42 protein-coding genes (2 of these 42 cut by a window edge) are annotated in these 57,671 nt (G+C 48.1%); 29 read left to right on the plus strand and 13 right to left on the minus strand.

Going from position 1 to position 57,671, the window contains the following annotated elements; all coding sequences use genetic code 11:
• From AC1DE7_RS16900 to dnaI, 9 genes are all read left to right on the plus strand, one after another.
• Positions 1 to 1,033: the 3' portion of an ABC transporter substrate-binding protein gene (locus AC1DE7_RS16900; protein WP_477534842.1), read on the plus strand. It extends 440 nt beyond the left edge of the window; the window shows 1,033 of its 1,473 coding nt (coding positions 441-1,473); its start codon lies off the left edge, out of view; it ends in the stop codon at positions 1,031 to 1,033.
• Between the two features lie 77 nt (positions 1,034 to 1,110).
• Entirely contained in the window at positions 1,111 to 2,040 is a 930-nt protein-coding gene (locus AC1DE7_RS16905) for an ABC transporter permease (protein ID WP_036605780.1), read from the plus strand.
• Positions 2,041 to 2,063: 23 nt separating this feature from the next.
• A complete protein-coding gene (locus AC1DE7_RS16910; protein ID WP_036605781.1) occupies positions 2,064 to 2,984 on the plus strand; it encodes a carbohydrate ABC transporter permease in 921 nt (306 codons plus the stop codon).
• Positions 2,985 to 3,020: 36 nt separating this feature from the next.
• Complete coding sequence (locus tag AC1DE7_RS16915; RefSeq protein ID WP_477534905.1) at positions 3,021 to 5,375, plus strand: glycoside hydrolase family 3 N-terminal domain-containing protein; 2,355 nt, start codon at positions 3,021 to 3,023, stop codon at positions 5,373 to 5,375.
• 4 nt (positions 5,376 to 5,379) lie between these two features.
• The gene (locus tag AC1DE7_RS16920; RefSeq protein ID WP_477534843.1) at positions 5,380 to 8,577 is read left to right on the plus strand and encodes an alpha-mannosidase; all 3,198 of its coding nucleotides are present in this window, start codon (positions 5,380 to 5,382) and stop codon (positions 8,575 to 8,577) included.
• A gap of 255 nt (positions 8,578 to 8,832) precedes the next feature.
• Entirely contained in the window at positions 8,833 to 10,152 is a 1,320-nt protein-coding gene (locus AC1DE7_RS16925; protein ID WP_076329001.1) for a glycoside hydrolase family 125 protein, read from the plus strand.
• Positions 10,149 to 13,328 carry a beta-galactosidase gene (locus tag AC1DE7_RS16930; protein ID WP_477534844.1) on the plus strand — a complete coding sequence of 1,060 codons (3,180 nt, stop codon included), beginning with the start codon at positions 10,149 to 10,151 and terminating at the stop codon, positions 13,326 to 13,328. Before AC1DE7_RS16925 ends, AC1DE7_RS16930 begins: the two co-directional genes overlap by 4 nt.
• Positions 13,325 to 16,108 carry an alpha-mannosidase gene (locus AC1DE7_RS16935; protein ID WP_477534845.1) on the plus strand — a complete coding sequence of 928 codons (2,784 nt, stop codon included), beginning with the start codon at positions 13,325 to 13,327 and terminating at the stop codon, positions 16,106 to 16,108. The genes AC1DE7_RS16930 and AC1DE7_RS16935 overlap by 4 nt, the downstream gene beginning before the upstream one ends.
• 263 nt (positions 16,109 to 16,371) lie before the next feature.
• Positions 16,372 to 17,322: a primosomal protein DnaI gene (gene dnaI, locus AC1DE7_RS16940; protein ID WP_036605787.1), complete on the plus strand. Its 951-nt coding sequence runs from the start codon at positions 16,372 to 16,374 to the stop codon at positions 17,320 to 17,322.
• A gap of 179 nt (positions 17,323 to 17,501) precedes the next feature.
• Here the strand turns inward: dnaI and AC1DE7_RS16945 are convergent, their stop codons facing one another.
• Positions 17,502 to 17,657 (minus strand): hypothetical protein, encoded by a 156-nt coding sequence (locus AC1DE7_RS16945; protein WP_017692450.1) that lies wholly within the window; start codon positions 17,655 to 17,657, stop codon positions 17,502 to 17,504.
• A 262-nt stretch (positions 17,658 to 17,919) separates the two neighbouring features.
• On the opposite strand from AC1DE7_RS16945, the gene trxA reads away from it, so the two are divergent.
• Positions 17,920 to 18,237 carry a thioredoxin gene (gene trxA, locus AC1DE7_RS16950; protein WP_017692451.1) on the plus strand — a complete coding sequence of 106 codons (318 nt, stop codon included), beginning with the start codon at positions 17,920 to 17,922 and terminating at the stop codon, positions 18,235 to 18,237.
• 305 nt (positions 18,238 to 18,542) lie between these two features.
• Positions 18,543 to 20,630 carry an excinuclease ABC subunit UvrC gene (uvrC, locus tag AC1DE7_RS16955; RefSeq protein WP_076253248.1) on the plus strand — a complete coding sequence of 696 codons (2,088 nt, stop codon included), beginning with the start codon at positions 18,543 to 18,545 and terminating at the stop codon, positions 20,628 to 20,630.
• Here uvrC and AC1DE7_RS16960 read toward each other — a convergent pair.
• Positions 20,599 to 22,296: a CPBP family intramembrane glutamic endopeptidase gene (locus AC1DE7_RS16960; RefSeq protein WP_477534846.1), complete on the minus strand. Its 1,698-nt coding sequence runs from the start codon at positions 22,294 to 22,296 to the stop codon at positions 20,599 to 20,601. The genes uvrC and AC1DE7_RS16960 overlap by 32 nt on opposite strands.
• 521 nt (positions 22,297 to 22,817) lie before the next feature.
• Between AC1DE7_RS16960 and AC1DE7_RS16965 the strand changes: the two genes are divergently transcribed.
• Complete coding sequence (locus tag AC1DE7_RS16965) at positions 22,818 to 24,137, plus strand: TrkH family potassium uptake protein (protein WP_477534906.1); 1,320 nt, start codon at positions 22,818 to 22,820, stop codon at positions 24,135 to 24,137.
• Positions 24,138 to 24,191: 54 nt separating this feature from the next.
• Positions 24,192 to 24,863 carry a potassium channel family protein gene (locus AC1DE7_RS16970; protein WP_017692455.1) on the plus strand — a complete coding sequence of 224 codons (672 nt, stop codon included), beginning with the start codon at positions 24,192 to 24,194 and terminating at the stop codon, positions 24,861 to 24,863.
• Positions 24,864 to 24,917: 54 nt separating this feature from the next.
• On the opposite strand, the gene AC1DE7_RS16975 is transcribed toward AC1DE7_RS16970, so the two are convergent.
• Positions 24,918 to 25,847 (minus strand): LysR family transcriptional regulator, encoded by a 930-nt coding sequence (locus AC1DE7_RS16975; RefSeq protein ID WP_036673385.1) that lies wholly within the window; start codon positions 25,845 to 25,847, stop codon positions 24,918 to 24,920.
• A gap of 295 nt (positions 25,848 to 26,142) precedes the next feature.
• Here AC1DE7_RS16975 and AC1DE7_RS16980 point away from each other — a divergent pair, with 295 nt between their 5' ends.
• Both AC1DE7_RS16980 and sdhA read left to right on the plus strand, forming a co-directional pair.
• Entirely contained in the window at positions 26,143 to 26,811 is a 669-nt protein-coding gene (locus AC1DE7_RS16980) for a succinate dehydrogenase cytochrome b558 subunit (RefSeq protein ID WP_036605792.1), read from the plus strand.
• A 43-nt stretch (positions 26,812 to 26,854) separates the two neighbouring features.
• Positions 26,855 to 28,597 (plus strand): succinate dehydrogenase flavoprotein subunit, encoded by a 1,743-nt coding sequence (gene sdhA, locus AC1DE7_RS16985; protein ID WP_036673387.1) that lies wholly within the window; start codon positions 26,855 to 26,857, stop codon positions 28,595 to 28,597.
• A gap of 78 nt (positions 28,598 to 28,675) precedes the next feature.
• On the opposite strand, the gene AC1DE7_RS16990 is transcribed toward sdhA, so the two are convergent.
• Complete coding sequence (locus AC1DE7_RS16990) at positions 28,676 to 28,933, minus strand: hypothetical protein (protein WP_477534847.1); 258 nt, start codon at positions 28,931 to 28,933, stop codon at positions 28,676 to 28,678.
• 148 nt (positions 28,934 to 29,081) lie between these two features.
• On the opposite strand from AC1DE7_RS16990, the gene sdhB reads away from it, so the two are divergent.
• The 4 genes from sdhB (at position 29,082) to AC1DE7_RS17010 (ending at position 32,755) form a co-directional block, all read left to right on the plus strand.
• Positions 29,082 to 29,846 (plus strand): succinate dehydrogenase iron-sulfur subunit, encoded by a 765-nt coding sequence (gene sdhB, locus AC1DE7_RS16995; RefSeq protein WP_036605794.1) that lies wholly within the window; start codon positions 29,082 to 29,084, stop codon positions 29,844 to 29,846.
• A gap of 175 nt (positions 29,847 to 30,021) precedes the next feature.
• Complete coding sequence (locus AC1DE7_RS17000; RefSeq protein ID WP_315370505.1) at positions 30,022 to 30,996, plus strand: metallophosphoesterase; 975 nt, start codon at positions 30,022 to 30,024, stop codon at positions 30,994 to 30,996.
• Between the two features lie 226 nt (positions 30,997 to 31,222).
• The gene (locus tag AC1DE7_RS17005; RefSeq protein WP_253503083.1) at positions 31,223 to 31,954 is read left to right on the plus strand and encodes a metallophosphoesterase family protein; all 732 of its coding nucleotides are present in this window, start codon (positions 31,223 to 31,225) and stop codon (positions 31,952 to 31,954) included.
• A gap of 168 nt (positions 31,955 to 32,122) precedes the next feature.
• Positions 32,123 to 32,755, plus strand: coding sequence for a GNAT family N-acetyltransferase (locus AC1DE7_RS17010; protein ID WP_053061418.1), 633 nt, complete (start codon positions 32,123 to 32,125; stop codon positions 32,753 to 32,755).
• A gap of 476 nt (positions 32,756 to 33,231) precedes the next feature.
• Here the strand turns inward: AC1DE7_RS17010 and AC1DE7_RS17015 are convergent, their stop codons facing one another.
• Together AC1DE7_RS17015 and AC1DE7_RS17020 are read right to left on the minus strand one after the other, a co-directional pair.
• On the minus strand, positions 33,232 to 34,041 hold the full coding sequence (locus AC1DE7_RS17015) for a histidinol-phosphatase (protein ID WP_127547038.1): 810 nt from the start codon (positions 34,039 to 34,041) through the stop codon (positions 33,232 to 33,234).
• A 30-nt stretch (positions 34,042 to 34,071) separates the two neighbouring features.
• Positions 34,072 to 34,974, minus strand: coding sequence for a LysR family transcriptional regulator (locus AC1DE7_RS17020; protein WP_036605798.1), 903 nt, complete (start codon positions 34,972 to 34,974; stop codon positions 34,072 to 34,074).
• A 457-nt stretch (positions 34,975 to 35,431) separates the two neighbouring features.
• On the opposite strand from AC1DE7_RS17020, the gene AC1DE7_RS17025 reads away from it, so the two are divergent.
• From AC1DE7_RS17025 to AC1DE7_RS17045, 5 genes are all read left to right on the plus strand, one after another.
• Positions 35,432 to 35,890 carry a chemotaxis protein CheX gene (locus tag AC1DE7_RS17025; protein ID WP_036605799.1) on the plus strand — a complete coding sequence of 153 codons (459 nt, stop codon included), beginning with the start codon at positions 35,432 to 35,434 and terminating at the stop codon, positions 35,888 to 35,890.
• A gap of 56 nt (positions 35,891 to 35,946) precedes the next feature.
• Positions 35,947 to 36,720: an SDR family NAD(P)-dependent oxidoreductase gene (locus AC1DE7_RS17030; RefSeq protein ID WP_047841269.1), complete on the plus strand. Its 774-nt coding sequence runs from the start codon at positions 35,947 to 35,949 to the stop codon at positions 36,718 to 36,720.
• A 211-nt stretch (positions 36,721 to 36,931) separates the two neighbouring features.
• Positions 36,932 to 38,305 (plus strand): DEAD/DEAH box helicase, encoded by a 1,374-nt coding sequence (locus AC1DE7_RS17035; protein ID WP_405157850.1) that lies wholly within the window; start codon positions 36,932 to 36,934, stop codon positions 38,303 to 38,305.
• Positions 38,306 to 38,332: 27 nt separating this feature from the next.
• Positions 38,333 to 39,085 (plus strand): ABC transporter ATP-binding protein, encoded by a 753-nt coding sequence (locus AC1DE7_RS17040; RefSeq protein WP_036605802.1) that lies wholly within the window; start codon positions 38,333 to 38,335, stop codon positions 39,083 to 39,085.
• A 2-nt stretch (positions 39,086 to 39,087) separates the two neighbouring features.
• On the plus strand, positions 39,088 to 40,305 hold the full coding sequence (locus AC1DE7_RS17045) for an ABC transporter permease (RefSeq protein ID WP_477534848.1): 1,218 nt from the start codon (positions 39,088 to 39,090) through the stop codon (positions 40,303 to 40,305).
• A gap of 169 nt (positions 40,306 to 40,474) precedes the next feature.
• Here the strand turns inward: AC1DE7_RS17045 and AC1DE7_RS17050 are convergent, their stop codons facing one another.
• The 3 genes from AC1DE7_RS17050 to AC1DE7_RS17060 form a co-directional block, all read right to left on the minus strand.
• A complete protein-coding gene (locus tag AC1DE7_RS17050; protein WP_206759599.1) occupies positions 40,475 to 40,600 on the minus strand; it encodes a YjcZ family sporulation protein in 126 nt (41 codons plus the stop codon).
• Between the two features lie 217 nt (positions 40,601 to 40,817).
• Positions 40,818 to 42,116, minus strand: a complete 1,299-nt coding sequence (locus AC1DE7_RS17055; protein WP_091020859.1) for an aminotransferase class I/II-fold pyridoxal phosphate-dependent enzyme — start codon at positions 42,114 to 42,116, stop codon at positions 40,818 to 40,820.
• Positions 42,117 to 42,294: 178 nt separating this feature from the next.
• Complete coding sequence (locus AC1DE7_RS17060; protein ID WP_315370510.1) at positions 42,295 to 42,912, minus strand: pyridoxamine 5'-phosphate oxidase family protein; 618 nt, start codon at positions 42,910 to 42,912, stop codon at positions 42,295 to 42,297.
• Between the two features lie 155 nt (positions 42,913 to 43,067).
• Here AC1DE7_RS17060 and pdxR point away from each other — a divergent pair, with 155 nt between their 5' ends.
• Positions 43,068 to 44,525: a MocR-like pyridoxine biosynthesis transcription factor PdxR gene (gene pdxR, locus AC1DE7_RS17065; RefSeq protein ID WP_477534849.1), complete on the plus strand. Its 1,458-nt coding sequence runs from the start codon at positions 43,068 to 43,070 to the stop codon at positions 44,523 to 44,525.
• A 178-nt stretch (positions 44,526 to 44,703) separates the two neighbouring features.
• Positions 44,704 to 45,489 (plus strand): AraC family transcriptional regulator, encoded by a 786-nt coding sequence (locus AC1DE7_RS17070; RefSeq protein ID WP_036605807.1) that lies wholly within the window; start codon positions 44,704 to 44,706, stop codon positions 45,487 to 45,489.
• A 347-nt stretch (positions 45,490 to 45,836) separates the two neighbouring features.
• On the opposite strand, the gene asd is transcribed toward AC1DE7_RS17070, so the two are convergent.
• Both asd and AC1DE7_RS17080 read right to left on the minus strand, forming a co-directional pair.
• The gene (gene asd / locus AC1DE7_RS17075; RefSeq protein WP_036605808.1) at positions 45,837 to 46,628 is read right to left on the minus strand and encodes an archaetidylserine decarboxylase; all 792 of its coding nucleotides are present in this window, start codon (positions 46,626 to 46,628) and stop codon (positions 45,837 to 45,839) included.
• Between the two features lie 85 nt (positions 46,629 to 46,713).
• Entirely contained in the window at positions 46,714 to 47,844 is a 1,131-nt protein-coding gene (locus tag AC1DE7_RS17080) for a YheC/YheD family endospore coat-associated protein (protein ID WP_076211131.1), read from the minus strand.
• 515 nt (positions 47,845 to 48,359) lie between these two features.
• Here AC1DE7_RS17080 and AC1DE7_RS17085 point away from each other — a divergent pair.
• The gene (locus AC1DE7_RS17085; RefSeq protein ID WP_477534850.1) at positions 48,360 to 53,555 is read left to right on the plus strand and encodes a WIAG-tail domain; all 5,196 of its coding nucleotides are present in this window, start codon (positions 48,360 to 48,362) and stop codon (positions 53,553 to 53,555) included.
• Between the two features lie 170 nt (positions 53,556 to 53,725).
• Here AC1DE7_RS17085 and AC1DE7_RS17090 read toward each other — a convergent pair whose 3' ends face one another.
• Together AC1DE7_RS17090 and AC1DE7_RS17095 are read right to left on the minus strand one after the other, a co-directional pair.
• On the minus strand, positions 53,726 to 55,291 hold the full coding sequence (locus AC1DE7_RS17090; protein ID WP_036673412.1) for a M4 family metallopeptidase: 1,566 nt from the start codon (positions 55,289 to 55,291) through the stop codon (positions 53,726 to 53,728).
• A 44-nt stretch (positions 55,292 to 55,335) separates the two neighbouring features.
• Positions 55,336 to 55,608: a hypothetical protein gene (locus tag AC1DE7_RS17095; protein WP_477534851.1), complete on the minus strand. Its 273-nt coding sequence runs from the start codon at positions 55,606 to 55,608 to the stop codon at positions 55,336 to 55,338.
• 442 nt (positions 55,609 to 56,050) lie between these two features.
• On the opposite strand from AC1DE7_RS17095, the gene AC1DE7_RS17100 reads away from it, so the two are divergent.
• Positions 56,051 to 57,016 (plus strand): glycosyltransferase family 2 protein, encoded by a 966-nt coding sequence (locus AC1DE7_RS17100; RefSeq protein ID WP_477534907.1) that lies wholly within the window; start codon positions 56,051 to 56,053, stop codon positions 57,014 to 57,016.
• 41 nt (positions 57,017 to 57,057) lie between these two features.
• Positions 57,058 to 57,671: the 5' portion of a glycosyltransferase family A protein gene (locus tag AC1DE7_RS17105; RefSeq protein WP_339185834.1), read on the plus strand. Its footprint extends 499 nt past the window's final position; the window shows 614 of its 1,113 coding nt (coding positions 1-614); the start codon lies at positions 57,058 to 57,060; the stop codon falls past the right edge of the window.

The following is a 57,671-nucleotide window of genomic DNA, read 5'->3' on the forward strand; positions in this document are numbered from 1 at the left end:
GGTAGATGGACACAATTACGGAATTCCAGCCAACAAAGAGTTGCCACAACAAGAGGTATGGCGCTTTAACCAAATGCTGGTTGATAAATACAAGTTGGACATCTCTGGCGTTCGTACGTTAGACAGTCTGGAGCCTCTGCTCAAAACAATTAAGGAAAACGAGGCGAGTGTAACACCATTTGCCATGGATAAAAACTATGTTCCTTACGTGCCTTATGACTATGTCATTCAGAATCTGCCAATGGCAATCAAGCTGGATACAACAGACTATAAGCTTGTAAACATACTGGAAACACCTGAAATGAAAGAAGCACTTACTACGATGCACAAATACTACAAGGCTGGTTATGTATCGGCAGAAGCGGCAACAACAGGTTCCACGAACGACCTGACAACATCGGGCAACTGGTTCCTGGATCGTGCACAGACTCAGCCGCTCGCGGACAATCAATGGTCTGCAAGTTACGGTTATCAAGTCGTTTCAACACCTGCAAGTGAAGCAATTATAACGAATACATCTGTACAAGGTTCCATCATGGCCATCTCGGCCAACTCGGAATATCCGGAGAAAGCGATGGAATTCCTGAACCTGCTCAATACAGATCCTGTGCTGCGTAATATGGTGGACTCCGGTATTGAGGGCACACACTACAAAAAAGTGGATGACACACATATGGAAAATCTGCCTGAATCGAAAAACTACGATATGCCTTCATACTCCCTTGGGAACAACATGCTGCTCTATCTGAACAGCAATGACCCGGATAACAAATGGGATGAGTTCAAGAAGTTTAACGCTGAAGGTGTCAATTCCCCGATCCTCAGCTTTAACTTTGATGCAAGCAATGTATCGTCCGAACTGACGGCGGTACAGAACGTGAAAGAGCAATATTGGGCAGCACTGATGACAGGTACACTGGACCCGGCAGCCAATCTGGATCAAGTGATTGAGAAGTTCAATCAAGCCGGACTGGAGAAAGTAATGGCTGAAGCCCAAAGCCAGCTAGATGCCTGGAGAGCGGAAAACAAGTAACAGTACATCGTAAGGATCGGGCGGCTGCTTATCGCGTCCGGTCCTTTTTCATTCAAGCCTGAAGGAGGATATCCACAATGACTACATTTTTGAAAAACCTGATTAGAAACCGAGTCATGCTGCTCATGGTGCTGCCAGGCGCCATCTGGTTCTTCTTCTTCTCCTACTTGCCACTTGTGGGCACGGTGGCTGCTTTCAAAGAATATCGATTCAGCCGTGAAGGGTTCTGGGCAAGTCTGATGAAGAGTGAATGGGTTGGCTGGGACAATTTCAAATTCCTGTTCAGCACAAGTGACGCATGGCTCATTACACGCAACACCCTCTTTTATAACATCGCCATTATCTTCCTGGGACTGGTATTTGCTGTGGCATTGGCAATCCTGCTCTCGGAACTAGTGAATAAACGACTCGCCAAACTGTATCAAACCGGTATGTTTCTGCCGTATTTTCTATCCTGGGTTATCGTTGGTTACTTCGCATTCAGCTTCTTGAGCATGGATCGCGGGATGTTGAATCAGATTATCGGCTGGTTTGGGATGGAACCAATTCAATGGTACTCCGAGGCGAAATATTGGCCGTATATTCTGGTATTCGTAGCGCTATGGAAAACCATAGGTTATAGCAGCGTTGTCTATCTGGCTTCCATACTGGGGATTGATAAATCACTGTATGAAGCAGCCATGATTGATGGAGCAAGCAAATGGCAGCAGATTCGCAATATTACGATTCCGTTGCTGTCGCCCATCATCACGATTATGACCTTGCTGGCCGTAGGCCGCATTTTCTATGCCGACTTTGGACTCTTCTATCAGGTGCCAAGGGATTCGGGTACGCTTTATTCCGTGACCAATGTTATTGATACGTATGTATATCGAGGTTTGAAAACTAGTGGTGAGATTGGCATGAGTACAGCAGCGGGATTGTATCAATCCGTGGTGGGCTTTGTGCTTGTTATTATCTCCAACTATGTTGTTCGCAAAGTAGATAAAGACAGCAGCCTATTCTAGGACAGGGAAAGGAGTGAACCACTATGGCTCAAGCAGGGCTTGTTAAAAAACGCGACTTCCACCACGTATCCAACGGATGGAACGTGATCATGAACATCATCGCAGGTCTATTCGCTCTGATCTGTGTATTTCCTTTTATATTTGTAGTCATCATCTCGTTTACAGACGAGAAAGCACTGGCCCGTGATGGGTATCGTCTGATTCCGGCAGAATGGAGTCTCGCGGCATATCAGTTTGTCTGGCAGAGTGGGGACACGCTACTGCGGGCGTATGGAGTTACCATCCTGGTGACGGTACTTGGTACCATCATCAGTCTGATTCTCATGTCGCTGTATGCGTATGCGGTTTCCCGCAAGAGCTTCAGATATCGGAGATTTTTCTCCATCTTTGCAATTCTTACCATGCTGTTCAACGGCGGGATGATTCCAACCTATATGGTCGTATCCCAGCTGCTCGGGTTGAAAGATACGTTATGGGCACTTATTCTGCCGCTGGCGATGAATGCCTTCTATATTATGATCCTGCGTACATTCTACTCCACCAGTGTACCGGATGCAGTCATTGAATCGGCGAAGATTGATGGCGCCGGTGAGTTCTATACCTTTATGAAAATCGTGGTTCCACTCTCCTTGCCGGGACTGGCAACCATCGGGTTGTTCAGTACACTCGGTTACTGGAATGATTGGTTCAATGCGCTGTTATACATCGATAATCCGAATCTGGTACCACTGCAATCTATGTTAATGCGGATTGAGTCGAGTATTCAATTTATCCAGCAGAACTCTGCTAACAGTTCGATGAGTCTGGCAGCCATGCAGTCCATTCCGCAGGATACGTCCCGAATGGCGATGGTTGTGCTTGCTACGTTACCGATTATATTCGCTTATCCGTTTTTCCAGCGTTATTTTGTACAGGGTCTGACGGTGGGCGCGGTCAAAGAATAACCGGATCACGTTATAGGATTGGAGAGATGCAGATTGATGACTTATAAGGACCAAAGCAAATCCGTAGAGGAACGGGTACAACACCTGCTTAGCCTGATGACTACGGAAGAAAAGGTAGGTCAACTTACGCAGCCATTTGGCTGGCAGACCTATACGAATGATCAAGGGAACATCACGTTAAACGAATCCTTTAAACAGCAAGTGGAAAATGGGGGCGTCGGCTCCCTCTATGGTGCACTTCGCGCAGATCCGTGGACGGGCGTTACGCTGGAAAATGGACTATCCGCCAGAGAAGGCGCTGAGGCGGTCAATCTGATTCAACGTTATGCAATAGAACATTCCAGACTGGGGATTCCCATTCTGATCGGGGAAGAGTGCTCGCATGGTCATATGGCTATTGACGGAACGGTCTATCCTGTCCCTCTTTTACTGGGGAGCACCTGGAATGTGGATCTGTATCGGGAGATGTGCCGGGCAGTAGCACGGGAGACACGTGCTCAAGGTGGTGCGGTCACCTATTCTCCGGTACTGGATGTTGTGCGTGATCCGCGCTGGGGACGTACGGAGGAATGTTTCGGTGAAGATCCGTTTCTCATTGGAGAGCTGGCAGTTGCTTCCGTAGAAGGGCTTCAGGGTGAAAGTCTTGACCGTGGAGATACAGTAGCGGCAACGCTGAAACATTTTGTTGGTTATGGCAGCTCAGAAGGCGGACGTAATGCAGGGCCTGTACATATGGGCTGGCGCGAGCTACTGGAAGTGGATCTCTATCCATTCCGCAAAGCGGTGGAAGCGGGCGCTGCGTCGATCATGCCAGCATATAACGAAATTGATGGCACGCCTTGCACCGTGAATACGGAATTGCTGGAAGATGTTTTGCGTAAGGATTGGGGCTTTGACGGTCTGGTCATTACGGATTGTGGTGCGATCAACATGCTGGCAAGTGGGCATGATGTCGCGGCAGATGGAATGGAAGCTTCCGTACAGGCGATTGAGGCAGGCATCGATATGGAAATGTCCGGTGAGATGTTTGGGCAATATCTGGTGCAGGCGGTGGCAGAAGGCAAACTTGATATGCAGGTTCTGGATCAGGCTACCTCTCGCGTGCTGGCGTTGAAGTTCAGAATGGGCTTATTCGAACAGCCTTATGTGGATGCGGATCGGGCAGCAGAAGTAATTGGAAGTGAAGCGCATATTCAACTGGCACGCCAGTTGGCTGCGGAAGGGGTTGTACTTCTCAAAAATGAGGCTGACACGTTACCTCTCTCGTTAGCAAATGTGGGCCGGATTGCCGTGATCGGCCCAAATGCGGATCAGGCCTACAATCAACTGGGCGATTACACATCTCCGCAACCGAAGTCGAAAGTGGCGACGGTACTGGATGGGATTCGCAGTAAGCTGGCTAGTCATGTGGATGGGCAAACGGAGAAGAGTTCTGTTGGTGCTTTGACTGGTGACAGCAGTACAGATCAGGTTCTTTATGCACCAGGCTGCCGGATCAAAGGTGATTCGAAAGAAGGATTCGAGCGTGCGATCGAAGTTGCCAGTCAAGCGGATACGGTCATTATGGTGGTTGGCGGCTCCAGTGCACGTGACTTTGGAGAAGGAACAATTGATCTGAAGACGGGGGCTTCCAATGTGTCGGTTAACTCCTGGAATGATATGGAGTGTGGCGAAGGGATCGACCGGATGACGTTGGGTCTTGCCGGAGTACAGTTGGAACTTATTCAGGAGATTCACAAGCTCGGCAAGAAGCTTGTCGTTGTTTACATTAATGGTCGTCCCATCACTGAACCTTGGGTGGATGAACATGCCGATGCAATTCTGGAGGCGTGGTATCCGGGTCAAGAGGGCGGTCGTGCCATTGCAGATATTTTATTCGGTGATGTGAATCCGTCAGGCAAATTGACGATCTCCATTCCGAAGCATGTCGGCCAATTACCGATCTATTATAACGGCAAACGTTCCCGAGGCAAACGTTACCTCGAAGAGGATCTGGAGCCACGTTATGCATTTGGATACGGACTTAGCTATACCACATATGAGTACAGTGAACCGCAGCTGAGTGCTGCATCTATGACAACTGATGATTCAGTTACGGTATCGGTGAACGTGACCAACACCGGCCGTTATGCAGGTGCAGAAGTTGTACAGATGTACATCTCTGACGTGGTCAGCTCACTAACTCGTCCAGCCAAGGAACTGAAGGGGTTTGCAAAAGTGAACCTGGAGCCGGGAGAGACACAGACCGTGGAATTCCACATAGAGGCCGAGCAGCTGCAGTATATTGGTCGTGATTTGAAGCCTGTCGTTGAACCAGGACAATTCCATATTCATATCGGCAGCAGCGTAAACGATACGCAAATAGCCGAACTGACCGTAAGGGAGGCGTAAGACGTTGGAACGTATTAGACGATTTATTCGCGAGTTGTCCGAACATCAGTGGCTGGAGCAATTACAGCTGCGCAACTGGGACATTACCCGCGCTTATTATCATGTGCCAGGACAGTATGAGGATCAGGGTGAGTACCCCGAAGGGCAAGATTTTGAGCGTTTTCCGAGCAAACAGGGAACGACTTATTTTTTCAGAACACGTTTGGAGATTCCTGCTACATGGCAGCAAACACCTTATGGGCTTGTATTTGAGACAGGCGGAGAAGGCTTGCTTCGGGTAAATGGGAACTCTTATCAGGGCCTTGACCGCAATCATACCTACGTCACGCTTGATCCATCCAAAGTCGGAAACGCTCCAGAACTGGAGATCGAGATGTTTGATCCAGTACCTGAACCTGTAGACCCGTTGAATCAACAGGCGGTTATTCAGCCACCGATCACATCAATTACGAGCCTGCTGGTGAGACCCAATGAAGCGGTTCGTAGTCTGATGTATACCGTCATTATTGTGCGTGATTCGGCTGTGTTGCTACCGGAAAGTGACTTTCGGCGGGTTCGCCTGTTAGAACTGGTATATCGTGCGATGGATCAATTTGTAGGCATGTCAACAGAAGAGATTGAGCAGGGTGAGGGTATTCGTCAGATTGAGAATAATCTGAAGCATCATGTGCGTGAGATTGGCGGAAACGCGGAAGGTCTGGAGCATATGGTGGGACAGTCCCATATTGATATTGCCTGGCTGTGGCCTGTACGTGAGACGGTACGCAAAACGAGCCGTACTTTCTCCACCGTGGATGCACTCATGAATGAATATCCGGACTATGTTTATTCCCAGAGCCAACCCTTATTATATGCGTTTCTGAAGGAGCATGATCCCGAGCTGTACGCACGGGTGAAGCAGCGGATTGTAGAAGGCCGGTGGGAACTGGTTGGCGGCATGTGGGTTGAGCCGGATCTGAACATCCCGAGCGGGGAGTCCCTGATTCGCCAGATGTTATATGGTCAGCGTTTCTATATGGAGGAGTTTGGCAAGACATCACAGATTGAATGGTTGCCGGATACGTTTGGTTACTGTGCCTCCCTGCCGCAGATTTTGAAGCATGGCAATGTGGAGTATTTCATGACAACAAAGCTCGGATGGAATGACACAAATGTGTTTCCATACGATCTCTTCCATTGGGTGGGTATTGACGGCACACCGATCCTGTCCTACCTCAATCATGGGGTTAACGAACACACCCTGCCGAAGGACATTCATGATCACTGGCAGTCCTACCGTGAGAAAGCAACTCATCCGGAGCATATGCTTCTATACGGACACGGTGATGGCGGCGGTGGTGTAACACGCGAGATGCTGGAGTATGTGGATCGCGCAGACCTGATGGTAGGTCAGCCTGCGAGCCGATATAGCACAGCTGGAGCTTTCTTTGACGGAATTGAAAAGGAGCAACCTGTACTTCCGAAGTGGCATGGCGATCTGTATCTGGAGTTACATCGGGGAACCTATACGACCCATGCGCGCAATAAGCGTAACAACCGGAAAGCGGAGGTTCTGTATCGAGAAGCTGAGCTGTGGAATACACTCGCTCTGCCAGATATGGAGGCAGATGCAGAAGCTGAAGTGCGTTCGAATCTGCATGAAGGCTGGAAATTAATTTTGCTGAATCAATTCCACGATATTATACCGGGATCGGCGATTACGGAGTCCTACGTCACTTCGAATGAGGAATATGTACAGGTATTTGAATTGGGCAGAACCGGACTGGATCAAGGCATTGCTGCATTGACAACGGGTATCAACACAGATGGACCGGAAGGTTCAGTAGCCTATGTTGTATTCAACAGCCTGGGCTGGAAACGGAGTGCAGTCGTTCAACTTCCTGTTCAGGATGGCTTGGATCGCTACGGCATCGATGAAAAAGGCCAGCGCTTGCGGATGGATCGGGAGGATGGCAGCATGTCTATTCTCGTGACAGACATTCCGGCGTTTGGATATAAGACGATTTGGCTGGTACCGGAAAATACAAGGGAAACGAATGTACGGGAAATGACCACCCTTGCCGCACAACCAACCTTAAATGATACATGGGATACCGCCTTTTATCATGTGCAGTTCAACGAACGTGGGGAGATCACCCGTCTGTGGGATAAAACCGCAGAGCGTGAGATGCTGAAGCCGGGTGAACGAGGCAATCAACTTCACTTCTTCCACGATCGTCCAACGCTCTGGGATGCATGGGATATCGACAGTCGTTATGAGGAACAGATTGCTGGCGAAGTGGAACTGTTGGAGAAAAAGCTGGTGCTTGCGGGTTCAACGAAAGATGTCCTGCGTTTCCATTGGAAGCTACATCAATCGGAAATCACACAAGATATCGTCTTTTATCATGATTCACGACGTATCGACTTCCAGACACAGGTGAACTGGAACGAAAATCACAAACTTCTGAAAGTTGGTTTCCCGATTGATGTGGTGACCTCCAAGGCAACATTTGAAATTCCATTTGGCGCACTGGAACGCCCAACACATCGCAACACAAGCTGGGAACAAGCGCAGTATGAAGTCTGTGGACATCGCTTCGCGGATGTGTCCGAATATGGATACGGCGTGAGCCTCCTCAATGACTGCAAGTACGGGTACGACGTGCAGGGAAGCACCATTCGTTTGTCCTTGCTGCGTGCACCAAAATGGCCGGATCGCACAGCCGATCTGGGAGAACATGAATTCACCTATTCCCTGTATCCACATGACGGAGACTGGCGAACTGCACACACCGTACGTCAGGCTGCCGAGTTAAATCATGAGGTGACGGTACAGCAGGTGAAACAAGTACAACAGTCGCAGCAAGTGCAACAGATGGGGCAGATACAACAGATTGCAGGGGCTGAAGTAGACTCAACCGCAGATGCAACTGCAAATGCCAAACATTCTCGCCCAGCTACGGGCTCCTGGATTAACTTCAACAGCAGCCACGTGATTCTAGATACCGTCAAATTGGCAGAGGATGGACAAGGCACCATACTTCGTTTCTATGAATCATCAGGCAAACGCGACAACATCACATTGCAATGGCCACATGCCTTTGAACAGGCGTATCACTCCAACGCACTGGAAGAACCGGTCCAACCACTGGCCCATACCAATGGCCAGATTACATTATCTTTTAAACCTTACCAAATACAAACCGTGCTACTGCGGTAAACCTTTTTGAAATATTTTTGAGCTATACATGTTCAACTAAAAATTTACACGATAACGGAGAGGACAGAAAGAATTCGAAGAAGCGAAGCGTTCGCCTTTATCCCCAGATTTTACCCTTTAGAAAAGGGAATCAAAAAAATCTGGGGATAACAGCGATCGGAGGATCTTTCTGACCGCGCAGTGGTCCCGTGTAAATTTTTTGTTTCATCCTGTATAGCTATACCATTCAATTTGTTTAAGGAGTTGCACTCATCCATGGAACAGTTCAGATTACCCAAAATACCCATGCCACCTGTTGCTTTGCCACAATCCATTCAGGCCGTGCTCGAAGAAGCAGAACAGAAACTGGCTCACCGACCAAAACTGCTTCAATTATTCAAAAACTGCTTCCCTAACACTATCGAAACAACAACCAAGTTGATGGAGGACGGTACGACTTTTGTTATCACAGGGGATATTCCGGCTTCCTGGCTGCGTGATTCCGTGGAGCAGGTGGTACATTACATTCCGTTTGCAAAAGAAGACGAGGACCTGCAACGCATTATTGGCGGGCTGATCAAACGTCATATCCAGTATGTTCACATCGATCCATATGCCAATGCCTTCAATGAGACTGCTAACGACTGGCATTGGAACACCACGGACGAAACAGAGATGTCGCCTTGGGTGTGGGAACGCAAATTTGAGATTGACTCATTATGTTTTGTTGTACGTTTGGCGTATTTATATTGGAAGGAAACCGAGCTGACCGACATTTTTGATTCAAGCTTCAAGGCAGCGATGCGTAAAATCGTGGACCTGTTCAAAGTCGAACAGCATCACATGGAACAATCTCCATATCGCTTTACTCGTAATAACGGCATCCCAACAGATTCCCTGCGCAATCACGGAAAAGGTATGCCAGTCAACTACACGGGGATGATCTGGTCCGGTTTCCGTTCCAGTGATGATGCGTGTGATTTCCACTACAATATCCCTGGCAACATGTTCGCGGTTGTAGCTCTGCGCCAGATGCAGGAGTTTGCCGAGTGGGTGTTCCGGGATATGGAACTTTTGCAGGAATTGAAGGATCTGGAGCAGGACGTGGATCACGGCATTCAGTTGTATGGTATTTATCGTCATCCGGAATTTGGACCGATCTATGCGTACGAGACGGACGGTTATGGCAACCACTGTCTCATGGACGATGCGGGTACACCGGGACTCATGTCCATCCCATATCTGGGTTACGTCACAGCGGATGATCCGATCTACCAGAATACGCGCCGTTTTGCCCTGAGCAAAGAGAACCCGTTCTATTATGAAGGCAAGGTTGCCAAAGGGATCGGAAGTCCGCACACCCCACCAGATTACATCTGGCATATGGGATTGTCCATGCAAGGACTGACTGCGCAGTCTGCCGAGGAGAAACTGGAGATTATTCGCATGCTCGAAGCGACAGATGCAGATACAGGTTATATGCATGAAGGCTTCCACGCCGATGATCCAACGATTTTTACACGAAAATGGTTTGCATGGTCCAACAGCCTGTTCTCCCAGTTGGTCTACAGATCGATGAAGGATGGCCTGTTATGAGTATCCAACCTAATGATAAAAAGCTGATTATCTTCGCTGATCCTGCGTTTCCGATGGAAGGTGCTTCTCCAAGTCATGAGGCTCTGAATACATGGAAAGCAGTCGAAGAGATCACCGTTGTAAACGCCGAAGAACTCGCAGAGGCTTTGAAGACCACAGCAGGTGAAGGATGTCTGGTCAATCTGCATGCACCCTATTTTCCAAAGTCCGCCTGGACGGAGATTGCCGCTTACTTGCATCAGGGCGGAAGCCTGATCAGTGTGGGGGGCGCACCCTTCAAACGTCCGGTTCGATATGAAAATGGGGCATGGGTTGTAGAGTCCGAGCAGACCGCGTATCATCAGGAACTCTATATTCATGAGGCACTGAACGTATCTTCTGCCAATGTGCAATCGTACACTTCATCCGAACAGATCCCGCTTCTCCCTGGGAAAGAGGGGCTGTTTGAGAAGGCAGATACATGGAATTTGGTTCCACATACAACCAAAACAAGTGATCTGCCCCACCAGATGGGGTCATCAGGACCGATGAGTACGCAGATTTATCCATTGCTTCGTGGCATGAGTAAAGACGGGCGCAGTGTCGCCGCTCCGGTCGTTCTGTGGGAAAACTCGCGCGGGACTTTCGTAGGTTCACGCTGGATGTTTGTACATCTGCCGCTGACCACCTCATTCTGGACGCAGGATGGCGCTGCCGAGATTGTGAAATGGGCGCTATTCTGTGCGCAAGGTGTAACTGAGTTATCCCTCAAAACGAATTATGCTTCGTATGAGCCAGATGAGCGGGCTGTACTCACACTTCAAGGTCAGATTTTACAGCGAGCAGGCAATAGACTTACCGAATCCGAGCTGTGGACGTTTGACATAACGGTCGAGCATGAAGATCGCACAAGTGGCACGACGGAGAAGGTATGGAGCCATCGACTGGAGATGGAACTTTCCGGTGAGCAGCGGTTTGAACGCATACTTCTCCCGGTTTCCATTGAAAGTGGGCTGTATCGGATCATATGCCACGCGCAGGCTCCTGACGGTGAAGTTCGGACCTTGCGTCAAGGCTTCTGGGGACAGGATGCTGCACTGCTGGCAGAAGGGGAAGTGATTACCTGCAGCAGGGATTATTTTGTAAAAGACGGACGTCCTCTCCCTGTTGTGGGTATGACCTACATGACCTCCGATGTGGCACGGAAATTTTTATTTCTGCCCAATGCGGATGTCTGGGATCGAGACATGGCTCAGATGGCAAAAGCCGGCATCAACTGGATTCGGACGGGAATCTGGACCGCCTATCGCAACATGATGCAGGTGGACGGACATATGGCAGAGGATGTGCTTCGTGCCATTGATGCATTTATTTTAACGGCAAAACGCCACGGCTTACAGGTCACATTCACCTTCTTCTCCTTTACACCGGAGACATGGGAAGGCACGAATCCGTATTTGGACCCGCAGAGTGTCGAGGCTCAGAAACGTTTTATCCGCAGCATCGTCAGTCGTCACACGCATACAACCCATGTGGACTGGGATCTGATTAATGAGCCATCGATGTTTGATCCGGTGCGCATCTTCTCGGCTGGCCCACGCTCGGCAAGGGATTCATATGAACAGCAGGCTTATATCACTTGGCTTGAGCAGCGGCATCAGACAATTGAAGCGTTGCAGGAGGCATGGAACATGTCACCGAAGCAGCTTCCGAACTTTGCAGCCGCGACTATCCCCGAGGCGGAAGAGATTAATTTTGATGTACAGGACATGCACAAGGCCAAAAAGGGAACACGCTGGCTCGATTACTGTCTCTTCTCTATGGAGATGCACAATGTTTGGGCAAGAGAGCTTGTAGGTACGATCAAGGATCTGGTACCGAATCATCTGGTCACTGTGGGACAGGACGAAGCCCTTGGTGCACAGCGTCCTTCGCCTTTCTTCTATGAACGTGAAGTGGATTATACAACCGTGCACTCCTGGTGGTTAAACGATGATCTGATCTGGGATGGCATTTTCGCTAAAACGCCACATAAGCCAAATCTCATTCAGGAGACGGGCATCATGTATGTGGAAACCCCCGATGGGCGAGCTAAGCGTACGGAAGAGGAGCTTCGTGGTATTCTCGAACGAAAGTACGCCTATGCTTTCTCGACAGGCGGCGCTGGCGCCGTGCAATGGATCTGGAACACCAACTTTTATATGGATAATGCCAATGAGTCCCATATTGGGGCCCTTCGTGCAGATGGTACGGAGAAACCCGAGGCGGATGTGTCTTATGATTTTGGCCGATTCATGGATGGCATTCGTGATCTCTTTGAAGACCGCGATCTGGAGGATATTGCAGTGGTGTTCCCGTATTCCAATGACTTCTCCAACCGTGCCCTCGCCTATGATGCCACAACAAAGCTTACTCGCGTGATGTCTTATGATCTGAAATTGCCATTCCGTGCGTTATCCGAATATCATCTGGAAGCGTTGGAGCAGCAACCACCGAAGCTGATTATCGTACCGAGTCCGCACAATATGGAGAGCGATGCACTTCAACAATTGCTCACGTTTGCGGAGAAGGAAGGCACGAGCCTGCTCATTACAGGGCCGCTGGGACTGGACGCATACTGGAAGGCAACTGACCGGGCCGATCATATCGTAGGTAAACGCAGTCTGGGTAACGTACAGCGGGAAGAACTGCTGAATATTAACGGCGTGAATCACCGGGTGACCTACGGACGGCGTCGTATCGCCGAGGTGGCAAAGGAGACGTTGCTTCATGGAGATAATGGTACAGCAGATGAAGTACACGTTCTGCCTTTGGGTAAAGGGAAATTAATCTGGACTCCACTTCCGCTCGAGTTAAATGGACGGGACGAGCCACTTGCTGAATTGTATCGTTATGCAACCGAGATTTCGGGCATCGAACAGGAGTTGGAATGGATATCTGGCGGAGATATCGCAGGGATCTATGGACGGAAGCTGAGTTTTCCAAAAGGAAATATGTATGTATTTGTATCGGAATTTGCCTTGAACCATGAAGTTCACGTGAGAGATCAACGTACAGGTGTATCGTACTCGTTCCAATTGGAGAAAAACCGTTCGGTGCTGTTTGCCACGGATGCTTCCGGAAAGCTGACTGCGGTGTATCGCCCTGATGAGGTTGAGATTGTACAACAAGATGAAAGAGGTGGGATAACACGATGACCAAGAAAAAGAGAGCACATATTATTTCGCATACCCACTGGGATCGGGAATGGTACTTGCCGTATGAGAAGCATCATATGCGTCTTATTCAGCTCGTCGATTCACTGTTGGATCAGCTTGATGAGGGATCGGACTATAAAAGCTTTTATTTGGATGGACAAACGATTATTATCGATGACTATCTTCAGGTTCGACCGGAGCAGAAGGAAAGACTGGAGAAACATATCCGCAATGGGCGGATTGTGATTGGACCATGGTACATTTTGCAGGATGCGTTTCTGACGAGCGGAGAAGCCAATGTGCGCAACATGCAGGTTGGACATAAGGACGCCAAACGTTACGGCACCCCTTCGAAAATTGGTTACTTTCCCGATACATTTGGATTGGTCGGGCAGACTCCACAGCTGATGCAGCAATCAGGCATTGATAATGTGTTTTTTGGACGTGGTGTGAAGCCGACGGGATTTAACAATACGGTATCGGATGCCGGATATGAATCAAGCTTCTCGGAGCTGATGTGGGAAGGACCAGACGGATCAAAAGTGCTCGGTGTATTGTTTGCCAACTGGTACTCCAACGGAAATGAAGTTCCTGTAGACGAGGAATCGGCCCGCAAGTTCTGGGAAACCAAGCTTGCAGATGCCGAGAAATATGCATCGACCAATGAGTTGTTGTACATGAACGGATGTGATCACCAGCCGATTCAGCGAGATCTGCCAGAAGCGATTCGCATGGCTGAACAATTACATCCCGATATCGAGTTCATTCACTCCAACTTTCCGGATTATCTGGAAGCTTTGAGAGCATCGTCTGAACATGAACTGTCCACGGTCAAAGGCGAACTGCGCAGTCAGCGTACCGATGGCTGGGGAACCCTGGTGAACACCGCCTCGGCTCGTGTGTATCTGAAACAGATGAACCAGCTGGGCCAGACCATGTTGGAAAAAGTGGCTGAACCCCTGGCATCCTACGCCTATCTGCTTGGACATGCCTATCCACATGATCAACTGACGTATGCCTGGAAAACGCTGATGCAAAATCATCCGCATGACAGCATCTGTGGATGCAGTGTGGATGAGGTGCATCGCGAGATGGTGACACGGTTTGATAAGAGCCGTCATGTAGCAGAGGCTTTAATTGAAGAGAGCACCAGCCAGATTACTACAGCTGTCGATACCTCCATATTTGAGCGTTACGGCGAGCAGGCTCGACCTGTTGTGGTATTTAATACAACGGGTTGGGAACGCAGCGGTGTAGTTCAGATGGAACTGGACGCGGCTCGGTTGTATTTCCGGGATGGACATACGTTGGAAGAGATGGCGACGCAGATGAAAGCCGTTGACCTGTCAGACCGCGTACTTGTAGATGAAAATGGTAACCCCATTCCATGTACGGTGGAGGATCTGGGTCTGCAATTTGGCTATGATCTGCCGGATGATCGCTTCCGCCAGCCGTATAGCTGTCGACGAGTTCGCATTCGTTTTGAAGCAGTGCATGTAGCTGCATTTGGCCTGAGAACCTATGCATTGGTCAACGTTGCGGATGATGCTAAGAGTGGTACTCCGTTAAAAACGACTACACTGTTGCGTGGTAAACGTGGCATGGAAAATCAACATTTGATCGTCACGATTGCAGACAACGGTTCATTCACAATCACAGACAAACGAACAGGCCGGACTTACAAGGACCTTGGTGTATACGAAAATGTGGGTGATATCGGTAATGAATATATGTTCAAGCAACCAGAGAATGAAGTAGCATTGACAACACAAGCGCTTCAGGCTGAGATTCGGGTCCTTGAAGATACATCATACTCAGCCTCGTTCGAGGTGATTCATCATTGGGAAATACCGGAGTCAGCAGATGAGATGCTGGATCAGGAACAGCGAGAACTGATTTATTATCCACATCGCAAAGCCCAGCGTTCAACTAAAATGATTCCGCTCCAGATTCGCACGGTTGTATCCCTCAGTCGTAGTGGAAAAGGAGTACAAGTGGAAACAACCATCAACAATCAGGCGAAGGATCATCGGGTACGTGCTCTTTTCCCAACCGATCTTGTATCTGCTGTTCATCATGTGGATTCCATGTTCGAAATTGCAACGCGTGATAACAAGCCTGCACCGGAGTGGCAAAATCCAAGCAATACACAGCATCAACAGAATTTTGTGGATGTGAGTGAAAAAGAGGCGGGATTGGTCGTAGCCAATCTGGGTCTGAATGAATATGAAGTCCTTCAAGATGGACGTAACACCATCGCCGTAACGCTGCTTCGTGCTGTGGGCGAACTCGGAGACTGGGGTTTGTTCCCGACACCGGAAGCACAATGCCTTGGTGAACATACATTTCAGATCGAGATCATTCCGCATGATGGAAATGGTGCAGCATCAGGTGCATATATTGAGGCGTATCAGTTCCAGGTTCCTTGGACGCTGGCACAAACCGAAGTACACACGGGTTATCTGACACCTAACAACACACCGTTTGCATGGCAAGGGGAAGGATTGGCGTTTTCTTCACTCAAGGTAAATGAGGATTCCGGCGATGTCATGTTACGCTGGTTCAATATGACCACCGACTCTGCCACGTTGAAGCTTGCAACATCACAAGCGAATCCGCAGCCATTCGAAACGGCATACAAAAGCAACATCCTGGAGGAAGAGGGCGAAATACTTCATCTTAACAGCATAGAAGAGGCATCAACATTATCATTTGCCACCAAGGAATGGAACATACAGACAGATTCATGCGAGATCGTTACTGTCGGCTTGCGCCGCTGATCAAAGTTGTTTAAAGAGTCGAAAAACAGACTTTTGAACACACACTAAAAGGTACAGGACTGCAAGTGTACTATAAACTAGGCATTACGTACGGTGGCAGAAGGGTTACGCTATTTACCAGATCTATGAGTTGAGTTATTGGTTGTTTTTCTATAGAATGAACAGTAGAATTGCAAATGATCGAAAGTTCCTATGCCATCAAGATGGTCACAGGTACACTTCATTGTTCATTCTATATTGAAACATTAAGGGGGCTTGAAGCCATGGAATCCTTGGGAGGACTGCTTCAGCAGCTGAACCCTGCCTTTCGTGAGCAATCGCGGCGGATTGCGGCGGAATTGATGGAAAATCCGTACGTACGCGAATTCCGCGCAGGTCATCCTGAACTGCAAGATGCACAGCTCATGACCGATCTGAGCAAGCTGTTTCAGTACGCCAAAGACTCTAAGAACTGTGCGAATTGCCCAGGACTCGACAACTGCCCTAACGATTTTCAGGGCCACTTTTGCAAACTGGAAGTAGAACATTTTAACGGTAAACCCGAAATCATAGATATAAAAGCGCCTTGTTCCAAACATATCGCCCGGCAAAATGAACATATTATTAAGCAACGCATTCGCAGTTTCTATGTGGACGAGCGTGCGCTCAGTGCCGGATACAACGACGTTGAGATTATGGGCAAGGATCGGATGCGTGCTCCGGCAGTAAATCAGGTGCTTCGTTATATTAGCGAGACCAAGGAGAATGGATTATCTCCGCAAGGACTGTTTCTGGAAGGAACATTCGGGACGGGCAAGACGTTTCTGATGTGTTACCTGTTGCATGAACTGGCGGTTGCAGGCCACACGGGTGTCATTATTTATATGCCTGACTTTGTGGAGGATCTGAAATCCATGATTAGTGAAGGGCAGAAGCTGAAGGAAATGACGGATATTTTGAAAAGTTGTGATCTGCTCATCTTTGATGATATCGGGGCAGAGAATCTGAACCCTTGGGTTCGGGATCATGTGATGGGGTCTATTCTGAACTATCGGATGAATCGCAAACCAACGTTTTATACGTCCAATTACAATCTGGATGGGCTGGAGAAACATCTTAGTTTCACCAATCGGGACGGCGAGGAAATGAATAAAGGGCAGCGTCTCATGGACCGGATTCGTCCATTTGTGGATGTAATCTCCGTTCGGGGTGAGAATCAGCGCGGCAAACGTTGAACCGATCTAATTGAACGAAATGATTCTGGACAAGGTTAATCTTCAAATTATCGGTGGAGCTTACGATTTAGAAGCTGAGCTGATTGCAATCAAAAGCTAAAGTAGTCCCAAAAAAAGCCTGGCTTTCGCATTGTCGCGAAAACCGGGCTTTTCTGGTCCTGCGTGAGCCTGGAAGCATCCTATTCGGTGAGGAATTTGAAGATAACCATACCGAAAAAGATCACTGTCATCAGACCGGCCATGCCGGCAACACCCGCGATCAGATCAAATAGATCGTTGCGGGGTTCCTCGTTCACATGTTCACGCGGGTCGCTGATCCGCACATTTGCATCCATGTTATTGCCTCCTTATGGGGAAACAGCTTGCCCGTATGGGGGCTGAAACCCGGAGTAATTTTAGTATACTTGGAAAAGAAAGCGTTTGTAAAGATTTTGCAGTTAGTATGTTACATCCTGTAATTGTGAAGATTTGATGTTGGGAAGATGAACATTGCAGCGTTCAATTCACAAGTTTGACGTACCTGTGTTATACTGGAAGTGTCGTTCACGACGTTACAGGTTAAAATAAACCGTAAGTATATATAAGGAGGACAATTTCATGGCTATTGTTAACGTATCCGATCAATCCTTCAACGCTGAAGTAGAAGGCGAAGGAACGGTTCTTGTTGATTTCTGGGCGCCTTGGTGTGGTCCTTGTAAAATGCTCGCTCCAATCCTGGAAGAGCTGTCCACAGAAGTTGGCGATGCAGTGAAAATTGCTAAAGTTAACGTGGATGAAAATCCGGAATCTGCTTCCCGCTTTGGCGTAATGAGCATTCCAACTTTGATCTTCTTCAAAGACGGTCAACCGGTAGATAAAGTGGTTGGTCTGAATTCGAAAGATGCACTCAAAGGAATTATCGCAAAACACCAATAATTTACAGGCTTACACATACGCCTCCGGTTTACATGCCGGGGGCGTTTTGCGTCGAATACCTTTATATAGGACAATATAAAGTATATATTTTTTATTAAATGAAACTGGAAATTTACATGTTAACGGAGAGGACAGAAATGAGCTGTAGAAGCGAAGCGTTCGCCTTTATCACCGGATTTTCCCCTTTTAAAAAAGGGAATCGAAAAAATCTGGGGATAACAGCGATCGAAAGATCATTCTGTCGTCGGAGTATTTCATGTAACGTGAGGATTTCAGCTTTTTCGGGAAGGAGGATTCACCGAATTATGGACCAATTCATCAATGATTTGCAGGATCAGGAGAAGGCATTGGAGCAGATTCGTCACAAGCTCGCTTTGCTGCCAGACATGTCTGGATGTTACCTGATGAAAAACAGTGAAGGCACCATTATCTACGTAGGTAAGGCTAAAGTTCTGAAGAACCGCGTACGCTCTTATTTTATCGGCAGTCATAACGGAAAGACGCAGCGTCTGGTGTCCGAAATCCGTGATTTCGAATATATCGTGACGGGCAGTAACATGGAAGCACTCATTCTGGAGTGTAACTTGATCAAGAAACATATGCCGCGGTATAACGTGTTGCTCAAGGATGACAAGACATTCCCATATCTTAAAATTACCAATGAAAAGCACCCCCGGTTGGAAGTAACCCGGCGTGTGCTGAAAGATAAAGCCAAATACTTCGGACCTTATCCGAACTCGTATGCGGCACACCAAACAAAAAAACTGCTCGACCGCATGTATCCACTGCGCAAATGTGGTGTAATGCCCAAAGAAGTGTGCCTGTACTATCACATGGGACAGTGTCTCGCCCCTTGTGTGAAGGAAGTGGAGAAGGAGCAGTACGACCAGATTTCCCAAGAGATTGGTTCATTTCTGAGCGGTGGTCACGAAGAGATCAAGAAGGATTTGCAGCGTAAGATGCAGGAGGCCGCGGAAGATCTTTATTTTGAACGAGCCAAGGAACTGCGCGACCAGGTGATCGCCATCGATGCGATGATGGAAAAACAGAAAATTACGATGGCCGATGCCAGAGACCGTGATGTATTTGGTTTTGCCATTGATAAAGGCTGGATGTGTGTCCAGATTCTATATATGCGTCAGGGTAAAATGATTGAACGTCACGTATCAACCTTCCCGTTTTACGGTGAGGCGTATAGTGACTTCATGTCCTATGTAACACAGTATTACAGCGATAATCCGGCATTGCCACAAGAAATTTTGTTGCCGGAAATGCCCAAGGATCTTGCAACGGATAACGAAAGTTTGGATACAGTATCTGATGCTGAGGGATCGGTGCCTGCCGCAGTTACGGTAGAATTCGAGCAGATGGGACAAGTGGAGCGCAGTAACGCTTCCCAGCCACTGGTTGCTGAGAGTCGTGCAGCTTACGGAGGTTCCACTGAGGCAGAAGGTGAACAACCTGACAGTATGCAAGAGGATGCTCCAATAACGGATATAACTGCTTCAAATGAAAAGCTTCCATCAGGACTGGAAGACCCAACTCAGGTTGCTGCTGCTTTACAAGAGTGGTTGGAGATCAAAGTGCTCATTCCGCAACGTGGATTGAAACGGCAGATGATCACGATGGCCGTGGACAACGCACGTGTGGCATTGGAAGAGAAGTTCCGTTTGATTGAGCGAAATGAAGAACGTACCTCCAAAGCTGCCGAAGGACTGGGACGTTTTATTGGACTGGATCAGCTTCACCGTATTGAAGCGTTTGATAACTCGAACATTCAGGGTACAAACCCGGTATCTGCCATGATCGTATTTACCGATGGTAAACCGGATAAGAAGGAATATCGGAAGTACAAGGTCCGTTCGGTTGAAGGGCCGGATGATTATGAAACGATGAGAGAGGTCATCCGTCGCCGTTACGAACGGGTATTAAAAGAAAACCTGACCCAGCCTGACCTGATTGTGGTCGATGGTGGTAAAGGACAGATTTCGGCTGCGGTCGATATTTTGGAAAATGAGCTGGGGCTGTTTATTCCGGTATGTGGTCTGGTGAAGGATGCGAAGCATAAGACTTCACAGTTGATGATCGGTAATCCACCGGAAGTCATCTCCCTGCCACGGGATAGTCAGGAATTCTACCTGTTGCAGCGGATACAGGAAGAGGTCCACCGTTTTGCGATCTCGTTCCACCGGGAACAGCGTGGCAAATCCATGGTGACATCACGTTTGGATGCCATTCCGGGTATTGGAGAGAAGCGGCGTAAGCTGCTGTTGAAGCATTTTGGTTCTTTGCGCAAAATAAAAGAGGCCAGCGTTGAAGACTTCCGGCCTCTATCTATTGGTGACAAACTGGCAAATCAGATTATTGCAGCACTTCGGGATGAGGAGTCGTAACATACGGCTTCTCTTTTTGTTTTGGATTGAATTTGTAGACCACATATCCAACAATTGCCGGGAGTACAATCCAGAAGAGTCCAGCTGTCATATTCAGGGCATCGCCCATAAAGACCAAGCTGAGTCCCATCAACAAGCTGTCGAAGATCACATGGGCGAATACAACGGCAATGAAGCCGTGACGCAGCATGATCAGACTGAACAGCAATCCAATCACCAACAGCTCAATGGGACGGGTGATTACTGGATAGATCGGATACAATGTGTGTCCAAGTGCCCAAATGATGGTTGGAATCAAACAGGCAATAAACGTGTTACGCACAATCTTTTGCATCATGCGAATGCCGAACAGTCGATAAACAGTTTCTTCACCAATACCGGCCATCCAGGCCATGATCGGGAAGAGCCAGGCATAGGTCATATTAAATGTAGATTGATCTGCTGACGTTGTTGACCATGTGCCAATGCTTCGCTCCAGAATGAAGAACAGGATGGATTGCACACCCAGTAGAATGAATGCCCACAGGTAACCAGCAACCATGCTGTGAAGTACATATTTTCCATATCCGGGTTCTTTGGCACGAGGCCATGGGTTCAGACCTATTTTGCGCCACATGCCGTCACCAGCAACAAGAGACAGATAGATGGTTGCACTCATGACCAGTGTAATTCCCGCCTGCATTAACATCAGGAACGCTAACATGAAGCTGGAGAGCCCTTGTGCCTGAAAGAGTGGAATCATGTTCAGCGTACCAATTACCGAAGCTGCGAAATACACCAGCGAGAGGATGATCCCGCGTTTGAAAGACGTATGTGCTCGGGTCAGAATGCTATAGATGATTGCCAGCACGCCCAGAACAAAGGTCAGGAATGCATAGCCGCCATAGGTCATCCAATTGGCTTGGCGCGTTTGATCTTTCACATAATCGGTATGGGATTCAGGGACAGAGAATCCAGGATCGAAGGATCGTACCGCACCCTCTTCAAACGTAAAATTCAATTCAAGCTTAGAGTCTCCAATGGCTTTTTCAGAATCCACATACTTCAGTCCCGCTTCACCATCGCGAGTCTCCAGTTGAAGTACCGGCACTTCATAACCGAATTCGGTCAGAACGCCAGCCGCGAGCTGTTGTTTCTCGTCCAGAGACATATTGCCTTCAGCAAGTACTTGCGATGTGGTCACTCGTCCACTAACCTGCTCCGCCTCAATGGCGGTATAGAGTGAAGAAGGTAGTTCTCGTTTGAAGCCGACGACTTTTCCTGTTTTCATATGTACGTCAACATTAAGATAACCGCCCTTGTCTTGATCAGGCAAACGAACGCGGAATACATCGTAAGGATAGCTTGTTTCCCATTTCTGGTTATAGGTATCAAGTTGTTTGGTTTTGGCCATATACCCGTAGATATCCGAATGTGTCTGGTAGGTGACCAGGGTTTTTGCATCATCATTTGGCAGTGTATAGTCATTCACAGAAGCTGCAAATGATCGTGCGGATTGCTTCGCCTGCTCCTTGGTTATGAAGGACGTAGACGAAATTTCTGTCGTTTGTGATGAGGTAGCAGGAAAGATCTGAAATACAAAAAATAGAATCAGGCCAATCGCCGCAAGCAACCCCAGCCGCTTGAAGTTAGCCTTGAGTAGCAAAGGCTGCCCTAAGGGATTCATGTAATGGTGTTCCTCCTTTATTGATAGAGGTAGTTCAAAAAGTTTCTATCTTCATCCCATCTTCTTGGTACTGAAAACCGCCCTTTTTGAACACGCACTAATATGGATATTAAAGTTAACATAGCACAGGCCAAGCACCGAATGCCAATGATGTAACGAAAACAGGTGTAAATCCTTGAAAATGAATGAAAAGGACCGAAAGAATCTGATCCATCCGTCGCCATATCTGAGTTCTTCCCTTTTTGGCTGAATTCGATCCGATTTACACAAAAAACGTTTTGTCTACAAACGTCGCAGCGCTTATAATTTTGAAACAAATGTGCAATGATTCGCATGTCTTTCGCCCAACAAGGGAACGAATAGGATATATTCCAACTTCATTATATATGTCGTTTTAATCTGAATCATACTTGTTTAACGTTTGGGAACAGCATTTCAAATGAAGAAGGCTCCACGGGTGTGGAGTTATTTTCATTTTAGAAGAGGTGGAAGATACTCAAGTGAAACTGAATGTGCAATGGATGCGATTATCGCCACCCCGTATTCTTGTGTTAGGGTTTGCTGGCATTATATTGGTAGGCACACTGTTGTTAATGCTTCCGGCATCCAACCGTAACGGTGACAGTCTTGCATTTATTGATGCGCTCTTTACAGCAACTTCGGCTGTTTGTGTCACTGGTTTGGTTGTGGTTGATACAGGGACTCATTTCTCGGTGCTGGGTCAGGTTGTGATCGCCATTCTGATTCAGATTGGCGGACTGGGCTTCATGACAATGTCCACATTGGTTGCCATTGCGTTCAAACGGCGGATTTCGCTTAGAGAACGGTTGATTCTACAGGAAGCGATGAATCAGAGCACGATGGAGGGCATCGTCCGGCTGATCCGTAAAGTTGTGATCTACTCACTCATTATCGAAGGCATATGTGGCACACTGTTTGCCATTCGCTGGTCGTTCGACATGCCGATTGGACAGGCGATCTATTATGGCTATTGGCATGCGATCTCCATGTTCAACAATGCGGGCTTTGATATGTTTGGGGATTTCCGCAGTTTGACCGGTTATTTGTATGACCCGTTGGTTAATTTTACAGCAATGTTCCTGATTGTCTCTGGCGGTATTGGTTTTGTGGTGTTGTCAGACCTGGTGGATTACCGCAAAACGCGGAAGCTGTCTCTGCACTCCAAAGTTGTACTGTTAATGACTGGATTGTTAATTGTGTTTGGTGCACTTGTCATTTTCGTATTTGAATTCAGCAATCCACGGACACTGGGTGGCCTGAACTGGGGTGGCAAAATTCTCGGTTCATTCTTCCAGTCCGTTACGCCGCGAACAGCAGGAGCCAATACGGTAGATATTGCCGGGCTGAGACAGGCAACACAGTTCTTTATGATCATTCTGATGTTCATTGGTGCTTCGCCGGGTTCTACCGGAGGCGGGATCAAAACAACGACATTTATGATTATGGCTGGCGCAGTCATCGCCATGATGCGTGGACGTGAAGATATCGTGTTTTTCCGCTACCGGCTCGTACAGGAACGGATCTTCAAGGCGCTTACCATTACATTGCTGGCGCTTTTGTTCATCATAGCTGTAACGATGGCATTAAGTACCACAGAAGACGCCAGTTTTATGATGATCTTATTTGAAACTACATCGGCCTTTGGTACCGTTGGATTATCGCTCGGACTGACGCTGAAACTGACTACATTGGGCAAACTCCTGATCTGTTTTACGATGTTTGCAGGAAGGCTTGGACCGATCACATTAGCGTATGCACTTGGGCAGAAAAAGGGTAAAGAGTTATACAGGTATCCGGAAGGCAAAATGATTATTGGATAAATCTATTTTTAGTGAGTTTTGAAATTGATTTGGATAAGGGGTTCGTGAAGAACAATGAAAACACAGCAGTTTGCGGTGATTGGGCTTGGGCGGTTTGGCTCCAGTCTGGCACAGGAATTAATGGAACTCGGCTACGAGGTGCTCGGGATCGATAAAAATGAAGAAGTCGTCGAAGACATTAGTGAATTGGTCACCCATGCCGTTGTAGCCGATGCCACAGATGAGGAAGTGCTACGCTCCCTGGGTATTCGAAATTTTGACTGCTGTATCGTTGCTATCGGGGATGATATTCAGACGAGCATTCTCACCGCGATTCTGTTAAAAGAGCTGGGCGTCAAGACGGTCGTGGCCAAGGCCATATCCGTCCTTCACGGACGCGCATTGGATAAACTGGGGATTGATCGTGTCGTTTATCCTGAGCGGGATATGGGTATTCGGGTTGCCCACCAGCTGGTTACCCCGAACTTGCTGGATTACATTGAATTATCCAATGATTACAGTATTGTCGAGATGAAGGTTCCCGCCTGTCTGCACAACAAAACCCTTTCGACCCTGAATGCACGTGTACGTTTTGGTTGCAGCATTGTGGCGTTACAGAAAGAAGCTGGGGTCATTATCGCTCCGACGGCACTGGATTCGCTTCAAATGGGGGATATCATGGTCATTATTGGTAATAATGCAGATATCGACCGATTTGAAGAAGAGGTTATCAGCCAAGAGAGCTGATAATTATCATGAGTTAAATATGGAAGCCAGACGTTAGAGCCTGGCTTTTTCAGATCAAGGCAAAGGCGTCGTAGCCCTCCGTGAGGGCAATGGCGCCTTTGCTGTAAAGAGTGCAGCCGTCTCCTTGACCCATTGTCTGGAGGTCTCGCTGAGGTCCTCTTTTTCCCCATAGATCATACAAGTTGTTCTGCGGGTCTGCTGTAATTGAGGCAAATGAACAGAAACAAGATCATTGTCCGCGAGCAATTGTGGACGAAGATATGACTTGGGCAATAGAGCAGCAGCTTTGGCGGAAGGCAGAAGTCGGATGATCGCTTCGAAGGAATCAATCTCCATGCGAATATCCGGCATCACGGCACAGCGCTGGAAGAGATCGTCCGTTAATTTGCGATACCAGGTGCCTTTGGAGAACGTGATCATCGGCAGATCCTGCAAATGCTCCATCCCGGCTTCCTTACCGGACAAGGGGTGTGTAAGCGGCACAACCAGTTCCAGGTGATCGTCGAATAGCGGCACACAGTTAAGCCCCACTTCGCTGATGGAGGAGGCGACAATGCCCACATCGGCTTTTTTGTCACGCACAAACGAGACAATCTCATGTGTTTTACCCGTCAACAGTTTCAGTTCGGCATTTGGATGTTTCTCCATAAAGGCATTGACGAGAGGTGGTAACGTAGTTTGAAGCGTCGTCAGACTGGCTCCAAGTGTAATGGTGCTCTGTTCTTCGTCTTTATACTGGGCCAGCATGGTGAGGAACTTCTGTTGTTGCTGCTTCTGTTCTACAGCGTAGGTATAGGTGAACTGGCCTACACTGGTTAACTCCAGCCGTTTGCCACGGCGGTGGAACAGGGCAACTCCGAGTTCATCCTCCAATTTGGCGATTTTGCGTGAGAGTGCGGGTTGGGACAAGTTCAGTAACTTGGATGCACGGTTCAGGCTGGACTGCTCCACGACCGCTGCAAATGCATTTAACTCCTCAAACATGAACAATAACCTCTTTTCCATGAATGTGATCCTTGCCCTTGCTCAATCGTTTTCCATGTTGTATAGCCTGTAAACCCAATGTTTCACTGCTTATACCTATAGGTTATAACATTTAATAATTATATTGCAATTCCCTTATAAGAAAAAAAGGAGTAACATGAACCGTGACACAAGTTGTTCACACTTGGGGAAAACGGAACAATTTGTCGAACCTTTTCATGGAAAAGGATTCGTGTCATGATAAGTGAAATCATTTATGAAAACGTTGTATTTAGCGAAAGGGGATCGACATTTTATGAAAGGGTTTTACTCCAGAAAGCTGCACTCCTTGCTTGGCGTCATTCCGCTCAGTTTGTTTTTTGTTGAGCATTTGGTGACGAACTTCACGGCAGTTGAAGGCGGCAAAGAAGCTTTTTACGGTGCCGTTGCATTTCTGAACGGTTTGCCTCTTGTTATTGTAATTGAGGCATTACTTATCTGGTTGCCGTTGTTCTATCACGGTGTTTATGGTCTTTACATTGCCTATCAGGCCAAGCCTAACGTTGGGCGTTACGGTAATGAGCGCAACTGGCGCTACACGTTACAGAGGGTAAGCGGTATTATTACGTTTGTATTCGTCATCTGGCACGTATGGGAGACGCGAGTACAGATTGCGCTGGGTAATGTATCCCATGAAGAGATTGGCGGCGTCATACATGATGCCGTGACGAATCCGATAACCTTTGCGATATATATGATCAGTGTGGTTGCGGCGTCATATCACTTTGCCAATGGTCTGTGGTCGTTCCTTGTTAGCTGGGGAATTACGGTTGGTCCGCGTGCGCAACGTGTATCCTCTTACGTATGTATGAGCTTGTTCGCTATTGTTTCCATCATGTTTATTGCTTCACTATTTGCTTTCCGGAGCATTGATTTCCAAACAGCTACTTCGATGATTGACGCAGTAAAAACAGTTCTAATTTAAGCATTTAGCGTATAAATGCTGACTTATAAGGGAGTGAACAGCAATGGCATCAACGAATGTAATTATTGTGGGCGGCGGTCTCGCGGGATTGATGGCGGCGATCAAATCGGCTGAAGCCGGAGTCCATGTTCATTTATTTTCACTGGTTCCTGTTAAACGATCCCACTCTGTATGCGCACAAGGCGGCATTAACGGAGCGGTAAATACCAAGGGTGAGGGTGACTCCCCATGGGTACACTTTGACGATACGGTATACGGCGGCGACTTCCTTGCGAACCAACCTCCTGTTAAAGCGATGTGCGAAGCAGCACCTGGCATCATTCACTTGATGGACCGTATGGGCGTAATGTTCAACCGGACACCGGAAGGTTTGCTTGATTTCCGTCGTTTCGGGGGAACGAAGCATCACCGTACGGCATTTGCAGGAGCGACAACAGGACAACAATTGCTCTATGCATTAGACGAGCAGGTACGTCGCTGGGAAGCAGCTGGCCTGGTTACGAAATATGAGAACTGGGAGTTCCTGCAGGCAGTTTTGGATGATGAAGGCGTATGTCGCGGGATCGTGGCTCAGGATCTGAAAACGATGAAGGTACAGACCTTCCCTGCAGAAGCGGTTATTCTGGCGAGTGGTGGTCCAGGGATCATCTTCGGTAAAACGACCAACTCTGTAATTAACACAGGTACAGCAGCAAGTGCGGTGTATCAGCAAGGTGTAAATTACGCAAACGGGGAGTTCATTCAGATTCACCCAACAGCCATTCCAGGGGATGACAAGCTGCGTCTCATGTCTGAATCCGCGCGTGGTGAAGGTGGACGGATCTGGACGTACAAAGACGGAAAACCTTGGTACTTCCTTGAAGAAAAATATCCATCCTACGGTAACCTGGTTCCACGTGATATCGCGACTCGTGAAATCTTCAGCGTCTGCGTAGATATGGGTCTGGGTGTGAACGGCGAGAACATGGTTTATCTCGACCTGTCGCACAAAGATCCGAAGGAACTGGATGTTAAACTCGGCGGAATCATTGAGATCTATGAGAAGTTCATGGGTGATGACCCGCGTAAAATCCCAATGAAAATCTTCCCGGCAGTCCATTATTCCATGGGCGGCATGTGGGTAGATTACAATCAAATGACTAACATTCCTGGGCTGTTTGCAGCTGGTGAATGTGAATATCAATACCATGGTGCGAACCGTCTGGGTGCAAACTCATTGGTATCTGCGATCTATGGTGGTATGGTGGCTGGACCAAAAGCGGCTGAATATATCAAAGGACTTAAAAAATCGTCCGCTGATATCCCATCTTCCGTATTTGAGAAACACACCAAACAACAAAGCGACAAGTACGAAGGCATCTTGAAAATGCAGGGCACGGAAAATGCCTATGTCATTCATAAAGAGCTTGGCGAGTGGATGACAGCCAACATGACGGTTGTGCGTTACAACGACAAGCTTGAAGCCACGATTGGCAAGATCAAGGAATTGAAAGAGCGTTATGGCAAAATCAACATGTATGACAGCTCCGGTTGGAATAACCCAAGCGCAGCATTCACTCGCCAACTGTGGAACATGATTGAATTGGCAGAAGCAATGACTCTCGGTGCACTGCTGCGTAACGAAAGCCGCGGCGCGCATTACAAACCGGAATTCACGGAACGTAATGACGAAGAGTTCCTGAAAACGACTATCGCAAGCTGGTCGAAGGAAGGCCCGAAAATCTCGTACGAGCCAGTAGACGTATCCTTGATCCCACCACGTATCCGGGATTACTCCAAGGATTAAATATCACGGATTTATCTATAAGGTTAAATATTAAGCACCTGAACGAAGAAGGCAGGAGAACTTTGGAGAAGCAAGCGCCTAGCGATGCTTCAGAACTTCAATACTGCCTCCAGCATGAATGGAGTGCAGTTTTCCAGCAAAGTTACCCACGTGCACAACATAGCGGAAGAAGCGGAAATACCCAGAAGAAGCAAAGCGCCTTAGCGATGCTTCAGAACTGCAATACTGCCCATCCAGCATGAATGGAGTGCAGTTTCCAGCAAAGTGACCCTGTGTGCACGACGTAGCGGAGGAAGCGGAAATGCCCAGAAGAAGCGAAGCGCTCGCCTTTATCACCGGATTTTAACCCTCGAAAGGGTTGATCAAAAAAATCCGGGGATAACAGCGATCAGAGGGGCATTCCGCTGACGAAGCGTCTCCCGTGCACCAAACCATTTTGCGCATCAGCAATACAATCATCGTCACCAGAGGAGGGGACTACGATATGGCGGAACAAGCTACAGCCAACAAAACCGTCAAGTTTATCATCACCCGTCAGGATAGCCCGGAGTCATCTTCGTACAACGAAGAATTTGAGCTTCCGTACCGTCCCAACATGAATGTGATCAGCGCCCTGATGGAGATTCAGCGGAACCCGGTCAATACAGATGGCAAATCCATTGCTCCCGTGTGCTGGGATTCCAACTGTCTCGAAGAAGTCTGCGGTGCCTGCTCCATGGTCATCAACGGCAAGCCACGTCAAGCATGTGCAGCCCTGATCGACAAGCTCGAACAGCCTGTTCGTATCGAACCGATGAAGACATTCCCAGTGGTTCGTGACTTGGTCATCGACCGTAGCCGGATGTTTAGCGCCCTGAAACGAGTAAAAGCATGGATTCCGATCGATGGTACCTATGACCTCGGTCCAGGTCCACGGATGCCTGAGAAGAAGCGTCAGTGGGCATATGAGCTGTCCAAATGCATGACATGTGGTGTATGTCTGGAGGCATGCCCGAACGTCAATGAGAAAACAGACTTTATCGGTCCAGCAGCACTGTCTCAAGTGCGTCTGTTCAACGCTCACCCAACAGGGGAGATGAACGCCGACGATCGTCTGGAAGCGTTGATGGAAGACGGAGGCATCGAGGGCTGTGGTAACTCACAGAACTGTGTGCAATCCTGTCCAAAAGGCATTCCACTGACAACCTCCATTGCCGAAATGAACAAACAAACGACCAAGCATATGTTCAAACGCTGGTTGGGTGTATAATCTCGTCATAACATGTGCAGAAGTGTAATCTGCAACTTAGAAGAAGTCGTGATCCCGTGCAGCAACATGCCGGAGATCCCGGCTTCTTTTTGTAATGAAGCAGAGGAACCGGGCTACCCATGCAGAATATGATATACTAAGGGGATGGATTAAGAGCGTAGAAGGAGGGGGAGATATGGCAGAGACACCGCGTCAGGGCAGCAACAACTCGCCGTCCCAGCGCTCGCACAAAGCATCAGGTGCAGAAGAGTCTGTGTTTCCTGGAGAAGAAAAGGATCATGATCCCTCTCGCCGAAGTTTCTTATTGCGCATGGTTTTGATGACAGCGGGTGCCAGTTTGCTTACAGGAGGTTATGCCTGGTTATGGGAACCGCGTCGTCTGGAGATCAAGCAAGTAGAGCTGAAACTTCCGAAGTTTCCAAAGGCATTTGAGGGTTTGCGTGTAGTTCAGTTCAGCGATGCCCATCTTGGTTTTCATACCGGGGTGAAAGAGCTGAAGAAGCTGGCAGCAACGATTGAGGAGCAGCAACCGGACTTGATTTGTTTTACCGGAGACATCGTCGAGAGGGAAGCAGAGCCGATGCGTGAATGTATTCCGGTACTCGCCTCCATGAAAGCGAAGTATGGCAAATTTGCTGTTTTGGGGAATCATGATTATCGGGGCGGACAGCAGAATGAAGTGACAACCATGTTCCGTGAAGCTGGATTCACTTTGTTACGGAACGAACATGTGGTGATTGAACAAGGGGGCGAACGTCTGGCCATAGCTGGTCTGGATGACGCACTTACAGGCAGTCCTGATCCTGCCCAAGCCATCAAGGGTTTGGATCATGATGTGTGGAAATTGTTACTTATGCATGAACCGGATTATGCCGACATTGCCACTCCCTATGGTTTCGGATTACAACTTTCCGGTCATAGCCATGGTGGACAGGTACGTTTTCCTTGGATCGGGGCACTGACAACTCCGCGAGGTTCACACAAGTATGTTCAAGGGTTGTATTACACGGATGTCCAGGGGGTATATTACACCACCCAGACACAGATGCCGGTGTATGTGAATCGTGGTTTTGGCATGACTCAACTGCCCATTCGTTTTCTGTGCAGACCAGAATTAACGGTTTTTGAGCTTAAAGGATCAACCACATAAAAGGAATATGAGATCATATCAGTTCAACTAAACTTTTTACACGAGAACGGAGAGGACAGAAATAACGTGAAGAAGCGAAGCGTTCGCCTTTATCTCCGGATTTTCCCTTTACAAAAGGGAATCAAAAAATCTGGGGATAACAGCGATCGGAAGGTTATTCTGTCATCGGAGTGGCAAGTGTAAACGTACAACGGTGAAGGATTGAACATGAATGGAGGTTATCCAGATGGAAAGAATTGCGATTGTATCCGACATTCATGGCAACATGACTGCCTGGGAAGCAGTGTTAAAAGATATCCGAAGTCGTGGCGTGGAGCGAATCTTTTGTCTTGGTGACCTCGTGGGCAAGGGGCCAGAACCGGTACAGGTTGTGGATCAGGTGAGAGCGACGTGCGAACTTGTTATCCGTGGCAATTGGGATGAACTGGTTGCGGTTAACCAAGACAACGAGAACTTTACGTGGCAAGCAGAGCGGCTGGGTGAGGAACGATTGGCGTACTTGGCGGGCCTACCCTTCAGTCATCAATTTCAACTGAGCGGTCGCACCATCCGTCTGGTCCATGCTTCACCTCAAAGTGTATACCATCGTGTACAGCCGTGGGACGCGATGGAAAAGAGGTTGGCCATGTTTGATCCTCCGGCTGATGAGCCTGAGCAAGGTGTTGCAGATGTTGTAGGTTATGGGGATGTGCATAACGCATTCTTGCAGTATATGAACGGCAAGTTACTGTTTAATGCAGGCAGTGTTGGTAATCCACTCGATCTTCCCCAAGCTTCCTACTGTATTCTGGAGGGTGAAGACAGCAACGATAACAATACCCCGTTCAATGTTCAATTCGTGCGGGTGCCTTATGATATTGAGCGAGAAGTACAGGTTGCACAGTCGGCGAATGTTCCTGCATTGGATTTCTATATTCGTGAGATTCGTACGGGTATCTATCGCGGGCTGCAGGAGTAGTCAGCATCTGGACCTTTTAGCGTGAGGAATTGAATGATGCAATATATTAATACTAAAATGCGAATACTAAAGTTCGTGGATCAGTTCAAATGGTATTACGCCGGATCATCATCAGAGCATGCTTGTCTTACCGGACTAGAGCCCGTTTAGGCAAAAGGAGCGATTGTCATGCTTACCCGAAAAATGCTGGTTCAAGGTCTGCCGGCTTTGTGGACAGAGCGTCTTGTCCTGCGATCATTACGTCAAAGTGATTACAGCACATTATCGGAACTCTTTTCCGATCCTCAAGTCATAAGATATGTGAATAGGGGAAGCCAGCCCACGCCAATCCGAGCGAGACGGTTATTGAACCAGATACGGAGCAGCAGCGCCAAGCTGGATTCGTTACATTATGGGATCTGCTGGAGAGGCAAGGAACAAGTTATTGGGATCACATCATTCCAGCACTGGAATGATCAGAATGGTACCGCACAGATTGGTTATATCCTGAACAGGTCCTGTTGGGGCAGGGGTGTGGCTACCGAGGCGGTACAGCGGCTGTTGCAGTTTGGATTTGACGATCTTCATCTGGGGAGGGTGGAAGCACGTTGTTATGAGGCCAATGTATCTTCACAACGGGTGCTAAGCAAAATAGGGATGTCCTATGAGCGGAGTCTTCCCTCGTTCGGACTGAATGATGAGGATGACGAGGGATCAGAATCCCTGATGGATGTTAAAGTGTACAGTATGTACCGGGAACAATACGTACGCCCGCTTCAGGAAAAAGACCTGCAAACCCTGGTATCTGACAAGCCGCAATGACATAGAGTAAGAGTAGTCAAACGTGAATGAATCGAACTTCAATCATTTGTTACACAATTGAAATATAGCTGCAATTGAACTCTAACAGACAGGGGGTAAACTTATCTCATGACCCCCTTTTTGATAATAGATAATGCTGTTGGGACCCGCGCGAGCGGGTTCATTTTTTTTGTCCATATAAGTTAACTGTGGAATATTTACACTGGCCACTCCGATGACAGAATAACTTTCCGATCGCTGTTATACCCGGATTTTTTTTGATTCCCATATTTTAGAAGGGGAAATCCGGGGATAGCGTATGCTTCCGATGCAGCTTTCTTTCAGAAAGCTTTTAGGCGACCGCTTCGCTTCTTCACGTTATTTCTGTCCTCTCCGTTATCGTGTAAAATATAATTATATTTCCTTATATAGGGCAATAAAAGGCCCCCACGGCGTGAACAAGTGCGCTGTGGGGGCCTTTGTGTTTGCTATATTTTTTACAGTGGAACAACCTGCATCTGTTTCTGCTTGAAGTATACCCAGTCGGTGAATCCGATCTCCTTGAGACGTGTACGAACGTCATCCAGCTCGTCTGCAACCCGCTGTGGTTTATGAGCGTCCGATCCAAATGTCACCTTCACTCCATAATGATGGGCGCGTTCCAGAATGGCATCCGAGGGATACCAGCCACCGCTGAGTTTGGTTTTGCCAGATGTGTTAATTTCGATCGCTACGTTGGATTCTGCAATGACCTGCAACGTTTCATCAATGGCCTGATCAGCGATAATTTCGGAGAAAGGTGGATAGTTTCCTTTCATCGCATCAATATGTCCAAGAATCTGGAACATACCGCTGCGAGCCGATTCCCGGATTAATGAATAATAGCTCTCTTTCACTTCAACTTTGCGAGCATTGCTTAGGCCATTCCACCGGGTTTTGTTGAAGATACTCACATCCTCGGTATGATGAACTGAACCAATAATATAGTCAAAAGGATACTGTCCCAGTGTGGTACGGTACAATTCTGCATGAACAGGGAAGTAGTCGGATTCAATGCCGAGCAGCACATCGATTTTACCAGCGTACTCTTCTTTCAAAGCAAGGACTTCTTCCACATAATGCTGCAATTCAGACTTGCCCATTGCGATCCGGGGAAATGCCTGCTCAAGCTCACTGCCAAAGTACGGCGTATGATCCGAGATACCGATCGCCTGAAGTCCTGCCTTAATACCTGCCTCTATATAATCGCGGATGTTGCCGTCTGCGTGACCACAACGAAAATGATGTGTATGAAGATCAAATTTCATATGGAATCCTTCCTTTCTCATGGCTCATTGTCATTCTGAACTGATGAATTGGGTTTCCGGCATACCTTTGAGGTCACTTATGAATTGTTGCATTGCTGAGTTAAGGTATCGACTGGACTTATAGATGACACCAACAGGGTGACTGACCTCCAGCTCACTTAAGGGTATCATTCGCAATGTACCTTGACGCAACTCATGCGCAACAGATTGTTTGGAGATGACAGCTGCCCCGAGATCAATCTCGACCATCCGTTTCACTTCTTCGCTGCTCGACAACTCCATTACAATATTAGGTTCAATATTATGTTTCTTGAAGATGGTTTCCGTAAACCTTCGTCCTACGGTATCAGGGGACAGCAGAATCAATGGTGTACTCCGGAGCACATCGACTGCAGCATGTTTCTTCTTCGCCAGCGGATGGGAAGGAGATACCACGAGTTCAAATGTGTCATAGTACAGCACAGATGTATTCAGGTTGGGATTACGCTCCGTGAGATAACCGATACCAATATCAACCAGACCATTTTCGACCTGGGTATAGATCTGTGATGAAGGAAGGGACTGGATACTGGTTTTGATCAGCGGGAACTGATCTTGGAAATAGGATAACACCCTTGGCAAGATCTGAATAGCAATGGAAGTTGTTGTGCCTAACACGATACGTCCCTGAGGCGTTTCATCGAGATCGGACAATTTTTGTTTCAACTCATCAACGATATCGAGCATCCGTTCAGCGTGCTCCAGGAATACCTGTCCACGGTCTGTCAGGGTAACGGGTTGGTTACGATCCACAAGAACGGTGCTGAATTCGTCCTCCAGACTTTTGATCTGGGCCGAGACGGCAGGCTGGGTCAGGTTCAGAAGTTCTCCCGCTTTGCGGAAGCTCATCGTTTTGGAAATGGTAATTAGTGTCTCCAGTTGGCTTATGTTCATAGGTGACCTCCTTGCAGGCAAAATTTCTTGATTATGTAGTGTTTAGTGTGATGTAATCCCGTAACTGGTTATTGTTCCGTTATCTTAAATTATAGGTGATTCAGGACAGCAGAGCAATGAAGGTAATGATCAGGATCAAAAGTAGTTCAAGAGACTGTGAAAAAAACGCGAATACAAGAATTTGATTTTTTTTACAGTTGTGAGAAAGCAGTAATAAAGTCCTAAATGCCCTTTGCCACGCACGATGATCGAAATGCTTTCTTCAAAAGAAGTGAAAAGCGCTGTTTATTCGCTAGAATCAGCTATAAACATTTGCCCCACGGATGACGATAAATTATAGTACACATGGTTTAACGAATTCTTAATGAATTCTTGTACGTGATAAAGTATAATAAATTTAATGAATATGGGACTTTTGGTGTGTGACCAATAACCCAGTGCGAGGGGGACATAGACAGTGAAAGCGGAAGTGATTAATCCTTTCCTGGAATCGGCACGGAACGTATTCGAACAGCTCATCCAGGTTTCGCCTTCCACCGGGAGTCTTGGCGTGAAAAATGTAGAGTACATTGCAGACCATGTCTGGATCGTGATCGGAATGACCGGACAACTTAGCGGAAACATTGTATTTGGAATTAATGAACAAGTTGCATTGAAAATTGTATCTGCGATGATGGGTGGTTTTGTCATTACAGAAATGGATGAAATGAGCAAAAGTGCGATTTCCGAACTGGGGAATATGATCAGTGGTAACGCCAGCACGATCCTGTCAAACCAGGGTGTTGTGGTCGATATTACACCTCCACAAGTGATGAAGTCCGAACATCTGACTACATTTAGTGCAACGAAAGCACTGAGTATTCCTTTGCTGATGGACGGCATTGGTGAGATGGATATTCAGGTCATGATCTCGTAGAATAGAACCATACGCCTCAAAAGGCAATATGTGTTCAATACGGGAGGACATCACGGATGCTGAAAGATCAGGTAGTGTTTATCACAGGTGCATCGAGTGGTATCGGTGCGCTGTGTGCGCAGATGCTGATAGAAGAAGGAGCCATCCCAATTCTGGCTGCCCGTTCACGGGACAAGCTGGAAGAGATTGGTGCCTCGCTGAAAGGGCCGCATGAATTACTCACACTTGATGTTACGGATAGTGAGCAGGTTCAGGCAGCTGTGGATGCGATATTGCATAAATACGGACGAATCGACATTTTGCTGAACAATGCAGGTTACGGGAAATTCGCAGCGATGACAGAGATGTCTGTACAGGAATTCGATGAGATGATGGACGTTAATTACATGGGCATTGTCCGCTGCACCAAAGCAGTGCTTCCACAAATGCTGGAACGTGGCAAAGGTCAGATTGTGAACGTGGCCTCCATGGCTGGCAAAATCGGTACAGCCAAATCCGCTTCCTATACAGCTACGAAACATGCTGTACTCGGATTTAGTAATGCGCTGCGTCAGGAGCTTCGCAAGACTGGAGTCATGGTGACAACGATTAATCCAGGTCCGATTGATACACCGTTTTTCCATCGGGCTGACCCTTCTGGCAATTATGTGAATAATGTACGCTGGATGATGTTGAAACCGGAAGACGTTGCGGGTCATATGATTCGGGCGATGAAAAAGCGCAAGGAAGAAGTGAATCTGCCAAGACTTGCTTCTGCTGGCATATGGTTGTACCAGCTATTTCCTCGTCTTGCAGATCGATTGTCGCACGGTGTAATGAATCAGAAGTAAATGTGATACGAGGCATCATATACGGAATGAAAGAAAGGCTCCGCCGAGGGGCTTTTCTTTTTTTTGGCGTGTATACATACAATTCTGGAATAAGATTTGGTACACGGGCTTTTTTCGCATATAATGAAAGGTAATGTGATGACAGGCTTCGGTTTATATCCGTACAAGCAAGGCTAGCATCAAAATGAATAAATTAAAAGGATGGACATACATGACGAATCAAACATTTGCTTCAATTGGCGTGGAACAGGATCTGGAGGCCGTTTTGGCGAAACATGGCATTAACGAACCTTCACCTGTACAGGCTCAGACGATCCCGGTTATTTTGGAAGGCCGAGATGTCGTATCCAAATCCCAGACGGGAACAGGAAAAACGCTGGCATATCTGCTGCCACTGTTACAATCCATCAAAATGGATATCAAAGGTACGCAGAAACTCATTATTGCACCTACGCAAGAGCTGGCGATGCAAATTGTACGTGAAGCGCAGCGTTATGCGGAAGAACGTAAGATTGGCGTATTGGGTCTAATTGGAGGCGCAGCGGCTAAACGTCAGATCGAGAAGCTACGTGAGCATCCACAATTGGTTGTGGGTACACCGGGACGACTGAAGGAATTGATTACACTCAAAAAACTGAAAATGCACAACGTCTCTACGATTGTTATCGATGAAGCAGACCAAGTGTTCCAACTTGGCGGCGTAAGTGACGTGAACTTTGTACTTAAGAGCGCATTGCGGGACCGTCAGCTGATCTTCCTGTCAGCAACCATTGATGAGCATACAGCTGGACTCGCAAAGCGTGAGATGAAAGAGCCTGTGCAGATCGGAATTGAACCGGATCGAGCTACGGCTGCGGGCCTTGAGCATTATTATTTTGTAGAAGAAAACCGTAACAAAATTGACATGTTGCGTCGTCTGGTTAGACAGTACAATCCGGATCGGGCAATCGTATTTGTGAATGCAACCGAAGATATTGGTGAAGTTGAAGCAAAAATGAATCATCTGGGCTTGTCCGCTGCTGCGCTGTATGGAGATGCTGACAAAGTGACCCGCAGTAACGTATTGTCTGCCTTCCGTAATGGCAAACTTCAGTTGCTGATTGCCAGCGAAGTGGCTGCCAGAGGACTGGATATTGAAGGTTTGCCAATGGTCATTAACTATGACCCTGCCTTTGACTCGGAGCACTATGTTCACCGTGCAGGTCGTACAGGCCGGATGGGACGCTCGGGTATCGTTTTGTCCATTGTGGATGAAACACAGATCTTTATTATGCGTAAATTCGCACGCGAACTCGGAATCGAACTGTCAGAACGTGTACTCTTTGGCGGTAAAGTACTGGAGGCTGACCCGCGTCCGGACACGCGGCCTGAGGGACATTCGTTCTCCAGAAAACCAGGACAATCCAGAGATCGCAAACCAGGTCAGGGCAATCGTAATGGGGGAACCAGAGCTACAATCTCCAATTCGCGTCCAGCAGGTAGCAAACCAACGGGTAATACAGGCCGCACGGAGCGCGACCAGGATCGTAAAAACAAAGGAGCACCCAAGTGGAGTAAAGATAAAATGCCACGCTCCGAAGAATAGAATCTGACGAAAGGGGTGCAGGGATAGATGGAAAACGTTCAATCGCCTGTTCTGCAAATCAGCGGGTTAAGCGGAGGTTATAGTGCCAAACGGCCCGTCCTTCACGGCATCGATCTGGAAGTTGGACGTGGAGAGATGGTCGGACTAATCGGCTTAAACGGTGCTGGCAAAAGCACAACCATGAAACATATCCTCGGCTTGATGACCCCTCAACAGGGCGAAGTGCGAGTGATGGGCAAGAAGCGGGACGAGGATGCGCAGATCTACCAATCGGCTATGGCATTTGTACCGGAATCACCTGAACTGTATGATGAGATGACGGTGATGGAGCACCTGGAGTTTACGGCAAGAGCGTACAATGTGTCGGAGGCTGATTTCAAACAACGTACGGAGAAACTGCTGGAACTGTTCCGTATGAATGAGAAAAGTACAAGTCTGTCGACTCACCTGTCCAAGGGGATGAGACAAAAGGTCATGATCATGTGTGCTTTTGTGGCAGGACCACCACTGTACATCATTGATGAGCCTTTCCTGGGACTGGACCCGCTGGGTATTCGCTCTTTGCTTGATTTTATGCTGGAGATGAAAGCTTCGGGATCATCCATCCTGCTCAGTTCACACATTCTGTCCACGATTGAAAATTACTGTGACCGTTTTATCGTTCTGCACCGTGGGCAGGTTATTGCTCAAGGGACGCTGAATGAACTGCGCTCCCAATTCGGGGAATCCGATGCCACGCTGGAGCACATGTTCTATTCCCTCGTACAAGGCAGGGATTGAGCATGGATCTCAAGCTGCTATGGAAGCAAAGACGCACAGGATTCTGGAACGGAATTCTTCCTTATCTGGGTTATGTGATCCAGAGCGGTGTAGCTATGGTCTTTTTATTTCTCGTCATTGCGTTCTCCGCCTGGTATACATCGTTTGTCCAGAACATTCCGGCGGAATTTCCGATTCGCTGGGTTGCATTGCTGCTGCTGGCACCGCTAGTGCTGTTTAGCAGTTATCGTACATATCTGCTTCCGGCAGATATTGTGTTCCTGCGACCACAGGAATACCGGATGCAGGAATATTTGAAGAACAGCTTTGCCCGGGGCATCATCTATAAAACTCTGGGCTTGTTGCTTGTATTTGTTACACTGTGGCCGCTCTATGTCAGAGCAGATCTGGATGCACGGCCATTTGGCTGGTTCATCGTATTCCTGTTGCTTTGGAAAGGGTTGTCCAGTTATGGATCGTGGCAAGAGCTAAGAATGGTTCAGGTCGGGGCAGCAAGAGGATATCGTCTCTTGCGATGGGCTCTGGCAGTGCTGGCGGTTGGCGCTTGGCTGTGGCAGCCACCGCAGCGCAGCGTCTGGTTCCTGCTGTTGCTGGCTGTTGTCTACATCGTCGCCTTGCGTATACCGGTGAAACATCGTGTTGCGTGGGAACGACTGATTCAGGTAGAGCAGGGTCAGGCTGGCAGGGTTATGCGTACGCTTGGCTGGTTTGTGGATGTACCTTCATCCGGACAGAAAGTAAGTTCGCGTCGCTGGCTTAGCAAATTGGGGAGTGGTCTTCCCTGGAATGCAGGGAAAGCTTACCGTTACTTGATAACCAAAACGTTTGTTCGAACCGAAGTGTTCTCAATCGTGTTACGCCTAGTTGTACTGGGCATGCTACTATCCTGGTGGACAGCAGGCAGCTACTTTGGTGTCGGGGTGTATCTGTTCTTCCTGTTGCTTGCAGGTGTTCAGTTAGGTGCGCTGCGTCGCAGTCATAGTGAATCGTTCTGGATTATGATCTATCCAATCTCGGGTGAGAGTCGTCGTTCTCAGGTGTTGGGATTCATATTCCATCTACATGCACTGGCTGCGTTACTCATGTGGTTGCCTATGCTGGCTGCCGGAGCAAGCGGACTGACTGTCACCGGAGTAGCACTTATTTTGGGTATACTGGTGATTGTGATCATGCGGCGTTCGCAAGGTAACAAGTGGTTGAAGGAAGAAGAGGACGAGTAAACGATCGGACACCGGACCAACTCGGATTATTACATTGGGTTCACCAGTGAGAGGTACAAAAGATAACAAAAGAAGGGTATTCCGGGCTGTGTCCCGGTATACCCTTCTTTGTGCTGTAATGGAATCATGCAATCAGATCACTGGGTTCTCGCGCAAGTGTGTATTGGCACTAACAGAGGAACGATTTAGTGATAATCACGAGCAAGATGAACAGAACGAGAATGGCACCTGTATTAGTAAATCCTCCGTAACCGCCGCATCCATAACCGCCTCTTGTATCTTCAACTCCAGACATGGTCATTCCCCTTTCAAGTGGTTGTTTGGCACGCCCTTGCGTACATCGTATATTATGTGCCGTGGGGGTAGGCTGATTGGGCCGATGCCCGGTAAAGCCAGAAATTAAAGCTTTTGGGCTGATAAAACACAAAAGAACCCTTCGTATATTCAGTGACATGAAGCGTCGCCGTTATACAAAGGGTTCTTATAACATTCAGGGTACAGGTCTGTGTTAACTAAGTCGTCCGCAGATCCTGAACTCCACGATAGATGGTTTCATACAGATCTTCCAACCCGGATTCTTCAATACAGGAGAAGGCGATTCGAAGATCCGATTCACCCAGCGCGATTGTACCCACACCATATTTGTGCAGCAAATGGCTTCGAAGTTCTTCAGCGCCAACTTCTTTTAGCTTCAGGCACATGAAGTAACCGGAGTTGAACGGATAATAGTCCCATGCATCTCCATACTTGCCGCTATCGAGAATGGCTTTTACCTTATTGGCGCGGCCTTTCATAATCTCGAACTTCTCCTGTTTCTGTGCTTCAAATTCCGGTGCTTTGAGCGCATCCAGTACAAAAGTCTGGGAAGGATGCGGGCCACTGGAGATCGTTGCCCGGATAATACCGAGTGTTTTTTGTTCCAATGCATGCAGAACGGCTGCATCTTCATGGGCATACGTAATGAATCCAACGCGGAAGCCCCATACGAATTCTTCCTTGGTTGCACCATCCACTTTTACGGTCAACACACGTGGATGAATGTTGGCAAGTTTGCCAAACAGGGATTCATGAATAGAATCTTCGAAGAACAGTCCAAAGTAGGCATCATCTGTTACAGCAACCACGTTAACGCCGGCTTCAGCTGCCTGAAGAATCGTGTTCACAATGGCATCTGCTTCTTCGGCTCCAGGCGTATAACCTGTAGGGTTATTCGGGAAGTTGAGCAGCACGATGGCTTTACCTTTGTCCTTTTGATCAAGCAAAGCCTGAAGAAGACCATCACTGTTGAAGTTCAACTGATCATCGAACAGGGGATAATGAACCAACTGGCCATGACGACGAATTCCGAAGGTCAGCTCGTAATTTTCCCAGTTTTTATCTGGATATATGACAGCGTCCCCTTCATCGGCGAACAGGTCGGCTACGATACTTAGTCCATGGGTTAATGCATTGGTTACAATCGGATTGCCAAACGTTTTGCCTTCCAGAGAAGGCGTTTCCTTCAGCATCTTGTCTCTCCAAACGGTCCGCAATTCAGGTTTGCCTGCAGGTGGAGCGTAAGGATACAGATCCTTTGGTTGGAATGCAGACAGCTTCTCCTGAATAACCTGAAGATGCATCGGCACACCACCCTCCAGGGCGATACCAATCGTGGCATTATGGGTCTTGGCCAAGCTTGCTGCTTCAGCAGATTGACTCAAAATCCCCTCTTTAGGAAAATAAATTTCTTTGCCAAGCTGTGACAGCATGGAGTAGACGTGACTGCTGCCTGTCTGAATACTTTCGTTCAACTGTTCAGCCAGTGGATTCATTCTTTTCATCCTTCCAAGTCTTTGTGATTCAACTGCCTAACATTATATCACCTTGACATGCCCCCGTCACGGAAATTACGCAATATGACAGTTATATCGCTTTACCGCGTTGTTGCAGAGGGTTTTCGGGTGGGTTATCGTTGAATTCAACCTTGGAGCAATCCTCAAGAAATGAAACTTATTGCTGATGAAATGGACAGTATTTCCGCATCATTTCAGCAGTTTCAGTATCTCTTCCTTCATTACGCTGTTCCAACTGACCACTGATATGATCGAATCGTTCACTGGAGAGGTTTTGTCCAAATTTAAACTTGGCGCTGATCCGTTCAGGACTAATTCGGACTACGGCTACAGCTTTGAGGTTTCCTGTATAACGCGAGTCAGTAGCGTCAATGGGTACATATCCGCCTTGTGGCTGGAGTTTTTCCATAAATCGTTGCAGTACCTTACCTTTGATGTCCAGATCTTTAACCGGTTCAGCCTGACCAAAGGCCATGACACTTTTGAAGAAAGAAGTTGCCGGACAAGCCAGCTCAGGATCACTGAAATAGGATGGAATCAGGGAGAACTCTTCAGCTACTGTGAAACTGACCGACGAATCCTGTTTGATCTGTTTCATCTTCTCGCCAGCCAGACTGCCGTGAAAATAAAAGCAACCGTCCATATATACGAAGTTCAGCGGTGTAACCCGTGGTTGTCCGTCCGGACTGACCGTTCCCAGAAACCCGAAGGAGCACTGATCCAGAAATGCGGTGATTTCCTGTTCTTCATCTACTGTGAATTCTTTCCGTCTCATGTGTATTCCCCCATCATTGAATGTATAATAGAACGCCATATCTTATGGATAACAATAGTTCATACATTGACAATGAAATAGATCCAATTTACATTCACTTTAGTAGGCCAATTAGTCGGGGATCACAGATGAAGACAAATGAAGAGAGGTGCAAGATGGAATTGTGGCTGCCGATGGATACCTATGAACTTCAGCATCGATATAAGTATGAGGCATTGTACCATGCGTTACGTGATGCCATTCATGCAGGTACATTGGTGGGAGGCACGCGGCTTCCTTCCACACGTGAGTTGGCAAGGCAATATGAGATGTCACGTGGTTCGGTAGCTCAGGTATACGACATGCTGCTTGCGGATGGTTATGTCCATGCACATCGGGGAAGAGGTACATTTGTCACCGAAACATTATCCACTCAGGAAAATGAAAAACAGGAAGCCGTTCTCAACCTGTCTCCCTGGGGTGAGCGGGTACAGAGGTTGAATACGCAACATGAAGTTCTGCGGACTCAGATGTCTTCACCGAAGCCGTCCGTCATTAATTTTCAAATGCAGCGCATGCCTGCAGAACATTTCCCGTTAGGGGAGTGGAAGAGTGCACTCGCTGCGGTTCATCGCAGTGGTTGGCGAGAATCAAGCGGTGTAGCCGGTGATCCGGAGCTGCGTGAGGCCATCGCCTCCCATCTCAGATGGACACGTGGTATTCAGGCTGAACCATCTCAGATTGTATTGTTCAGCGGTTCAATGCAAGGCATCACCCTTCTATCCCAGCTGTTGATCGCAGAGGGGGCAGCAGTTGTATTAGAGAATCCGGGGTATCCGGGCATTGCTCATGCCGTCAAGTCCTGTGGTGGGCATATCATCCCGGCAGAGATGGATGCCGCAGGCATTATTCCTCAGCCTTGGGAGGCACAGACGTTATTTGTCACCCCTACCCGGCAGTTTCCAACAGGGGCCGTGCTGGGATTGGACAGAAGACGTGCCTTGCTTGCGTGGGCCTCAAAGCGGAATGCGGTCATCATTGAAGATGATTACGACAGTGAATTCCGATGGGGTGGAAGACCAATTGAACCCCTCAAAGTGCTTGATCGTGAACAGCGCGTCATCTACGTTGGTTCATTCTCACAAACGATGGTTGCTTCGTTTCGACTTGGCTACACCGTCCTGCCACCTGGTCTGGTAGAACCTCTGCTTGCCGCCAAGGCGTTGTATGAACCGGTACCTCCGGCACTGCTGGAGCAGCGCGCACTGGCAAAGTTTATGACCAGAGGAGGTTACCTGAGACACTTACGGCGGTTAACCCGGTTATATGGGGAACGGCATGATTTTTTTGTCAGAGAGATGGAACTACAGTGGCCGGAAGCATTCACGATGCAGCTTGGTGATGCAGGACTGCATATCTACGCTACCTGGAATGGCGATGTGGACAGTTATCAGCGATTTAAAAAGCTTGCTCAGGAGGATGGCATACTGTTCCGTGATGCAGAGCGATATCGGCTGACTTCAGGTCATCCGGCGGCCTGTTTTGCTTTTGCACATCTGGAGAAAGAAGAGATGACAGAGGGAATCCGGCGAATGCGGCTAGCCTGGGAGAAGTGTACATTTTCGTTTCGGTGAATTCCGCTGTATAATGGGATAAGACATTCCGCTCCTGTAGGGGCAGAGATTATATATGAGCAAGTTGTATTTAATCATGCAAGATACTGAAATACATATGGCCTGGATTGAAGAAGTGAGATTCAGATCAGAATGATGCCATATGCAGAGAGATTAACTATCAAGGGGGAGTGGCGACATGCTGCAGGCATCGCCGTCATCATTTGTTATTTTGCCCGCTGTCGCCAAAATTGTCTGTGAACCGGGCTGGAAGTGGCAGAAACGGGAAAAACCGATGCAAAACTATGATTTATTTTATGTATGGAGTGGTGAAGGAACGCTTGTACTGAATGACCAGTCGTATGAAGTTGGCAAGGGTAGTTGTTTTTTGTTCAGGCCAGGAGATCATCCTACTGCAACACATAATAAGCAAAAACCGTTGGTACTTACGTATATTCACTTTGATGTGGACGTGCCTGTTGCTGACGTTCCCCAGTCCTATCGTGAGGTACAGGAAACGGTGGAGTTTGAGCATTTGCTGGCACGTTATGTAAGACTGTTCTTATCGGATGTGTACGGACGTGATGAAGAGAGCCGATTGATTCTGAAACAATTGATGATTCATTTGCTGCGCGCCGATACGGAAGAACCTGTGGAGAAAAAGGTGAGCAACCAGTTGTCCGATGTGATCCAGGAGGTCGCCAATTATGTGCGTCAGCATCCCGGGATTACGCATCGGGTGGAAGATCTGGCTGCGCGGGCTGGCTTATCGCCCCGATACTTCTCGATTAAGTTCAAGGAACTGGTGGGATCATCGGTGCAATCTTATATTATCCGCATGCGTATTGAACGGGCGGAACATCTGCTGGTGCATACCGGCATGAATGTGACCGAAGTGGCGGATGCTCTGGGCTACCGGGATATTTTCTTCTTCAGTCGTCAGTTCAAGCAGTATACCGGCAAAAGCCCGTCCGAGATTCGTTAAAATTCTGATGAGAAAAACAGGAAACCGTTTCAAGTCTGGAATGCAAGGGTAATTATCTAGCATTCCAGATGACCAAAAGGGGGAACTTGTGATGAACGGAAAACGTCGGGTCCGCAACCGGGGATGCTCTACGAAGGGATGCAATATTTTCCGGAACCGTCTGCGTCGCTTCAAACCGGCAGAGGACTTGCAAGATGTGTGGTTTTGAGGAGAACTCAGCAGACCAATAACGACGGAGCGAAGCTTCGTATTGCATGTATATATGGATGAATATGAATTCATAAAGAGGATGGCGCAATACCTGGTTACAGGTGCTGCGCCATCCTCTTTATTTGCGTATGGACTCATTAGTTCTTCGGTTTTAAACGACCAAGCAATGCTCCCATTTTGACCGAATCGCCTGGCTGTAAGCCCGGGTTTGGTTCGAATGTGCCACTCTGCGTCAGCAGAACAACGGTGGAACCGAATTCAAAATAGGCCAGATCATCGCCTTGTGCCCAGGTACTTATGTCCGTATCAGCATATTGTATGCTACTCACGTTCATCGCACCTACTTTGACAACCGCCACTTCACCGTAATCATGTGCGATATACGTAATGAGTCGTTCGTTTCGACTAAGCACGGATCTCATATGGGTCAGGCCAAAGTCATTCACGGGATAAACTTTGCCTTTGATGTGTTCGCTCTCTATTTTGCGGCCGCTGACAGGTGCATGAATGCGGTGATAGTCGCGAGGGCTGAGATAGAGGACGAACCCGTACCCGTGCTTGTACTTCTCCAGATGGGGAGAATGGTTTAATAATTCAGCAAGTGTATAATTTTGTCCCTTAACATTCAGGAGTGTCCCTGCAGATATTGGACCGGCTGCCGTAATCTTGGCATCTACCGGGCTGATCAGTGCATGCTCTGAAAGTTCCAACGGGCGCATGCCCGGCTTTAATTTGCGGGTAAAGAAATCGTTCAGTGAACGGTATTCCTTCCAGTCTTTCTCGGCCTCCTGAACAGGGATGTCGTAGGTCCGGACAAAATAAGGGATAAATGCCTTACTTCCCCGGCTTTTGGAGAAGGCTCCCACGGTCCGGGAGATCCATTTGCGCGAAGAAAGCTCGGTCATTAATCGCAACAGCGTTTTTGCCATGAATATCCCCCTTAGGGTTAATGCGAACTTCAAGGCCGGCAAGACCGGCCGTTCTGCATAATATTGACACAGAATGCACACGAAATCAATATAGTCTCCTATCGTATGTCTGCGGTTGTCTCGGAATTCTCGAATTCTGTTCCAGCAGCAGACGCCCATAAGCCATCGGTTTGCTGTACGTTGCCTTCCAGTGTTCCGACATTCCCGCCTTGCGAAAACCGTAACGCTGATCCCGTCCATTGCATTCAATAAAATAGATCTGGCCGCTGCGCGTTATCCCGAGATCAAGACCCAGATCAGCCAGATGTGGCAGACTGGCCGCCAGATTCTGGGCAATTCGAAGGGCAACGAGTCCGATTCTGTATTCCAGTCGAGCCAGGTCGAAGCCAGATTCCCCTAATCCAAGGGCCTCTGCGAGCTTCATGACTTTACCGCCCTGGGCGATATTGCTGACAAACGTATGGGCAGGAGCCGCTTTGGCAAACATGCCTGTTATTCCCCAAAGACCATCGCCGCCACGTTGTACAGATACCCGCAAATCTACCGGCCTGCCCTCATAACGTACCAGTGGGATACGCTCTTCAATGAGGTAAGCATGGCGAAAGATCCGCCTTAGGGTGGCGGAAGGGAGCTGTCCTTTGCTCAATCGGAAGGTAGCCCACCCTTTGCGTGCAGCCTTCGTCTCACAGGTTAGTTTCCACTGTCCATCTCGCTCAAAGACTCGCATAATACCATGACCGATGCTACCGCTACATGGTTTGATGACGAGGTCATCATGTTGTTCCATCATATAGGCCAGAGATTCCGGCGTAGCTTTAACCGCATGGGGCAGGTGTTCTCTCAAGGCGGGGTCCTGCTGAAGCATGTCATGAATGTGATCTTTACGGTACCGGTTGCGAACGTTGAATACCTGAATACCCTGCAACATCAGCTTGGTAATCTGATGCTGTTCCGTCCGGCGAAGCTGGAGTGAGCGGTTATGAATGACGGAGGGCAGTGGCATGCGCTCGCGAACATATCTGCCTTCTTTTTTTACATAGGCAAGACATGTTTTTTGATCCGAATCGATATCTTCCAGCCTCAAAAAGCAGGGAGTTAATCCATAACTGGCCGCTGCCTGTTCATAATTCGCGAGTGATTCCTGACCGGTCCTTCCGGCCGGTATCCCCCGGTACATGCGTGAATCGAACATAATGCCGATCGTTTCTTGGAGCATGACCGTTCCTCCTTCGATGTTATCGCGACCATGGATCGTCCATTCATGGAATGCCGGCCTGTCACCGCATGGCTCAGACATCGCGATAACGCAGACCGGTGTGTAAGATGCATCGCCAAGCACTAGTGCTTGCTCAGGGCGTGTCTAAAACTCTGAAGGAAGCAGGTTTTGCCGAATCTTCGTTCCAAGCAAGGAAGTTTTCCGCAGGCGTGCCGGGGCACGTCAAGGGAAAGTGACACAGCAGGGGGCGAAAAGACGGTGAAAGATGCACTTCAGCGAGTTTTCAGACACGACCTAGATATAATATCCTATGACATGACTGGGACGGGGGCGTGGACAGCCGCCTTTCCTCTGCAGCCCTGACACGCCTATTTCCACGAAGATCATCGAACCTTCCTGTCTTGACGCCTGTACATTCGTGCTCTGGAATCCGCAAAAGTCATAAATGAAGTGGCAGATGCCCATATGGAAGCATATGATGCCGGAGACGAACGTTAGAGGAAGGAGCAAGCTGCATGAGTAAAAATGGCAAAAAGAAGGTTCCAACGCCGAAACTGCGGCATGTGAGCCCGAAATACAAGGAATTGGAACTGACTGATCGCCGGGCAGACAAGATGAACTCAGGTTTCACTGTGAATAGGGAAGAACGCTTGAATACGAATAAAAGGGATTCGAGAGCTGTTCAGGAGTCGGAAGAATTCCTATTCGAATCAATGGAGCTACCTTCTTCAACAAATGAGCTGGAAGAGTTGGAGATCGAAGCCGAAATCAAGCCGGAACCCGTAGAGTCTGATAGCAAGGAAATCGAGACCGAAGATAGCTCGGATAAGCAGATTCAGGTTAGCAGTGTGGCTCCGCTTGTTATGGAAGAAGAGGTGGGTATCATCAAGCAAGAAACAACAAACAAGGACCGGCTGCAGATCCTGAACCAGAACCAGATGCCGGGTCATACCGGACATTACATCTACACGGACGACTTGAGTGAATTTGCTGTTACGGAGAGCAAATTGGCTCCTTTCTCTGTAGATGCCTCCAAGCTGAAACCGGATGCGGTCGGCAGTGAAGCATTGCAGGATTATGCGGTGACCAGCATTCACATTGCAGACGGGGCCATTGTTTCAGCAAAACTTGCGGAAGCGTCTGTATCTGAGGAGCACCTGATTGACGGTTCTGTGTCTGGTCACAAAATACGAAATGCTTCTATTGCAGGCGAGAAAATCAGAGATGGCAGTATTACTTCTCAGAAGCTTGGCAACCAGGCCATCGATTCGGCCAAAATTGCCGACGGCTCCATCAGCACAAGACATCTCAGCCGCATGCTGGTAACGGAAGAATTAATCAAGAATCATGCCGTAACTGGAGACAAGATCGCGATTAGCGGGGTGGATACAAGGCATCTCACGGGAGGAGCTGTGAATACCTCCAAACTGGCTGACGATGCAGTGACTACAACCAAAATTCGTGAAGCTGCTGTCACAGGCAGCAAAATCGAAGAACACTCCATCGAGTCTCACCATATTCAGGCAGGTGCTGTTAAACAGACACATCTGGCAGAAGGTTCTGTCGGTCGTTCACAACTATTAAATGGCAGTATTGGAAGTGACCAGATAGAGGATGGATCCATACAAACAAGACATTTAGCTGAGGGTTCACTAACTGGAAGACATCTGCTGGACGGTTCAATCGGATCAAGTCAGATTCGAGCTCATTCCGTTGGCAAGGAGCAGATTGGTAATGGAGAAGTGGGCAGTGAGCATTTGACAGAAGGTGCAGTAACCAGTAGCAAACTGGCAGACCAGTCTGTTGGAACAGCAAAATTGCTGGAACAGTCCATTACGGCATCCAAGATCTCTGATCAGAGCGTCATTTCTTCCAAAATTGCGGATGAAGCCGTACAGGGTAAACATCTTGCCAAAGGGTCCATTCGTGCTGAACACATTGCGAATCGGGGAATTACGCCGGTACATGTGGACAATTCCGCAATTCACTCTATTCACATTGCAAGTGGAAGCATCGAGGCAGCTCATCTATCTGCCGGAAGTGTGTCCGGAGACGCTCTTGCAGACGACGTGGTGTGTGAGCGGCATCTTGCAGAGTCGGCCGTGGGTACGTATGAATTGCAGGATGCTGCCGTTACAGACGTTAAACTCGCGGATGGAAGTGTGACAACAGAAAAGCTTGGAACGGCATCGGTGAGTAGCAGAGCGCTTGCCCCGGGAAGTGTTATATCCTCGCATCTTGCGAGTGGTGGAGTCACAGGGACACATCTGGCTCCAGGCAGCGTGGGTTCCGAGGCCCTGAGACCTTATGCAGTGAAATCGGAACACTTGACAGAACATGCCGTAGGTGTACCTCATCTTCAGCCGGGCAGTGTTGAAACGGATGCGATTGCACGGGCCGCGGTCACAACAGACAAATTGGCTATTGATAGTGTAACTTCAGCCCAGCTGGCTGGCGGGTCCATTTTTCCGCCTCATCTAACAGATCATGCGGTTACCTCCCCCAAGCTCTCACCAGAAAGTGTTGCCACAGATAAACTGGCGGATTTTGCTGTCACGTCAGCTAAATTGGCAGACGGCAGCGTGACTTCTTCCAAGATTATGGCAGAGAGTATTAACGCCAAACATATTCCAGCAGGAACCATTCGCGGATATCACTTGAAGCAGCATGCCGTTTCCCTGGAACATTTGTCGGAAGAAATACGCTCGCCGGAATTATTTGCTGATGGTAGTATTACCGGCAACAAACTTCAACATGGCTCCATAAGTGCGGACCATTTGACAGCAGACTCGGTATCCGGGACAGAACTGCAACAGGCTGCTGTAGGTAGCGAGCACTTGCAGCCATCCGTTGTACAATCCGTCCATCTGGCTGAAGGCAGCGTGAAATCTGACCATTTGGGGACTCAAGTAGTGAGCTCACAGCATCTGAAGCCAGACATCATTCATGAGGAGCATATTGCTGAACAGGTGGTAACATCGCATCACTTGGCACCCGGATCTGTCGAAACAGACCATCTGGCACCTTTATCCATTACAGCGGCCCACCTTCAGCCAGGTTTGATCAGTGGTTTGCATCTTCAGGCAGAGTCGACAAGTGCTGTTCACCTGCAGCAAGGAGCTGTGCATTCCCGTCATATTCAAGATGGTGAAATTCTTCCTCATCATATCCATGAACGCAGCATCGGAACATCTCATCTGGAAGAAGAAGCGGTAAGTACGATTATTTTGCAGGATGAATCTGTAACACGCTCCAAACTAGCAACGGGTAGTGTGGATGGCAGCAAATTAGCCGCAGAAAGCGTATCGGCTACTCACCTTGCCAATGAAAGTGTGCAAACCCATCATATCCAAGAAGGAGCAATCCTTGCTGATCATATTCAAGAGTGCAGTATTGGCTCAGTTCATCTGGATGAGCAGTCTGTAAGTGCAGTTCATTTGCAAAATGGATCTGTAACAAGTGCCAAACTGGCGGATGGCAGTATCAACGGCAGCAAATTGCTTGAAGGAACCGTATCGGGGGTTCATATTGCGTCCGAAAGTGTGCAAACCGGGCATATTCAGGCAGGGGCCATTCATGCTGACCATATTCAGGAGCGGAGCATCGGCACAACCCATCTGGAGGAGGAAGCAGTAAGTGCGATTCACCTGCAAAATGGGTCTGTCATCAGTACCAAACTGGCCGACGGCAGTGTAACGGGCAGCAAGTTGATCGAAGATGCGGTGTCGGGAATCCATATCGCATCGGAAAGTGTGCAATCCCGCCATATTCAGGAAGGAGCAATCTTTGCTGACCATATTCAGGAGCACAGCATTGGCATGCTTCACTTGGAACAGGAAGCAGTAAGTGCCATTCATCTGCAAAATGGATCTGTAACAAGTACCAAGTTGGCCGACGGCAGTGTAACCGGCAGCAAGTTGCTTGAAGGTGCAGTATCAGATATCCACATTGCAGACGATAGTGTGCAATCCAGTAAGATTCAGGCAGGAGCCATTCATGCTGATCATATTCAAGAGCGGAGCATCGGCACAGCACATTTGGAAGAGGAGTCTGTAAGTGCCATTCATTTGCAAAATGGATCTGTAACGAGTGCCAAACTGGCGGATGGCAGTATAACTGGCAGCAAGTTACTCGAAGGTACGGTATCCGGGGTTCATATCGCATCGGAAAGTGTGCAATCCGGGCATATTCAGGCAGGAGCTATTCATGCTGGTCATATTCAGGAGCGAAGCATAGGCACAGTCCATCTGGAAGAGGAAGCCGTAAGTGCGGTTCATCTGCAAAATGGGTCCGTAACAAGTGCCAAATTGGCTGACAGTAGCATTAGCGGCAGCAAATTGCTCGAAGATACTGTATTGGGGAGCCATATCGCGTCGGAAAGTGTGCAAACTCGCCATATCCAGGCAGGAGCGATCCTTGCTGATCATATTCAGGAGCACAGCATTGGTACGTTCCATCTGGAAGAGGAAGCAATAAGTGCGGTTCATCTGCAAAATGAATCTGTAACGAGTGCCAAACTGGCGGATGGCAGTGTGAGCAGCGACAAACTGCTTGAAGATGCGGTGTCGGATGTCCATATTGCCAATGGAAGTGTGCAATCGCGTCATATCCAAGAGAAAGCCATACATGCTGACCATATTCAAGAGCGAAGCATTGGAATCTCCCACCTCAAAGCCGAATCGGTAAGTTCGATTCATCTGCACAATGGTTCCATAACAAGTGCCAAAATGGMTGACGGCAGTGTAAACGGTAATAAATTGCTTGAAGGTGCGGTATCGGCTATCCACATAGCAGACAAAAGTGTGCAAACTCGTCATATCCAGGATGGAACCATTCTTGCTGATCATATTCAAGAACGCAGCATTCGCACAACTCATCTGGAAGAGGAAGCAGTAAGCGGGGTTCATCTGCAAAATGGGTCTGTCACCAGTGCCAAATTGGCCGATGGCAGCGTGAACGGCAGCAAACTGAGTGAGCAGAGTATTACCTCTAATCATTTGAATGCGGGGATTGTAGGTCCAGCGCATCTGAGCGAAGAGATATGGAATGCGATCCGTCAGTTCAGTGGAGAAACGCTGGAGCAACTGGCAACTATCAAAAGACAAGAGGGATTGCTTCAACCAGAAAATGAAGGTGTACAGCAATCACAGCAGGTAATCGTCGAGGCAATACCGGGTGCTGGTCTGGAGCAACAACAAGAGCTGGTATCCCAAACAGATCAGCTTGGCGAACTACCGGCAGCTTTGTTCACAACAGAGCCGGCAGAACAGGCTCAGCAACCACAGCTTGAACAGTCACAGGAGATCGCTGGAACTACGGAGTTTATGTTAAGTGAACAATCGATTAAACAGGAGCATCTCTGTGATGATACCGTGGGCAGCAGCCAGTTGCAATCGGGGGCAGTTCAAGCCAAACATCTGGCCTTCCAGCCCGTTCGCAGCGTAAGCAAACAACCGGTTGTACAACAATTCGGAATGGAAGCTTTTGTACTGCCAGAGAGTGAAGTATGCACAGAGGTAACTGTTGTTTTTGAAGAATCATTTGCTTCAGAACATTATGTGATTGTGGGCATGAGTAATGATCGGGGATTCCAGATTTCCTTGCTCTCGCAGAGTGAGGATGAAGCGGTACTTGAAGTGTCACGTACAGCAGATTGCAAGCATACGTACGGATTGTTGTCATGGATTGCTGCGGGACCTTCGCAAGGATAGTGCAGGATTGTATCCGTAATAAACAAATGACAAAAGCGGTGTCCAGGGTTGTCCGGGACACCGCTTTTGATTGATATCAGCTTAATCCGTTCGGACGGTGAGGGGTGTCTGAACGTTTTGTTACCATTAGGATGAGTACATTATAAGTTGAACTACAATAAAATAAGATTTTACAGGCCTACAGCTTGATACGCTTTGGTAATAGCAGTAGCTTCAGCGGAAGTTGCTCCGTACAGATCTTTGGCTGCTTGAATGGTAGCTGTTTTGGCAGCGGCAAATTTGGACGTTGGTGTCAGGTAGTTCACCAGTGTGCTGTAGAAAATCTGGATCGCTTTATCCCGGCCGATTCCGGTAACAGTCACACCATTATGTGTTCCGCCTTGAGCAGCAAGGAAATAGGCTTTATTGATGATACCACTGTTGATATGGACACCGCCGTTGTCCTGTGAGCCTGTGTAGCGATCGCTGTATTTGTCAGGTTGACCATACAATGTAGGGTTGGAGAGGGAGCGCAGCGCATCTCCTGGAGTGTTAGGTGTGTAGATATCATCACCGAGCAGCCAGTTTTTGCTTTGGATCGTATTACCGAAAATATCGGCAAAGGCTTCATTGAGTGCACCTGGTTCATTGCGATATTCCAGATTGGCTGTATATTCAATAACACCATGCGTCAATTCATGACCCACAACATCCAGATCACCAGACAGGGATCGGAACATCGTTCCATCTCCGTCACCAAAGACAATCTGTGCCCCGTTCCAGAAGGCGTTATTGTAATTGGAGCCGTAGTGCACGGTTGATCTGATCAACAATCCGTTACCATTAATACCGTTACGGTTGAATTTGTTTTTGTAGAAATCATACGTAGCAGCGGCATGAGCATGAGCATCTACACCTGCACGATCGGTCCATACATTATCCGAATCTGTAAGCAAGCTACCAGGCAGTGAGGAGCCATTGTTTGCCGTATACGTTTGGATGCCATTGCCACGAGTGGTGTCTTTCAGTTGGAAGGTGCTGCCGGATTGGGTGGTTGTCAGGGTTTTGGTATCTCCAAGTACACCTGTACCTGTTCCAGTAGCGAAGTTAATGAGGTCAAACTGGGATACGATACTGCCATCCACTGCGTTAATGAAATATTTGGTCCGTAGAGGGGCAGGTTCCAGTACGTTTACTTCCGTAATGTAAACCAGATACGTCTGACCATCTTCTTCATGATGATAGATGTTCAATTCAGCTTGAGGTGTGATTTCCGCGGCACCAAGCTCTCCAATCCGGGAGGTTGCTTCTTCGGTTGCAATCTGGATCGCGTCTTCTCCGCTGATCTCGGCTACACCATCATTCGGAATGGCCTGCTCTTCAATCGGCGGAAGATCGCCAAGTGCGGAGCTCACGGCTCCGGTTTTGTCCAAGTGGACCGTCTGTTCTGCACCATAAACCGGGATACCTTTAATATACTGTTTCAGGCGGAAGTGTCTTACGCCAGATGTATCTGTGTTTCTTTTGACAATTTTGAGCTGGGATTTCACATCGGAATTCAGAAATTGTTCCTGCTGTCCAAGATAATTAAAGATAGTGTCATCTGTTCCACTGTTCAATGGAATACCCTCCTCAGAGGCATAAGGGGCCTGAAGTGGAATGGATTGATCAGACACTGGAGCTGCAGTAGCAGAGGACACGGAAGCGAGCAAAAGAGCTCCTCCAAGAATTGTTGGCATAACTTTGGCAAATTTCATAGTAAACTCTCCCATTCTTAAACTTATTTTTGGTTGGAAAATGTTCATGCCAGTCTCGGTTGGAATTCCGTCTGCAACTTGGGCAGCGCGGAGCGTGGGGCTAGACCTGAAGCGTGGAATGAGACAAGAAACGATTGGAACAAAATCGGCTTGGCCTTAGCTCGGGAAGTGTTAAGCACGACACCAAACAAACAGGATAACCGTTTATTCAGTTCAACCCGAAGGTTTAATCGTCTATTGTGTTCCTCTTTCAGAAAGCCGGGGGTTGTCCAATTGCGCAGGTAGAAGATACGTTCACGGAAAACTGGGGTGTTCAATCCGGGTTTGCGTAAATGACAAAGGCAGTGTGTTCTGAACGGCATCACTCCTCTCAAGAGTAGAATGTATCTGCTTAACAAGTTCTGTGAATGAGGTCATAATCTAATCAACCTAAGGTCAATAAATTGATTTAAAAAATATAGGGGAACTTATGTTCACCACAAGGTTATTTTTGTAAATAAAACTGCTTGGAACGTATATTATCACAATGTAAAACTTTGGAAAAGATACAATTTTAGATTTTTGTTAAATTTGTGTCTGAAGTAGGGGAGAGGTAGCGTTTTTCATATAATTTGACGTATTTTGTCTAAAAGCAAGGCCTGTACCCTCGTGTTCACAGGGAGAACCTGCTTAGTGCAAGGACAAACGCCGTTTCCACTGCTCCACGAATACATAGAATAACGTGTACTCCCTTGGCATGCCGATGATCGAATGCGGGAGGTGAAACTGTTGCGCAAAACCCGTACCACAGCACGTTATGCAACCCGAACCAATGTGACACGAAGAAAAACAGTGCTGAAGAAACGAAGATGGAAGTCTGGACACAAAAAGGGTACAAAGGCCTATACGTTCGTTATTCCATCCAAACAGCTGATGTCACAGGCTAAGGATGGAGTAGAGAATGGAGCGGAAAATGGCATGAGTGATGCTCCTTCACACAGGGGGGGTTCTCAGCGACCGATGCTCTCGGTCATTATCCCTGCTATGAATGAGGAGAAAAGGATTGGTGCAGTTGTCCGTGAAGCGCGGCGGATATGCCGTGATGCTGAAGTGCTTGTCGTTGTGAATGGTTCAACAGACGGTACGGCAAACGCAGCCAAACGGGCTGGAGCACGAGTGTTCACGTATGCCGAAGCACTGGGGCATGATGGAGGACGAAAAGTAGGCGCAGCGGAGGCGCGCGGTCAGGTATTGTTATTTACTGATGCAGATATCGCAATTCCCGCAGAGCACCTTGCCCCTTACGTGAAGGCTGTGCTGAATGGAACGGATGTGGCGCTTAACGACTACCATGGGCCGGTCACTCATCATCCTGTTCATCCGGTAGTGGAGGCCAAACACATGTTGAACAGCATACTCGCAAGATCCGATCTCCGGGGGGCATCCATGACAGCTATTCCACATGCAATAAGCCGAAAAGGACTTGAGGTCATGGGGATATCCTCACTGGAAGTTCCACCACTTGCACAAGCCAAGGCAGTGATCGGCGGACTTCGGGTACGCGCTGTTCATCACGTACCTGTGGGTAGAATGAATGCAGTACGAATCAAAAAGCGAAGCGGACCTGATCCGCTCAGTCAAGTGGTACTGAATGATCATATGGCAGCGATTAAGTGGATTACGGATACGCTCGGTCCCCGCGGAGGTTATACCGATCTGAAACGTGTTCGCAACCTGGCGAGGTAAGCATGTCGCATCGTATGATGCAGCATGCTGGAGGTGAGGAAATGAAGGGACGTTCAGGGGTTGTCCGCCGCAGGCGGACAACAAGTAGACAAACGACAGCAGGAAGAACAGTAATGAACAAGCGTCATAGGAACAAGAAACATGTAGATATTCAAAAAAAAAGAAGAAGCCGAGCAAAGTCTGGCCCAGTAAATCTGCACTTGATGTGGAAAGCGGGGCAAGTTGCAGGAAGCGAGGCAAAGGCGAACAACACAGTATCAGAAGAACATGCACGTCTCGTATGGAATGCACACGCGGCAAACGTTGCGGAGCTAAGCAACTTCGAGCTAGCTCTGAAGGCAGGTAAGGCATTTATGCAGGGTTATGCTCAGGCCTCGGGACATTCATTCCAGATCGTGCCGCTACCTCTTCGTCATTCGGCTGTTGCCGTTGTCTGTGCCTGTAATGAGGAACACACACTGGGGCAGGTGTTATTGCAACTAAAGCGGCTGCCTCTGACGGATATTATTGTGGTACTGAATGGAACGACAGATGACAGTTTGAAGCAGGTGCTAAGGCAGCCGGGACTTACAGTAATCTATGAACCGGATCGGGCAGGACATGATGTGGGCCGGGCACTTGGAGCCAAGATGACGGATGCGGAGACGGTACTTTT

It is taken from the genome of Paenibacillus sp. 10L310 (genome assembly GCF_056395745.1).

What these genes read in the sequence shown, in the direction of transcription:
- sdhA (WP_036673387.1), top strand. Translation starts at nt 26,855, where the DNA reads ATGGCATCAACGAATGTAATTATTGTGGGCGGCGGTCTCGCGGGATTG.
- AC1DE7_RS17090 (WP_036673412.1), bottom strand. Translation starts at nt 55,291, where the DNA reads ATGAAATTTGCCAAAGTTATGCCAACAATTCTTGGAGGAGCTCTTTTG.
- AC1DE7_RS17070 (WP_036605807.1), top strand. Translation starts at nt 44,704, where the DNA reads ATGCTGCAGGCATCGCCGTCATCATTTGTTATTTTGCCCGCTGTCGCC.
- AC1DE7_RS17015 (WP_127547038.1), bottom strand. Translation starts at nt 34,041, where the DNA reads ATGAAATTTGATCTTCATACACATCATTTTCGTTGTGGTCACGCAGAC.
- AC1DE7_RS16960 (WP_477534846.1), bottom strand. Translation starts at nt 22,296, where the DNA reads ATGAATCCCTTAGGGCAGCCTTTGCTACTCAAGGCTAACTTCAAGCGG.
- AC1DE7_RS16970 (WP_017692455.1), top strand. Translation starts at nt 24,192, where the DNA reads ATGAAAACACAGCAGTTTGCGGTGATTGGGCTTGGGCGGTTTGGCTCC.
- AC1DE7_RS17020 (WP_036605798.1), bottom strand. Translation starts at nt 34,974, where the DNA reads ATGAACATAAGCCAACTGGAGACACTAATTACCATTTCCAAAACGATG.
- AC1DE7_RS16905 (WP_036605780.1), top strand. Translation starts at nt 1,111, where the DNA reads ATGACTACATTTTTGAAAAACCTGATTAGAAACCGAGTCATGCTGCTC.
- AC1DE7_RS17010 (WP_053061418.1), top strand. Translation starts at nt 32,123, where the DNA reads ATGCTTACCCGAAAAATGCTGGTTCAAGGTCTGCCGGCTTTGTGGACA.
- AC1DE7_RS16945 (WP_017692450.1), bottom strand. Translation starts at nt 17,657, where the DNA reads ATGGATGCAAATGTGCGGATCAGCGACCCGCGTGAACATGTGAACGAG.
- AC1DE7_RS16980 (WP_036605792.1), top strand. Translation starts at nt 26,143, where the DNA reads ATGAAAGGGTTTTACTCCAGAAAGCTGCACTCCTTGCTTGGCGTCATT.
- AC1DE7_RS17040 (WP_036605802.1), top strand. Translation starts at nt 38,333, where the DNA reads ATGGAAAACGTTCAATCGCCTGTTCTGCAAATCAGCGGGTTAAGCGGA.
- pdxR (WP_477534849.1), top strand. Translation starts at nt 43,068, where the DNA reads ATGGAATTGTGGCTGCCGATGGATACCTATGAACTTCAGCATCGATAT.
- trxA (WP_017692451.1), top strand. Translation starts at nt 17,920, where the DNA reads ATGGCTATTGTTAACGTATCCGATCAATCCTTCAACGCTGAAGTAGAA.
- AC1DE7_RS16910 (WP_036605781.1), top strand. Translation starts at nt 2,064, where the DNA reads ATGGCTCAAGCAGGGCTTGTTAAAAAACGCGACTTCCACCACGTATCC.
- AC1DE7_RS17055 (WP_091020859.1), bottom strand. Translation starts at nt 42,116, where the DNA reads ATGAATCCACTGGCTGAACAGTTGAACGAAAGTATTCAGACAGGCAGC.
- AC1DE7_RS16925 (WP_076329001.1), top strand. Translation starts at nt 8,833, where the DNA reads ATGGAACAGTTCAGATTACCCAAAATACCCATGCCACCTGTTGCTTTG.
- AC1DE7_RS16975 (WP_036673385.1), bottom strand. Translation starts at nt 25,847, where the DNA reads ATGTTTGAGGAGTTAAATGCATTTGCAGCGGTCGTGGAGCAGTCCAGC.
- uvrC (WP_076253248.1), top strand. Translation starts at nt 18,543, where the DNA reads ATGGACCAATTCATCAATGATTTGCAGGATCAGGAGAAGGCATTGGAG.
- AC1DE7_RS16930 (WP_477534844.1), top strand. Translation starts at nt 10,149, where the DNA reads ATGAGTATCCAACCTAATGATAAAAAGCTGATTATCTTCGCTGATCCT.
- dnaI (WP_036605787.1), top strand. Translation starts at nt 16,372, where the DNA reads ATGGAATCCTTGGGAGGACTGCTTCAGCAGCTGAACCCTGCCTTTCGT.
- AC1DE7_RS16935 (WP_477534845.1), top strand. Translation starts at nt 13,325, where the DNA reads ATGACCAAGAAAAAGAGAGCACATATTATTTCGCATACCCACTGGGAT.
- AC1DE7_RS17045 (WP_477534848.1), top strand. Translation starts at nt 39,088, where the DNA reads ATGGATCTCAAGCTGCTATGGAAGCAAAGACGCACAGGATTCTGGAAC.
- AC1DE7_RS16915 (WP_477534905.1), top strand. Translation starts at nt 3,021, where the DNA reads ATGACTTATAAGGACCAAAGCAAATCCGTAGAGGAACGGGTACAACAC.
- AC1DE7_RS17000 (WP_315370505.1), top strand. Translation starts at nt 30,022, where the DNA reads ATGGCAGAGACACCGCGTCAGGGCAGCAACAACTCGCCGTCCCAGCGC.
- AC1DE7_RS17030 (WP_047841269.1), top strand. Translation starts at nt 35,947, where the DNA reads ATGCTGAAAGATCAGGTAGTGTTTATCACAGGTGCATCGAGTGGTATC.
- AC1DE7_RS17035 (WP_405157850.1), top strand. Translation starts at nt 36,932, where the DNA reads ATGACGAATCAAACATTTGCTTCAATTGGCGTGGAACAGGATCTGGAG.
- sdhB (WP_036605794.1), top strand. Translation starts at nt 29,082, where the DNA reads ATGGCGGAACAAGCTACAGCCAACAAAACCGTCAAGTTTATCATCACC.
- AC1DE7_RS17005 (WP_253503083.1), top strand. Translation starts at nt 31,223, where the DNA reads ATGGAAAGAATTGCGATTGTATCCGACATTCATGGCAACATGACTGCC.
- AC1DE7_RS17060 (WP_315370510.1), bottom strand. Translation starts at nt 42,912, where the DNA reads ATGAGACGGAAAGAATTCACAGTAGATGAAGAACAGGAAATCACCGCA.
- AC1DE7_RS17050 (WP_206759599.1), bottom strand. Translation starts at nt 40,600, where the DNA reads ATGTCTGGAGTTGAAGATACAAGAGGCGGTTATGGATGCGGCGGTTAC.
- AC1DE7_RS16965 (WP_477534906.1), top strand. Translation starts at nt 22,818, where the DNA reads ATGCGATTATCGCCACCCCGTATTCTTGTGTTAGGGTTTGCTGGCATT.
- AC1DE7_RS17080 (WP_076211131.1), bottom strand. Translation starts at nt 47,844, where the DNA reads ATGCTCCAAGAAACGATCGGCATTATGTTCGATTCACGCATGTACCGG.
- asd (WP_036605808.1), bottom strand. Translation starts at nt 46,628, where the DNA reads ATGGCAAAAACGCTGTTGCGATTAATGACCGAGCTTTCTTCGCGCAAA.